Annotated in this window: 53 protein-coding genes (2 of these 53 only partly in view); 17 read left to right on the top strand and 36 right to left on the bottom strand. The window is 50.8% G+C overall.

Going from position 1 to position 56,916, the window contains the following annotated elements:
- The 10 genes from PsAD5_RS24185 to PsAD5_RS24140 all read right to left on the bottom strand — a co-directional run.
- A protein-coding gene (locus PsAD5_RS24185) for a multidrug effflux MFS transporter (protein WP_063293976.1) crosses the window boundary here: on the bottom strand, positions 1–1,022 show its 5' portion. 235 nt of this gene lie to the left of the window's left edge; the window shows 1,022 of its 1,257 coding nt (coding positions 1–1,022); the start codon lies at positions 1,020–1,022; its stop codon lies beyond the left edge, outside the window.
- A 152-nt stretch (positions 1,023–1,174) separates the two neighbouring features.
- Positions 1,175–1,663 (bottom strand): molybdenum cofactor biosynthesis protein MoaE, encoded by a 489-nt coding sequence (locus tag PsAD5_RS24180; protein WP_063293975.1) that lies wholly within the window; start codon positions 1,661–1,663, stop codon positions 1,175–1,177.
- A 42-nt stretch (positions 1,664–1,705) separates the two neighbouring features.
- Positions 1,706–1,957 (bottom strand): molybdopterin converting factor subunit 1, encoded by a 252-nt coding sequence (gene moaD / locus PsAD5_RS24175; RefSeq protein WP_063293974.1) that lies wholly within the window; start codon positions 1,955–1,957, stop codon positions 1,706–1,708.
- 60 nt (positions 1,958–2,017) lie between these two features.
- Positions 2,018–2,590: a CDP-diacylglycerol--glycerol-3-phosphate 3-phosphatidyltransferase gene (gene pgsA, locus PsAD5_RS24170; RefSeq protein WP_057463579.1), complete on the bottom strand. Its 573-nt coding sequence runs from the start codon at positions 2,588–2,590 to the stop codon at positions 2,018–2,020.
- 117 nt (positions 2,591–2,707) lie between these two features.
- Positions 2,708–2,989, bottom strand: a complete 282-nt coding sequence (locus PsAD5_RS24165) for an HlyU family transcriptional regulator (RefSeq protein WP_057463578.1) — start codon at positions 2,987–2,989, stop codon at positions 2,708–2,710.
- Positions 2,990–3,016: 27 nt separating this feature from the next.
- The gene (locus PsAD5_RS24160; protein ID WP_063293973.1) at positions 3,017–3,655 is read right to left on the bottom strand and encodes a thymidine kinase; all 639 of its coding nucleotides are present in this window, start codon (positions 3,653–3,655) and stop codon (positions 3,017–3,019) included.
- A gap of 117 nt (positions 3,656–3,772) precedes the next feature.
- On the bottom strand, positions 3,773–4,462 hold the full coding sequence (locus tag PsAD5_RS24155; protein WP_063293972.1) for an HAD family hydrolase: 690 nt from the start codon (positions 4,460–4,462) through the stop codon (positions 3,773–3,775).
- 49 nt (positions 4,463–4,511) lie between these two features.
- Positions 4,512–5,417 carry an endonuclease/exonuclease/phosphatase family protein gene (locus PsAD5_RS24150; protein ID WP_208988797.1) on the bottom strand — a complete coding sequence of 302 codons (906 nt, stop codon included), beginning with the start codon at positions 5,415–5,417 and terminating at the stop codon, positions 4,512–4,514.
- Between the two features lie 209 nt (positions 5,418–5,626).
- Positions 5,627–7,660 carry an excinuclease ABC subunit UvrC gene (uvrC, locus tag PsAD5_RS24145; protein WP_063293970.1) on the bottom strand — a complete coding sequence of 678 codons (2,034 nt, stop codon included), beginning with the start codon at positions 7,658–7,660 and terminating at the stop codon, positions 5,627–5,629.
- 101 nt (positions 7,661–7,761) lie between these two features.
- The gene (locus tag PsAD5_RS24140) at positions 7,762–8,748 is read right to left on the bottom strand and encodes a calcium/sodium antiporter (RefSeq protein ID WP_063293969.1); all 987 of its coding nucleotides are present in this window, start codon (positions 8,746–8,748) and stop codon (positions 7,762–7,764) included.
- 394 nt (positions 8,749–9,142) lie between these two features.
- Here PsAD5_RS24140 and PsAD5_RS24135 point away from each other — a divergent pair, with 394 nt between their 5' ends.
- Positions 9,143–9,808: an outer membrane protein gene (locus PsAD5_RS24135; RefSeq protein ID WP_057461154.1), complete on the top strand. Its 666-nt coding sequence runs from the start codon at positions 9,143–9,145 to the stop codon at positions 9,806–9,808.
- 56 nt (positions 9,809–9,864) lie between these two features.
- On the opposite strand, the gene PsAD5_RS24130 is transcribed toward PsAD5_RS24135, so the two are convergent.
- From PsAD5_RS24130 to PsAD5_RS28730, 6 genes are all read right to left on the bottom strand, one after another.
- Positions 9,865–10,497 carry a glutathione S-transferase family protein gene (locus tag PsAD5_RS24130; RefSeq protein WP_063293968.1) on the bottom strand — a complete coding sequence of 211 codons (633 nt, stop codon included), beginning with the start codon at positions 10,495–10,497 and terminating at the stop codon, positions 9,865–9,867.
- A gap of 5 nt (positions 10,498–10,502) precedes the next feature.
- On the bottom strand, positions 10,503–11,120 hold the full coding sequence (locus PsAD5_RS24125; protein WP_063294102.1) for a glutathione S-transferase family protein: 618 nt from the start codon (positions 11,118–11,120) through the stop codon (positions 10,503–10,505).
- Between the two features lie 165 nt (positions 11,121–11,285).
- The gene (gene hemG / locus PsAD5_RS24120) at positions 11,286–11,813 is read right to left on the bottom strand and encodes a menaquinone-dependent protoporphyrinogen IX dehydrogenase (protein ID WP_063290017.1); all 528 of its coding nucleotides are present in this window, start codon (positions 11,811–11,813) and stop codon (positions 11,286–11,288) included.
- 89 nt (positions 11,814–11,902) lie between these two features.
- Positions 11,903–12,427 carry a hypothetical protein gene (locus PsAD5_RS28395; protein ID WP_208980535.1) on the bottom strand — a complete coding sequence of 175 codons (525 nt, stop codon included), beginning with the start codon at positions 12,425–12,427 and terminating at the stop codon, positions 11,903–11,905.
- A 178-nt stretch (positions 12,428–12,605) separates the two neighbouring features.
- Positions 12,606–13,460, bottom strand: a complete 855-nt coding sequence (locus tag PsAD5_RS24110; RefSeq protein ID WP_063293967.1) for a 23S rRNA (adenine(2030)-N(6))-methyltransferase RlmJ — start codon at positions 13,458–13,460, stop codon at positions 12,606–12,608.
- A 197-nt stretch (positions 13,461–13,657) separates the two neighbouring features.
- Complete coding sequence (locus tag PsAD5_RS28730) at positions 13,658–14,308, bottom strand: cold-shock protein (RefSeq protein WP_057461149.1); 651 nt, start codon at positions 14,306–14,308, stop codon at positions 13,658–13,660.
- Positions 14,309–14,855: 547 nt separating this feature from the next.
- Between PsAD5_RS28730 and PsAD5_RS24100 the strand changes: the two genes are divergently transcribed.
- Positions 14,856–15,521 carry an MBL fold metallo-hydrolase gene (locus PsAD5_RS24100; protein WP_063293966.1) on the top strand — a complete coding sequence of 222 codons (666 nt, stop codon included), beginning with the start codon at positions 14,856–14,858 and terminating at the stop codon, positions 15,519–15,521.
- A gap of 46 nt (positions 15,522–15,567) precedes the next feature.
- Here the strand turns inward: PsAD5_RS24100 and PsAD5_RS24095 are convergent, their stop codons facing one another.
- Positions 15,568–16,545, bottom strand: a complete 978-nt coding sequence (locus tag PsAD5_RS24095) for a DUF1402 family protein (RefSeq protein ID WP_063293965.1) — start codon at positions 16,543–16,545, stop codon at positions 15,568–15,570.
- A 115-nt stretch (positions 16,546–16,660) separates the two neighbouring features.
- Positions 16,661–17,032, bottom strand: coding sequence for a septal ring lytic transglycosylase RlpA family protein (locus PsAD5_RS24090; RefSeq protein WP_244272115.1), 372 nt, complete (start codon positions 17,030–17,032; stop codon positions 16,661–16,663).
- Positions 17,033–17,276: 244 nt separating this feature from the next.
- On the opposite strand from PsAD5_RS24090, the gene PsAD5_RS24085 reads away from it, so the two are divergent.
- From PsAD5_RS24085 to PsAD5_RS24075, 4 genes are all read left to right on the top strand, one after another.
- The gene (locus tag PsAD5_RS24085; protein WP_063293964.1) at positions 17,277–18,230 is read left to right on the top strand and encodes a heparan-alpha-glucosaminide N-acetyltransferase; all 954 of its coding nucleotides are present in this window, start codon (positions 17,277–17,279) and stop codon (positions 18,228–18,230) included.
- A gap of 638 nt (positions 18,231–18,868) precedes the next feature.
- Positions 18,869–20,149 (top strand): OmpP1/FadL family transporter, encoded by a 1,281-nt coding sequence (locus PsAD5_RS24080; protein WP_063293963.1) that lies wholly within the window; start codon positions 18,869–18,871, stop codon positions 20,147–20,149.
- A 400-nt stretch (positions 20,150–20,549) separates the two neighbouring features.
- Positions 20,550–20,684, top strand: coding sequence for a hypothetical protein (locus tag PsAD5_RS28725; RefSeq protein WP_275078140.1), 135 nt, complete (start codon positions 20,550–20,552; stop codon positions 20,682–20,684).
- A 77-nt stretch (positions 20,685–20,761) separates the two neighbouring features.
- Entirely contained in the window at positions 20,762–22,018 is a 1,257-nt protein-coding gene (locus tag PsAD5_RS24075) for an OmpP1/FadL family transporter (protein WP_063293962.1), read from the top strand.
- Between the two features lie 54 nt (positions 22,019–22,072).
- On the opposite strand, the gene PsAD5_RS24070 is transcribed toward PsAD5_RS24075, so the two are convergent.
- Together PsAD5_RS24070 and PsAD5_RS24065 are read right to left on the bottom strand one after the other, a co-directional pair.
- Positions 22,073–22,573, bottom strand: coding sequence for a hypothetical protein (locus tag PsAD5_RS24070; RefSeq protein ID WP_063293961.1), 501 nt, complete (start codon positions 22,571–22,573; stop codon positions 22,073–22,075).
- A 5-nt stretch (positions 22,574–22,578) separates the two neighbouring features.
- Positions 22,579–23,064, bottom strand: coding sequence for a hypothetical protein (locus PsAD5_RS24065; protein ID WP_063293960.1), 486 nt, complete (start codon positions 23,062–23,064; stop codon positions 22,579–22,581).
- A gap of 373 nt (positions 23,065–23,437) precedes the next feature.
- Here PsAD5_RS24065 and uvrB point away from each other — a divergent pair, with 373 nt between their 5' ends.
- Together uvrB and PsAD5_RS24055 are read left to right on the top strand one after the other, a co-directional pair.
- On the top strand, positions 23,438–26,239 hold the full coding sequence (uvrB, locus tag PsAD5_RS24060) for an excinuclease ABC subunit UvrB (protein ID WP_446737491.1): 2,802 nt from the start codon (positions 23,438–23,440) through the stop codon (positions 26,237–26,239).
- A 201-nt stretch (positions 26,240–26,440) separates the two neighbouring features.
- Complete coding sequence (locus PsAD5_RS24055; RefSeq protein WP_063294100.1) at positions 26,441–27,082, top strand: HAD family hydrolase; 642 nt, start codon at positions 26,441–26,443, stop codon at positions 27,080–27,082.
- Between the two features lie 17 nt (positions 27,083–27,099).
- Here PsAD5_RS24055 and PsAD5_RS24050 read toward each other — a convergent pair whose 3' ends face one another.
- Positions 27,100–29,016 carry a S9 family peptidase gene (locus tag PsAD5_RS24050; RefSeq protein WP_084406040.1) on the bottom strand — a complete coding sequence of 639 codons (1,917 nt, stop codon included), beginning with the start codon at positions 29,014–29,016 and terminating at the stop codon, positions 27,100–27,102.
- A gap of 290 nt (positions 29,017–29,306) precedes the next feature.
- Here PsAD5_RS24050 and PsAD5_RS24045 point away from each other — a divergent pair, with 290 nt between their 5' ends.
- Positions 29,307–29,771, top strand: a complete 465-nt coding sequence (locus PsAD5_RS24045) for a plastocyanin/azurin family copper-binding protein (protein ID WP_208988793.1) — start codon at positions 29,307–29,309, stop codon at positions 29,769–29,771.
- A gap of 86 nt (positions 29,772–29,857) precedes the next feature.
- Here PsAD5_RS24045 and PsAD5_RS24040 read toward each other — a convergent pair whose 3' ends face one another.
- The 4 genes from PsAD5_RS24040 to PsAD5_RS24030 all read right to left on the bottom strand — a co-directional run bounded on the left by PsAD5_RS24040 (position 29,858) and on the right by PsAD5_RS24030 (position 32,468).
- Positions 29,858–30,757: a DMT family transporter gene (locus PsAD5_RS24040; protein WP_084406039.1), complete on the bottom strand. Its 900-nt coding sequence runs from the start codon at positions 30,755–30,757 to the stop codon at positions 29,858–29,860.
- Positions 30,758–30,918: 161 nt separating this feature from the next.
- Complete coding sequence (locus tag PsAD5_RS28720; protein ID WP_256387170.1) at positions 30,919–31,047, bottom strand: hypothetical protein; 129 nt, start codon at positions 31,045–31,047, stop codon at positions 30,919–30,921.
- 168 nt (positions 31,048–31,215) lie between these two features.
- Positions 31,216–31,626: a DUF3775 domain-containing protein gene (locus PsAD5_RS24035; protein ID WP_063293957.1), complete on the bottom strand. Its 411-nt coding sequence runs from the start codon at positions 31,624–31,626 to the stop codon at positions 31,216–31,218.
- Between the two features lie 443 nt (positions 31,627–32,069).
- A complete protein-coding gene (locus tag PsAD5_RS24030) occupies positions 32,070–32,468 on the bottom strand; it encodes a GtrA family protein (RefSeq protein ID WP_153041419.1) in 399 nt (132 codons plus the stop codon).
- A gap of 274 nt (positions 32,469–32,742) precedes the next feature.
- Here PsAD5_RS24030 and PsAD5_RS24025 point away from each other — a divergent pair, with 274 nt between their 5' ends.
- Positions 32,743–33,942: a pyridoxal phosphate-dependent aminotransferase gene (locus tag PsAD5_RS24025; protein WP_063293956.1), complete on the top strand. Its 1,200-nt coding sequence runs from the start codon at positions 32,743–32,745 to the stop codon at positions 33,940–33,942.
- A gap of 196 nt (positions 33,943–34,138) precedes the next feature.
- Here PsAD5_RS24025 and PsAD5_RS24020 read toward each other — a convergent pair whose 3' ends face one another.
- Positions 34,139–34,852, bottom strand: coding sequence for a hypothetical protein (locus PsAD5_RS24020; RefSeq protein WP_063293955.1), 714 nt, complete (start codon positions 34,850–34,852; stop codon positions 34,139–34,141).
- Between the two features lie 447 nt (positions 34,853–35,299).
- Here PsAD5_RS24020 and PsAD5_RS24015 point away from each other — a divergent pair, with 447 nt between their 5' ends.
- Together PsAD5_RS24015 and PsAD5_RS24010 are read left to right on the top strand one after the other, a co-directional pair.
- A complete protein-coding gene (locus PsAD5_RS24015; protein ID WP_057461132.1) occupies positions 35,300–35,809 on the top strand; it encodes a DUF992 domain-containing protein in 510 nt (169 codons plus the stop codon).
- A gap of 246 nt (positions 35,810–36,055) precedes the next feature.
- Entirely contained in the window at positions 36,056–38,116 is a 2,061-nt protein-coding gene (locus tag PsAD5_RS24010; RefSeq protein WP_063293954.1) for an elongation factor G, read from the top strand.
- 130 nt (positions 38,117–38,246) lie between these two features.
- Here PsAD5_RS24010 and PsAD5_RS24005 read toward each other — a convergent pair whose 3' ends face one another.
- Positions 38,247–39,134, bottom strand: a complete 888-nt coding sequence (locus tag PsAD5_RS24005) for an NAD(P)-dependent oxidoreductase (RefSeq protein ID WP_063294097.1) — start codon at positions 39,132–39,134, stop codon at positions 38,247–38,249.
- A gap of 286 nt (positions 39,135–39,420) precedes the next feature.
- On the opposite strand from PsAD5_RS24005, the gene msrP reads away from it, so the two are divergent.
- The gene (msrP, locus tag PsAD5_RS24000; protein ID WP_057461130.1) at positions 39,421–40,395 is read left to right on the top strand and encodes a protein-methionine-sulfoxide reductase catalytic subunit MsrP; all 975 of its coding nucleotides are present in this window, start codon (positions 39,421–39,423) and stop codon (positions 40,393–40,395) included.
- Between the two features lie 1,324 nt (positions 40,396–41,719).
- Here msrP and PsAD5_RS23995 read toward each other — a convergent pair.
- From PsAD5_RS23995 to PsAD5_RS23985, 3 genes are all read right to left on the bottom strand, one after another.
- A complete protein-coding gene (locus PsAD5_RS23995) occupies positions 41,720–42,631 on the bottom strand; it encodes a LysR family transcriptional regulator (RefSeq protein WP_057461129.1) in 912 nt (303 codons plus the stop codon).
- Positions 42,632–42,658: 27 nt separating this feature from the next.
- Positions 42,659–43,621, bottom strand: a complete 963-nt coding sequence (gene trxB / locus PsAD5_RS23990) for a thioredoxin-disulfide reductase (protein ID WP_063290001.1) — start codon at positions 43,619–43,621, stop codon at positions 42,659–42,661.
- A gap of 63 nt (positions 43,622–43,684) precedes the next feature.
- Positions 43,685–44,644: a mitochondrial fission ELM1 family protein gene (locus PsAD5_RS23985; RefSeq protein WP_057461127.1), complete on the bottom strand. Its 960-nt coding sequence runs from the start codon at positions 44,642–44,644 to the stop codon at positions 43,685–43,687.
- A gap of 161 nt (positions 44,645–44,805) precedes the next feature.
- Between PsAD5_RS23985 and PsAD5_RS23980 the strand changes: the two genes are divergently transcribed.
- Positions 44,806–45,288: an Lrp/AsnC family transcriptional regulator gene (locus PsAD5_RS23980; RefSeq protein ID WP_057461126.1), complete on the top strand. Its 483-nt coding sequence runs from the start codon at positions 44,806–44,808 to the stop codon at positions 45,286–45,288.
- Positions 45,289–45,354: 66 nt separating this feature from the next.
- On the opposite strand, the gene PsAD5_RS23975 is transcribed toward PsAD5_RS23980, so the two are convergent.
- From PsAD5_RS23975 to PsAD5_RS23955, 5 genes are all read right to left on the bottom strand, one after another.
- Positions 45,355–46,689, bottom strand: coding sequence for a hypothetical protein (locus tag PsAD5_RS23975; protein WP_063293953.1), 1,335 nt, complete (start codon positions 46,687–46,689; stop codon positions 45,355–45,357).
- 145 nt (positions 46,690–46,834) lie between these two features.
- Positions 46,835–48,175 (bottom strand): globin-coupled sensor protein, encoded by a 1,341-nt coding sequence (locus tag PsAD5_RS23970; protein WP_063293952.1) that lies wholly within the window; start codon positions 48,173–48,175, stop codon positions 46,835–46,837.
- Positions 48,176–48,563: 388 nt separating this feature from the next.
- Positions 48,564–49,037: a transcription elongation factor GreA gene (gene greA / locus PsAD5_RS23965; RefSeq protein WP_057461124.1), complete on the bottom strand. Its 474-nt coding sequence runs from the start codon at positions 49,035–49,037 to the stop codon at positions 48,564–48,566.
- 95 nt (positions 49,038–49,132) lie between these two features.
- The gene (carB, locus tag PsAD5_RS23960) at positions 49,133–52,495 is read right to left on the bottom strand and encodes a carbamoyl-phosphate synthase large subunit (RefSeq protein WP_063293951.1); all 3,363 of its coding nucleotides are present in this window, start codon (positions 52,493–52,495) and stop codon (positions 49,133–49,135) included.
- 179 nt (positions 52,496–52,674) lie between these two features.
- Positions 52,675–52,908, bottom strand: coding sequence for a helix-turn-helix domain-containing protein (locus PsAD5_RS23955; protein ID WP_057461122.1), 234 nt, complete (start codon positions 52,906–52,908; stop codon positions 52,675–52,677).
- A gap of 1,284 nt (positions 52,909–54,192) precedes the next feature.
- Between PsAD5_RS23955 and PsAD5_RS23950 the strand changes: the two genes are divergently transcribed.
- On the top strand, positions 54,193–54,642 hold the full coding sequence (locus PsAD5_RS23950) for a MerR family transcriptional regulator (RefSeq protein WP_208860172.1): 450 nt from the start codon (positions 54,193–54,195) through the stop codon (positions 54,640–54,642).
- A 177-nt stretch (positions 54,643–54,819) separates the two neighbouring features.
- Here the strand turns inward: PsAD5_RS23950 and carA are convergent, their stop codons facing one another.
- Positions 54,820–56,010, bottom strand: a complete 1,191-nt coding sequence (carA, locus tag PsAD5_RS23945; RefSeq protein ID WP_063293950.1) for a glutamine-hydrolyzing carbamoyl-phosphate synthase small subunit — start codon at positions 56,008–56,010, stop codon at positions 54,820–54,822.
- 67 nt (positions 56,011–56,077) lie between these two features.
- On the opposite strand from carA, the gene PsAD5_RS23940 reads away from it, so the two are divergent.
- Positions 56,078–56,722: a GatB/YqeY domain-containing protein gene (locus PsAD5_RS23940; protein WP_306418668.1), complete on the top strand. Its 645-nt coding sequence runs from the start codon at positions 56,078–56,080 to the stop codon at positions 56,720–56,722.
- Between the two features lie 182 nt (positions 56,723–56,904).
- Positions 56,905–56,916, top strand: partial view of a DNA primase gene (gene dnaG, locus PsAD5_RS23935; protein WP_063293949.1) — the 5' portion only. 1,980 nt of this gene lie beyond the right edge of the window; 12 of the gene's 1,992 nt are visible here — the first part of the coding sequence; it begins with the start codon at positions 56,905–56,907; its stop codon lies off the right edge, out of view.

Raw genomic sequence — 56,916 nt, 5'->3', positions numbered from 1 at the left:
ATGGTGTTGAAGTTCGGGCCGATGAAGCCGAAGAAGAACATTGCCAGTGATTGAATTGCTATGAATGTCACGATGGTCAGATTACCACTGTAGGCAATTGCTGCTGTCAAAACAGAAGTTGCGGTAAAGCCAAGTAATGCCATATGCGACATTTTTCTGAGGCCATACTTCTCCACCATTTGTGAATTCAGGTAGGAGGAAAGGGCCATTGCGATTGAGATTGCTGCAAACACGATTGGGAACAGGTCAGCGAGCGCAAAGCGTTCCATGAAGACTTGCTGTGCAGAATTGATGAATGCGAACAGGCAGGCAAAGATGAATGTCATGGCCATCATGTAGCCAACAGTCACACGAGTGGTGAGGGCTAACCGATATGCACTGAGGACAGAACGTAATTCCAACGGGCGCTGATTCACGGGGTCGAGGCTCTCAGGAAGGCGCATCGAACACCAGACCAACAGGAGCACTCCAAACAGAGTTAGGGCAGCGAACACGCCTTGCCAAGGAGCGACCCACAAGACGATCTGTCCGAGAAATGGAGCAATCACGGGGGCAATCTGGAAAGCCACCATGACCAGGGACATCACTTTGCCCATTTGACGACCGCTGTACCAGTCCCGGATCATAGAAATAGACGCAACGCGCGGCGCGGCAGCTCCTATACCCTGAAGGGCTCGAGCTGCGAGCATGTGCTCATAGCTTACAGCGAATGTCGAATACACTCCGCCAATGATGTACAGGCTGAGGCCGATCAGCAACGTGGTTCGGCGACCAATCGTATCCGAAAGCGGACCGAAAAAGAGAGAAGCAAAAGCGAGACCAAGCATGTAGGCTGTGATCACCAATTGGCGATCATTGTCGGCGACGGACAATGCAGCGCTCATGGCCGGAAGAGCCGGGAGCATCATTGACGTCGCAACCGCGTTCAGCGCCATAAGCGCTGCAACAAGGCTGACAATTTCCCATAAGGAAAGCCCAGGATGAGGTGCTCGCTCATGCTGCAGATCAGAAACTGCAGACATCAGAGACCTGTTTGTTGGGTGCAAAAAAGGTAAGAGGTCGCGATTGCGACCTAATAAACTCAAATTAGCTTCTATTTGAACTGGCAAACATGGCTATGTCAAGGCAAGTGCCAGTTCATTGTTGCGTGCTGCATGTTTATGGAATGCTGGAGCTATTTGGTTTTCTGCTCGTCCCAGCGCGCTGCATCGGCATCATCAATTGCTTTAGCCTCGACCCAAGTTCCCTCGGATGCCTCTTTGAGATGCTCTTTCTTCCAAAATGGTGCCTGCGTTTTCAGGAAGTCCATTAGAAAGTCAGAAGCTTCGAAGGCGGCTCGACGATGAGAGCTGGTTGCTATGACCAAAACAATGTTGTCGCCTGGAGGAATTTTGCCAAAACGGTGAATGATCGTGAGGCCTGTCAGAGGCCAACGTTCAACGGCTTGCTGCGCAAACTTTGAGATTTGGGCTTCGGCCATGCCTGGATAATGTTCCAGTTCTAGCGCCTCAAGCGTACCGCCCTCATCCCGGCATAGGCCAGTGAAGGTAACGATAGCTCCGACATCTTTGCGGCCTTTGGCGAGGATTTCGGTTTCTGCTAAAACGTCAAAATCTTCAGCTTGAACGCGGACTGTAAATTCTGTGGTGGTGCTGTTTGACATGGTACTCGCAGACTTTGAGATATGCTGGAGGGAAGGTGTTCCTCAACCACCTGTCATTGGCGGGAAGAATGCAACTTCTTCAGTTCCAGACAAAACGTGATCTTCTTCCACGTGTTCCTGATTGACTGCAATGCGAATGGTTTCTGGTTGTTCGAAGGCAAATGCATAGCCTTCATCACGAGCTGCGAGCCAACTCATCAATTCGCCTGCGGTTTTAACAGTTTCTGGAAGCTCAATGATTTCCTCAGAGGTTCCAGTGCGCTCACGCAGCCAAGCGAAGTAACGAATTTTCATGAGATTGAGCCCCGGTATTGTATGGCTTCCTTTTTGTGGAAGCCTTGTCTTTTACAGGAATTAGTCTTCAATCAGATGGCCAATTCCGGCGCGGAAGTAGTCATACCCCGTATATAGGGTTAAAATCGCTGCGACCCAAAGTAGCACTATACCAGTTGATGTGGTGTAGGGGAAAACAACATCTCCAGCATCACCTGCGAGCAAAAAGCCCAAGGCAACGAGCTGGACAGTGGTTTTCCATTTAGCCAGTTTGGTAACAGGGACTGAAACTCGAAGCTCAGCAAGGAACTCACGCAGGCCAGAAACAAGAATTTCTCGGCAAAGAATGATGATGGCAGCAAAGATGGACCAGTTTCCGATTGTCTGATCCCATGCCAATATTAGGAGACAAACAGAAACAAGAAGTTTGTCGGCAATTGGGTCCAGCATGCGACCAAGAGCGGACTGTTGCTGCCAAATTCTGGCGAGGTAGCCGTCAAAGAAATCTGTGATTGCAGCTATGAAGAAGATACTCAATGCAATCCAACGGGCGGTGTGGGTTGGGAAATAGAAACACACAGCCAGAGCTGGCACAGCAGCAATACGGCCGTAAGTAAGAATATTTGGAAGCGAAAATATAAGCTTACGGGACATATGAACCTTCAAGTTTACGCGGCTAACAAGCGCTCATACGCAGGGTGTGCACATCCAAGTGCGTCCTGTCAATTGTAGCACGCTTATTTGTGCAGGACTTCGGGGGAGTATACGGGATTATGTAAACATCCCGTCACCCATTTCCTTAATGATCTGCTTTGCCTTGCGTGAAGAGAACTCTTTTGCTTCATCCTCAGAGCCATGTGTGTCTGCGCGGATAAAGGTATGCTCTTTGGTCTCTTCATCAAATTGTTTGGTGATGCGACCCGCAGTTTGCCACTGTCCACCACGGCGAGAAGGTTCAGAGTAAATCAGGTAGCCTTCAAATTCTTCTGCCTTCGCAGCTGGCGTTGATTTCTCGTCTTTGTTGCCGCCAAACAGATTTGAGAAAAAGCCCATGTTTATTCTCCCAGACTAAACGTAGTTTTATTGGTCTACAGGTTCGCACATCATGTCGGCGAGTGCATCCTTGTTTTCACCGTTAGGTTCTCCAAGTTTGCGCATGGACCAGTGTTTTCTGCAAAGTGAGATGTAGGATTCCTCACCGCCAATGACAACCTGATCGCCTTCTTCGACAATGTTTCCGCTTTCGTCCACGCGGGCCACCATTGTTGCTTTGGATCCGCACCAGCAGATGGTTCTCACTTCGCGGAGGATATCTGCAATGGCGAGGAGTGCGGCGCTGCCTGGAAACATCTTGCCCTGAAAGTCAGTTCTCAAACCGTAAGCCATTACAGGAATACGAAGATGGTCCGCAACATGGGCCAGCTGCCAGACCTGTTCTTCTGTCAGGAATTGTGCTTCATCAATGAAGACCGCGTTGAACTGGTGCTCTTTGAGTTGTTCCTCAATACAAGCGAACAGATCAAGCTTTGTGTCGTAGATGAGGGCGTCTGATTTCAAACCTATACGCGATGAAATTTCTCCGATCTTGGTGCGATTGTCGAGAGCTGCTGTGAACAGCAAACTGCGCATGCCGCGCTCCTGATAGTTATAGGAGGCCTGCAGCAGCAGAGTGGATTTACCAGCATTCATTGCGGAGAAATTGAAATATAGTTTTGCCATTGGCCCTTCGCGGCGCGGCGCGCCTCATCGCGTTCAATCTGATTAGGTCTTCATACATGGATTCGTGAGAGAGGCCAGAACCCTGGGAGGTTACTCACAAGGTTCCACGGCAAACTTTTAGCGTGAGGCGTATCCAGCGACCAAACTTGGTAATTCACGCATGCAGGCTATGGAATGATCCGGAAGAACAGGGGATCGATTGGCATGCTGCAGAGGGTTAAACCAGACAGAAGTGGCGCCGATATTGTTTGCGCCTGCGATGTCGTGTTCCAAAGAGTCGCCAACGTGAATGAGTTTGTCGGGGCTCATACCAGCCATTGAAAGCATGGCATCAAAGAGACGGGGATCCGGTTTTTTGTATGGGTACTCTTCTGCCATCACCACGAAATCGAAGAGGTGGGCGATGCCTGCGCTTTTGGGGCAGGAGTTGCCGTTGGTGATGAGTGCTGTCTTGTAGTTTCGCTTCAGCGTCGCGAGCGTTTCTTTGACATGAGGGTAAAAGTAAGGGTCCCCGAAGCGGACTTTTTTGAAAATCTCCAGCGCCTGCTCAGACAACTCCTTAGCATTACTCAGTGGATTAAGAGCTTGTTCAAATGAAGCTCTTCGAATTTCCAGATAGCGAATATTGTTGGGGTCTGCGTCTTCAACGAGGGATTTATGTATTTTTTTGAGGCGTTTGGGCGTGATGGGTTTGTCGGAGTAATGGCTTAAAAAACTTGCAGTGGTGATGAGGGCTTCGTCCAGAATTCGTTGAAAATCAAAGAGGGTTTGGTCTGCATCGAAGGATATAAGCAATTCTCGTGGCATTCCAAATTTCCCTCCGGACCGATCCCTATAAAGTTATTATATGCTTACTTTAGGGTAATATGTGAAGTGTCGCGAAGATTGGAAAATGGTCTGAGCCGACATCTTCGTCAATTATGAGGTCTTTGATTATAATTTCTTCAGAAGAGGTGATGTGATCGACTTTTGATCCCAACACTTTTCCAAGAAATGGATTGATAAAATATCGAGTTGTCTGCGGAATGAGGCTGGTGAACGTTGTTTTCAGCTTCAAATCTGAAAGCAGTTTCTGAAAGGTATCTGACCAGACAGGGGTGTTCCAGTCCCCTAAAACCATAATGGGTGAATCTGTCCGCTGTTCCCGGATGTAATTTGACACGAAATTCATGTAGGTCGTCCGTCCGTCCAGGCGACGTTGACTGCGTGGACTTGCCGGGTGGATTGCATAGAGCTGGATCAGGGTGCCGTTGATATCGACATTTGCGCTCAGGAACTCGCGCGGGATGTACCCGTTTTGCCCAAGGCCAGGTATATGGACTCGTTTTGAGTTCTTTAGCGGAAATTTGCTGAAGACTGTGAGATCAGTGTCGCGCTTTGCTGGGGGCAGGATAGCGTATTGATAATTCTCTGTAAGGAATGTTTTCAGACGGGGAGTTGCGCTTGCGGTTTCCTGGAACACAATCAGGTCTGGTTGACGTTTTTCAATCAGCTCTTGCAAGGCCTCCTTCTCGAACTGCATATGCAGGAGATTGAGGCTCATGACGTTGAACGTCTTGCTTTTGGGGTGGTTATCCAGAATTGCGACAGGTTGAGTGACGAGACGGATGCTGGTGACCATCCAGAAGCTAGAGATGATCAATCCTAAGAGACAGAGTAAATGGAGCCAGTGCAGCTTTCTGGCCAGTACGAGCCAGAGAAGGAGACCGACAAAACCTACTGCGATAAGCTGAGGGATGAAGAAAGCTACCGCCTCGCTCAACAGGTTTCCGGGAGCGAATAAAGAGGCGAGGAGCAAGAAGGTGACCGCAAGTGTTCCTGCGCGCACCAGATGAAGCAAGATCGGGGTATTGGGTTTTTTCTTTGATAATACCCTGTCTGAACGCACTGCTCTCACCTTTGGTTGCTAAGTTTCGATGAGAATAGCGTATAGTCGTTTTCTATTTGTGAAAACAATGCGTTATCCCGTGATTATTCGTGGAAGTGGTTGTAGATCAGTTTTGCAATGCTTTCGGAGATTCCTGAAACAGCTCGCAGATCTTCGATGCCAGCTTTTGAAACTGCTTTTGCAGTGCCGAAGTGACGAAGTAGAACGCGCTTTCTTGTCGGACCAATACCTGCAATTTCATCCAGTGGATTTGCGACGATTGCCTTCTTGCGGCGGGCTCTATGGGAGCCGATCGCGAACCGGTGTGCCTCATCTCGCATGCGTTGCACAAAGTACAGGACCGGATCACGTTCAGGTAACATGAAACTTTGTTTGCCTGTGACGAAGAACTTCTCGCGTCCTGCATCGCGATCAGGACCTTTTGCGATGCCGACCAATGGGATGTCCGTGATGCCCATCTCTTCGAGTGTTTCGCGGACGGCGCTGAGCTGACCTTTACCGCCATCGATGAGCACCAAATCAGGCCATGCAGGGATGTCAGCATTGGATGGTGCAACATCCTGCTCTTCTTCACCGGCTTTTTGCTCAGTTTTTGATTGTGCAGTGAAACGGGCAGCTTGCTCGTAACCTTCCGGGTTCTCCTTCATCAGGCGGGCGAAACGGCGTGAGAGCACTTCTCGCATCATTCCGTAGTCGTCGCCCGGGATCAGGTCTTCCGACTTGATGTTGAACTTTCTGTACTGGCCTTTTGCAAAACCATCTGAGCCCGCAACAATCATTCCGCCAACAGCATTGGTGCCTGAGATGTGGGAGTTATCGAAAACATCGATGCGACGTGGTGTACGGTCCAGGTCAAAGGCTTCTGCAACACCCTTCAAGAGCTTCAGCTGGCTGGATGTCTCAGCAAGCCTACGGCCAAGAGCGCCCTTGGCATTGGTGAGCGCATGCTCCACCAATTCGCGTTTTTCGCCGCGCTTTGGTATTGCAACTTCGACCTTGCGATTGGCCCTTGCAGAGAGGGCTTCTGCCAGTAGTTCTTGCTCTTCCAATTCATGAGAGAGCAAGACCATTCGTGGTGGTGGTTTATCCTCGTAGAACTGGGAGAGGAAGCTCTCCAGAATTTCCGAGGGTTCGTAGCTTTTATCCGCTTTAGGGAAGTATGCGCGGTTGCCCCAGTTTTGTCCTGTGCGAAAGAAGAAGACTTGTACGCATGTCTGGCCGCCTTCCTGATAGGTGGCGAAAACATCTGCTTCTTCAATACTCTGCGGATTGATGCCCTGATGGCTCTGGACATGGGACAGTGCAGAAATGCGGTCGCGATAGACAGCCGCCTGTTCAAAGTCGAGGTTATCTGAAGCTTTTTCCATAGCGACCGCCAGGTCTTGTTTGATGAGCTGGCTTTTGCCTGAGAGGAAGGATTTTGCTTCAGCGACAAGTCCTTTGTAGTCCTCAATGGAGATCTCACCAGTGCAGGGGGCTGCACAACGCTTGATTTGGTAAAGCAGGCAAGGGCGTGAGCGATTGGAATAGTAGCTGTCGGAGCAGTTGCGGATGAGAAACGCCTTTTGCATGGCGTTGATGGTGTCATTGACAGCGCCAGCGGATGCAAATGGTCCGAAGTAATCGCCTTTGCGGGCCCGAGCACCGCGGTGTTTGATCAGGGCAGGGGCTTCATGGTCGGCACTGATCAGGATGTATGGAAAGGACTTGTCGTCACGCAGGAGAACATTGAAGCGAGGGCGCAAACGCTTGATGAGGTTTGCTTCCAGCAGCAAGGCTTCTGGTTCTGTGCGGGTTTCAACGAACTCCATCGCAGCAGTTGCCATGATCATCCGCATGATGCGGTTGGACTGGCCCTGAAGCCGAGTGTAACTTGTGACGCGCTTCTTCAGTGACCGAGCTTTGCCCACATAGAGGACTTCGCCGTCCTCATCAAACATGCGGTAGACGCCGGGGCCAAGGGGCAAGCGTTTTACGAAGTCTGCAATGACTTCAACACCCTTTACGCCAGGTTTGCGCGGGGCGGCGTTGCTTTCAAACTGGATGTCTGGATTGCTTTGGGGCACATCGACATTGTCTTCTGCTTGAGCAGGCATGTCAGATGTGTCTTTAGCCATGATCCAATTACTCTCGGTGTATGCTGAAATAAAATATGGAAACGCACCTTATCCGATTCAACGGCAGGTGCGGTCTCTCAGAAGTGTTTTAGTTGTGTGTCCTAGACGAAATCCAGAGCAAATACGCCGTAGATGTAAGCGACATAGGCAACGCTAAGGAATATGCCCCATGCTTTGCCCAGGCACAGACGCTTGGCGGCAAAGATATACAGCAGTACAGCACAGGCTAGCATGACCCAGATGTCGAAGACGAGGATCTGTTCTGGGATCGGGATTGGGATGATTGTAACCGTGATGCCCATGATCGCCAGCAGATTAAAGACATTGGAGCCAATGACATTGCCGAGCGCGACTGCAGAGTGCTGACGGATGGCTGCCATAACGGTTGTTGCAAGCTCTGGCAGTGATGTGCCAAGTGCAACGACAGTCAGGCCGATGACAGCATCGGACACGCCCCAGGATGATGCCACATCAGTTGCGCCAGAGATGGTCAGTTGTGCCCCAAGTGGCAGGCCGATCAGGCCGAGAACGAGAAAGACTGCAGCAATTGCTTTGTTTTCTGGAACGGAATCGACGTCAAGATCGTCTTCTTCGTCTCCATCAGAAGCCGTTACACAGCAGGAGCCGTTCTCTTTCTTATGCTTCTTGGTTGCGCGTACTGAATCTCCCAGAAAGATTAGAAGCAGAACAAGAAGGCCGATACCTGCATAGTGGGTGAGCGTGCCCATGAAGCAGAGTGCTGCGAAGATGACGGAGACCACCAGCATGAATAGAGCGTTTCTGTGAGCTCCATTCTCATCGCATGGTGTTGTTGCGATCAGGGCAGGTACGCCAAGAACAAGCAGCACGTTTGCGATGTTGGAGCCGACAACGTTACCGATTGCAACGCCGCTGACACCGTCGAGCGCAGCTTTCAGAGAGATAAAGAGTTCTGGTGCTGAGGTACCAAAGGCGACGATGGTCAAACCGATGATGAGAGTTGGAATTCCCAGAGCCTGAGCAATTGACACCGCGCCGCGTACAAGCAGGTCACCGGCAAAAATCAATAGTGCGAGACCTCCGAGGAGGGCAGCATATGAGAAAAGCATAGGCTGAAATTCCAATTATGTAAGGTTATTTGCTACACCAAAGGGGGCATACAGGAGTCTGACCGGGTATATAGACAGGTTTGGCGCGTTCTTGAAGTGTCTCAGATCACTTTTGACACCAGATCTCTGCAAAAATTTCAGTCGGTAGAATTGATCACAGCTTGTGTATAGTAAAAAGGCCACTCAAATAGTATGCATTACCTAGCGTAAACAATAGGTTGTCAAAGGTGCCATATTCTTTCTGTAGTTTGCCTTGAATTAACCAGAATTCGTGTCAGATCCAGCCACAAAGTCAAATCATACCTTTCTCCATCCCGGGGCGGTCTCATTTGGTCGCCTTCCCCCAGCGGATGCGTTTCATGCGCTCCGTTTATAATTTGTTGGAGAATGATACATGCTGCGTATTGCGTCTTGTACCGCTATTGCTTTCGGTCTGATGGCCGGCACTTCCCTTGCTGCTGACCTCCCTCAGCCAGTACAGCCAAGTCAGCCAGAAATTTCTTATGAAACACCAGCGACCTTTTCTGCGTATGACTGGTCCGGTGCTTACATTGGTGCCAACGCTGGTTGGGGATTCCTCGGCGCTGATGGCAAAAGCGGTGCATCCGGTGCATTGGATGACGACCAGAATGGTGTAACTGCGGGCGTTCATGCCGGTTACAACTTCATGGTTGCTCCAAGTGTTGTCCTGGGTGCTGAAGCTGACATTCAGTACAACGACCTTGAAGAGAAAAGCGCTGGCGTAGAGCTGCAGTCCGACTGGAATGCAACCGTTCGCGCTCGTGCAGGTTACGCTCTCGACCGTACGCTTGTATACGGTACAGGTGGTGCTGCATTCAAAGACCTGACTGCAAAATCCGCTTCTGGCAAAGATGAGAAAACCGCTATTGGTTACGTTGTAGGTGCTGGTGTTGAACACGCAGTAACCGACACTCTGACTGCTCGCCTTGAATACCTGTATCAGGATTTCGGCGATCAGAAGTTTGACTTCGGTGGCAACACTGAGAAAACTAAGATTGATGAAAATCTGGTACGCGCAGGCGTTTCCATGAAGTTCTAATTGAACTGATTTTCTGCTTTAAAGGCGCATGCTTCCGGCATGCGCCTTTTTCGTTTTTAGCTTCTCTCAAGCATTTCTGGTGCCTGCGTTTCGTTGTAGGCGGGAACCTGAGCAACAAAAGCATCATGCCAGTGAACCAGTTTCGGGTTGTTCTGCCGCCAATCCCCATTTGCGCGTAAGTCGAGATAACCTAATGAGCAAGCAAGTGCGATCTGGGCACAGTCCGGAATGCCGTTGGTTTCGGTTGGAGTTGGCAAAGGATGGTCATTGAAGGCTTTCAATGTGCGATCAACTTTTCCTTGCTGACGGTCGATCCAGGTCCGGTTCCAGTGCTCTGCCGGGTGGTTCCTTGTTTCAATCTGAGCCTGAATGGCGGCATCAGTGATGCCATCTGCCATTGCTTGTTTTGTCAGGACTGAGATGCGGGTGTCGTCTGCCGGGATGATTTTGCCCCCGCCAGCCAGAGTGTCGAGCAGTTCCAATGCGACGCGGCTGTCGTAGACGATATCGCCGTTTTCCAGCAGAAGTGTTGGGACTTTTGCAAGCGGGTTTTGCTCGTACAAAGAGCCTTCGGATGCTCTTGTGTCAGCCCAATCGACTTTCACCTGTTCCTGAAGCCCCAGAACAGCAGCGGCGATACGCGCTTTGCGTCCATAGGGGGAGGTTGGTGACGTGCGGAGTATGACCATTCTGCCTAAGCTCCCGGCTCAGCTTTGGTTTTGTCGAATGAAGGTACGCTAGAAGCGAAGTCATCCAGCCATGCAACGAGTGTTGGATAGGATTTACGCCATTCACCTGCGAAACGAAGATCAAGATATCCAAGAGCACATGCGAGTGCGATCTGAGCTGCATCCGGAGAATTATGCTGGACCTTTGGCAGAGGGTTGTTTTCGAAGGCTGTCAGTGCGCGATCAACCTTGGCCTGCTGGTAATCCACCCAGTCCTGATGTTTCTTTTCTTCCGGACGCATACGGCTTTCATAAACGATCTGGATTGCTGCATCACAGATACCATCTGCAAGAGCTTGTTTGGTCAGAATTTCAAATCGTTCAGCACCTGCTGGAAGCAGCTTTTCGCCGCCAGCTGTATAGTCCAGATATTCAGTGATGACGCGGTTGTCGTAGAGTACGTTGCCGTCTTCAAGGACAAGACACGGGATTTTGCCGAGTGGGTTTTGCTGGCGGAGAGTGTCACTGGGATCGAGTGTCTGTGCAACTTCAACATTCACTTTGTCTGCGAAGCCTAGCACGTACAGTGCGAGCTTGATTTTGCGACCAAATGGAGAAGCGCTGGAGGAACGGAGAGTTTGCATGGCAGCCACCTGTAAAACACTAGATCTTGTTGCAGCGCGCATCCTTATCCGAAACCCGGAGGTGCATTCGGTGATACGCTCTAGGAGAATTGAGTGGTCTGCACGATATCCGTGTTTCTTCCAATAATGCAAGGGACTTCGATTTGATTGTGTCAGAGCTTGCGGCTACTGGGTGAGTTCCTTCGCAAAATGCTCGACAGCATTCCAATCGGTAAATTCGACAGTGAGTTTGGGATCTGTCGGGCCATTGGTCATCTTCATGATGAGCTGGATCATCACTCGATCCCACGGCTTGTAGTCAGGGTAGTTGAGAGCACCTGCGAAGACGGCGGCCTTCTTTGGCTCAAACTTCGATTTCTCTAAGTATTTCCTGAGGTATGCGTTGGTTTGAGGGGTGCTCTTCTCCGGCTTTCTGGCCGTAAGGTTGACTGAAAAGAAAGCTGTATGTGCCTGATTTAACTCGGCTAAATTGCGGCTGATAAACTGGCGAACCGGGCGTAAGTGGAAGCCATAGCGGATAGGGGATCCAATGAGAATTCGATTGTTCTTCAGATCAGGTGGGAGCTGTTCCATCCCTGTTATAAGAGGGAGAAAGACGATCTTTTCTCCATTCTTTTCAAGAAACTCTGAGATCTTGCCAATTATTTTTTTAGTCTGGCCATCATGACTGGCGTAGGCGAGATAGTATTTCATCAATTGTGAACCCGTAGGACTGTGCTGAGATATAATATAAGTCTCAAGTGCGATCAGTCCTACGAGGCATGATGTAGCAAGGTGCTGTGTTAGCGAGGGATGATTTCCTGCTCTGGTCGAACTGTCCGGCATTCACCGTCATAGACCCTGAATTTATCGAGGCCATCAAGGCAAGCTCTGACACCCCATGAAAGGCCAAGGAAGCCATCATACTGCACCAGTGCATAATAGATGCGGTGGCGGGTGTCGTCGGTCAGCGTTGCGACGCCATTACAATAGCGGCGACCCACTGGACTTGGGCGCCTGATTGTGAAATCTGACTCGCGAATTTCTTCGATCAGCTTGATCTCTAATCCGTCATAATAACTTGGAACAGCACGTGCGATTTGCCGTGCGACGGCTCTTTGCGCCTTGCCTGAGTCACAGGCTGGCAGATAGTCGCCGGACCAACCGAAATAGACTTTCTCATTTGGATCGATGAAATCTTCTTCGTCTATCTGCGGGATGGTTGTGTCATAACTCCCCGGAGGAACCAGATCAGCAGCAAACGTTGTTCCGGTGGCAACACTCAGTACAGTTGCAGTCAATAGGGTTAGGATTGATCTCGCGCGCATTAACACTCTCCACGGAAAGGCTGGCTGGTCTGAAGCAGCGGACAGCTGCTTGCAGGAAGCGTTTATGCACCAGCCTCTTTGTGAGGCGCGACGAGATACTAAAAGCGCATGAGCTTTGGCCCTGCGCTTCTAGCAATCAGTGATTTGCTGTTTTGGGTCAATCAAAGGTTCTGAGGGGTTACTCAGGAATAACCTGTTCCACGTTCCATGACGGGTTGATGCCTTGCGTCAGAGTTTTGCAGAGCCATGGCAGAGCGGTGTTCATGTCTTTTGTGAGTGTCCAAGGAGGATTGATGACCATCATCCCGCTGGCCTTCATTGGTGCGTCCTTACTGACTTTACCTGCCGACAATTCGATCTTCATCGTGTTGCGGACGCCAGCTTCGTCAAGTGTAGCAATGAGTTGTCGAACTGCACTGAAGTTTTTGACTGGATACCAAATGGCAAATGTTCCGGTTGGCCATCTCTTCCAACCGCGGATAACACCATCTGCAACGCGTGCGAATTCATCTTCCACTTCGAAGGCCGGATCGATCAGGACGACACCGCGTCTTTCTTTTGGGGGGAGGAAGCTACCCAATGCGAGCCAGGCATCCAGTGCAATCACCTTGACCTTTTTGTCCCCGCCGTAATTGTTCTTCAGCTCTTCAAAATCTTCTGGATGAAGTTCTGTGAGCGTTAGACGATCCTGTTTTCTGGCGAGCATACAGGCAATTTCAGGGGAGCCAGGGTAAAATTTTACGCCGCCACCCGGGTTGAGAGTCTCGACGGTCTCCAGCCAGGGAGCGAGAACTTCCTTCACAGGACCTGGCGCATCGCCAAGATTTTCCAGCACTTTGCCGACGCCTTGCTGCCACTCTCCGGTTTTCTGGGCCTCTTCAGAGGTCAGATCATACAGGCCAACTCCGGCATGCGTGTCCAGTACTCTGTAGGCTCCATCTTTTTTCTGGAGGTACTTCAAGATGTTGGCGAGGACGATATGTTTGAGTACATCGCCAATGTTGCCTGCGTGGTAAATGTGCCGATAGTTCATGGTGGGCGCCTGTTGGCCTTTATCGCGCGCTGCTGCCAGGGTGGAGTTCTCTAGAGGCGCTCTTGTTAATAGGTTTGTTGTCGGCCTTATAGTCTGATGGTGGGCAGGGACACAAGGCGCAAAGCATTCTCGTGAGCGCAAAACTAAAGGCAGCAAAGTGCTGCCTTTAGTAAATCAACAGTGCAAGTCCAGAATGGTTAGTCCTGGCCCATGCTGTCAAAGTCGTCGCGCATCTCTGGCTGAGCTTCAGCTGGTTCAGATGAAGCTGCAGTCCCGTCTTCCAGTCGCAGTTCAACTGCCTTTGGACCTTTGCCCCGGCGATCAGGTTCAGTCTCAAAGGAAATCCGCTGCCCGCTATCAAGCGTCGTCAGACCGGAGCGCTCAACAGCTGAGATATGGACGAATACATCGCTTTCGCCATCATCTGGTGTGATGAAGCCGAAGCCCTTATCCAGCTTGAAGAACTTGACAGTGCCAGACTGGCGAGGTCCCCGTTCAACTGGTGGGTAGCTGCGTCTTCCGCCTCCACCACCGTTTGGTCCGTCCCGGAAGCCACCGCCTCCGGCGCCTCCACCACGGTTGCCGTACCCGCCGCCACGGTCATTGTCGCCATGCCCGCTCGCGCGATAGTCGTTGTTCCGGTCTCCGCCGTATCCTCCCGGACTGCGGTTACCGTAGGGACCTCTGCGTTCATTTTCCACCACAGGAGGCGCGTAGGCGCCGCGCTCGGAATCTCCTGGAAAATATGCTGGTGCCCCAAACTCCGGGCCGAAATTCTGCGAATCCCCAAATTCGCGCTTGCCGCCTCGCTTGCTGCGTGGACGACGACCCGAATTCCCATTATGCATTACAATATCGCCTTTCCTGCGGATTTAAACCTGCCAGTATCCGCATGTACTCGCTTTCTCAAAGCCAATTGCCCGTCCGAAAACACACAAAGTAATAATCAAATGTCTTAGTGGGGCTTTGGTTAAGAGCTCCTACCTGCCTTGCATCGCAAACACTTCCTAATTGCTTGGCCGGGTAATAATAGTGGCCAGTTCAACATAGGCAGTCTTTACGTATGCGCGGCATATAATAGGGTTCAGTTTGGTAATAGGGCAAGCTTTTCCTAGGGAAGGCGGAGGTAAAACCCTATGAAATTGGGGGTGTATCCAGAAATGGGAGGATAAAACCCTATTGTTTACATCTAAAAGATCGAATATTTTTGCGAAGACAAATGATATTTGCATGTTTGACTGTGACTGCAATTTTAAATGGTATTCGTTTGGACTTAGTTTTGAGGTTGTATTTGAAAGCCGTAATATTAGCTGGTTTCAAAAGAGGCTGAGAGTAGCCCGGCATATCTGATTACTGTATGGTGCGAAGAATTCGGAATTTGGAGATGAAGCACTTATGAGTGATGCCAGCAATAAAGCAGATCTGACGGGAATTCAGATAACTGTTGTTCCGGTCACTGCCTTCCAGCAGAACTGTAGCATCGTGTGGAACAAGAATACGCGCAAAGCTGTTGTTGTTGATCCGGGTGGGGATGTGGATCACATTCTTGCTGCGCTTAAAGAGCTGGATGTGACTGTAGAGCATATCCTCATCACTCATGGGCATATCGACCATATCGGCGGTGCTGCTGAACTGGCAGAGACGCTGGATGTTAAAGTGATTGGCCCTCATGAAGATGATCGCCCACTGATTGATCGTGTTGAAGATCAGGCCAAGCAATTTGGTTTGGACGCGGTCAGAAAAGTAGAGCCAGATCAATGGCTTGTTGAGGGTGATGTGGTCACGGCTGCGGGTGCTGAATTTCAGGTTCTACACTGCCCAGGCCATGCGCCGGGGCACGTTGTGTTTTACAACAAGGATCTGAAACTGGCGATTTCGGGTGATGTGTTGTTTGCAGGGTCGATTGGGCGAACTGATCTTCCGGGTGGTGATCACGATACGCTTATCGCCTCAATCAAAGAAAAGCTTTTGCCGCTAGGCGATGACATTACGTTCCTGCCGGGGCATGGGCCAGCTTCTTCGCTCGGCCACGAAAGGCTGAACAATCCATATCTGAAATAGCCGATGGCTATCTGAGTGCGTGAAGGGGAGTTTGAGCTCCCCTTTCTTATCGAAGGATTGCCTGGAGTTCGTCGATGCGCTCGTTGATGAGCCAGCCGTAGTAATTTTCTCGCGGCAAATGTGCTGGTGTTATTCTGCGCTTGTTCCTATAGGAAATGGCGCGTTCCCAAGGGTTTCCGAGATTATACAGGGTCGACGTGATGCCTGGATTTTCAGAGATATCGACGTTAGCGACCTTCTTGTAGGCGTTGATGGCATCTCTTAGCACTGCTGCGGTGTAGTGGATTGATTTGTTTGGGTCCATCACCGTTTTATAAAGGCCTGAGGCATCTTTTGAGCTGAGTTTTGGCAGGCCGCTGATGCTGCTGACCATGTCATTCATCTTTAGGGCTGTGAGCGGCGTTATCTGACCTAGACCGAAGCTTTGACCTGCGAACATTGGTCTGAAAAAGGCCCTGTGAAAAGGTTCTCGCGGGTAGCGGACCGCGCTGATTGTTTTGCCCATAAACCTTGTGTTCCAAATGAGTTCATAACATCTCCAGCGGCTGTTGCTGGTTTCCTGGCGGCGGCATGTGTTGAATTGCGGGCGCTTTACAAAACTCCAGACTTTCTCGCCATCATGTTGGAAAGAAATAGGAATTCGCGCGTATTGCAGAGCCTTCATGTAATAGCCCTGAGCGCTGTCGAGGCTATCATAATTGTAGGTATGCTCTCCGACGATCGCTCCCAGAATGTGGACCGGGTCTATGTTGTACAGACTGGCGACCTTCTTGATGTTCTTGATCAGGCGGCCTTCTCGTTTAAGCACTTTGAGAATGCGCTGGAACTTTTTTTCATAGGTTCGATTAAAGGCTTTGGTGCGTGTTGCGGATGCGCTGGGGATGGTTGGCTGGCTTTGAAGGCGATTGCCAGCGGGAACCTTAAGCGGAACATTCGCCTGTGCTGAACTTAGCAATAAGTCAGGTGAAGATAATATTATGGCTGTTGCTAGAATGAATGCACTTACTTTTTTGTGTAATGTCATAGCAATCGAACTCTGCACTATTAATTGCTGTTGGTTTTGATTGCTTTATGTCTAGATGAATTGTCCTAAAAATCTATTCAGATATGAATTTTTGCTTTCTACAATAAGTATGGTGCTATTTTTTACAATTATGCCCATTCAGGTATTTCTTAAATTCATTGGCAACTGAAATGCGTACGTGTGTGACGCCGCTTTGAATAAAGCCCAGTTCCGAGGCTGCTGCTTTGGAAAGATCAATCAAGCGGTTTTGAGCATATGGGCCGCGATCATTTATCCGTACTGTCAGAGATTTGCCGTTTGACAAGTTGGTTACAAGAACTCTTGTGCCCATTGGCAGTGTTAGGTGAGCTGCTGTGAGCTTGGCCGGATCCATCATTTCCCCGCTCGCCGTTTGAGACGTGAGGGCATACCAGGAGGCTTCTCCGCATTGAGATGTTCTTTTAATTTCCACCTGATGAGGGCGCAGGATGAAGGCGACAGACACAATCAAAATGGCGATGATGAACAGGAGGAGATCGTAAATGCGACCATTGCGATGAGCCAAGCTTTTGTTGTTACAAGACATTCTGGAGCCTATTGGCTATTTTACTCCGCTAATTATACAGGGTTTCCCTCGTTTTAGGGACCAGAGAGATTTTCTGTGTTGGTGAGTTGGTTTATGTAGATTGAAAAAATTGATCGCGTTTGTAGCGGTGTGAACCGTGCGAACATGTTCCGGATAGGGGAATAAAGTGCAGCAAAACCCATTGACTGGAAGACTTATCCTCGCGGATGTCGCCCGCGGCCTCGCACTCCTGACAATGGCAATCTACCACTTCTCCTGGGATCTTTCATGGTTTGGAGTTGTTGACTGGGATGTGTCCGGCTCTGCGGGGTGGCGGTTGTTTGCGCAATTGATTGCGGGCAGTTTTCTGTTTCTGGTTGGGTTCAGTCTGGTGCTGGCGCATAAAAGTGGTATTCGCTGGGAGAGTTTCTGGCGCCGGGAGGTCAAGGTCGCAATTGCTGCAATTGCGGTTTCTGTTGCGACTTATTTTATCTTTCAGGATCAATGGGTTCGGTTTGGAATTTTACATTCCATCGTGGTGTCGAGCCTACTTGCCCTGCCGTTTTTGCGTGTTCATTACGTGTTTGCGTTGCTATGTGGAGCAGGGGTGATCCTTCTCTACCATTGGCTCGGGGATTATGTGCTGCCATACCGGCAGTTTTTCTGGCTTGGGCTCAACTCCTTGCCTGAAGTTTCCGTTGATTATGTGCCGCTTATTCCTTGGTTTGGGCCAGTGCTTTTGGGTGTCGGGTGCGGGGATATCCTGCATCGCTATAATCTTTTGCGGTTTTTGCGCGGTTCTGCGTTTCCGAGCGTTATTTCGCGTTGTTTTGCGTGGTTCGGTCGACATTCCCTTGCGACCTACCTTCTGCACCAGCCAGTCCTGTTCGGGATCGTTTGGGCTGGCGTGACTGCTGGGGTGATTGGTACCAGTGGCGATGTTCAGGTCAGAAGCTTTCAGCAATCTTGCGTGATGGCGTGCAGTCAGACCGTGGATGCCAGGCAGTGTGAGCAGGCGTGTCGGTGTACCTCCTCTGAAATAAAAGAGCGAGGCATGTGGGAGGACTTGCTGACAAGACCGAATGATGCGGATGTGCGTGAAATCGCGCAGCAGGTCTTTCAGGTGTGTCTGCGCCGGTAAGTTCGGCATCCCTTTGCGATATGATTTTATCCCCCTGCTTCAAGGAAGATATGCCCGCGTTAAGCTGATTTAGCCGACCTGCCTGTGAATCAGTCAGGCAGAGCTCTCTGAAATTTCGGAGAGTTGGGCATCAACTATTCTGGTGCGCAGCTATTCCTCTGAAAAAATATACATTTTCTGGTCGCTGAAATCTCAAGGGGGCATTCATGAGCTCTTCCTTTCCTAAAAGGTCGCGCTTTTGCGCTGTTACCTATACGTAAGCTTTGGAATTGAATGAGATTTTTACAATCTGACCCGAGATGTCGTCTCCATGAGTAAGTCATAGTTTGCTCAATTATGCAGCTGACATAAAGTTACCTTCAGAAGAAAAATACTCAAAACTACAGATAGATGGTATTGACCACGCTAAATGTACGGATAATATACCACTTGGTAAATATACGCAGTTATTATGAAGTGATGTTGGGATTTTCGTGCTTGTGGGGGAAGTATAGTCGTAATCTATGCTCAAATAATGTTTTAAACATAGCGTCACCTCCATGAGGTGAGCTCTTCTTTCACGACATATCTTCGCATCCCTTCAGGAGTGAGACCGGTTTTGGGGAATTACCGGAAGCTCACGAGTATGGGGGAAGAGAATGCGGGTTTTGAAGAATGCAGGCCGAGGCCTTGCAGCAGGCTGCTTTGTGCTGGCCGGATCAAGTGCCGCCTTTGCGGGTGCGTGGGATACGATGGGAGTTGGGTCCCTTGACCTGCTGTTTGCGCCAGAAAAGTTCGTGGTTGAAGGTGGTACGACTTATTTGGACCGGAATGTTGATTACAAGGTGAAGAGCGCATCTGCGCAAACCGGTATCCCGGTAGGTTCGGTTCTTCCTGCCAACTCATCAACTCAAAGAGTCACACCTAATATTTGGAACTACCAAATTGGTGTTAAAGCAACTGTCTTGGAGAACTTTGATTGTCTTGGACGTGCCTACAATCCGTTTCGCATTACAGAAGAGATGGATCCTGCGTGGGCTGGTCGATATGCAGGGTTTGAGACTAACGCAAACACTTTAGGGCTTGATGCGACCTGTTCCTATAAATTTCAAATGGGAGAAGGGCGTTCCGTTCGCGCCATCGCAGGTGTAAAGGCTTTGGATCTGACCTACCAATCAGATGGTATGGTTTATGGCGCTGTTCTTGCTGGAGCTGTCGCTGGAGGGCCTTTGGATGGATTGCATAATATTGATACCTCAGCTGACTATGTATCTGGAGCTGAGCTCAAGTCGAAAGGTATGGCATGGGGCTGGCGTGCAGGTGTCGCCTATGAGATCCCTGCTTACGCTTTAAGAGCAAGCTTAGTCTATGATTCTGAAATCTCGATGGATTTAGAGGGAGACTCTTATGTTAATAGTGTTCCTCTTTTGCCCGGTGCCGGGGGAGGTACTACCACGATCCCAGGAGAAGCTTATTCCTCTCTAACGTTGCCTCAGTCTGTCGAGTTAAATGTTCAATCAGGTATTGCGCCAGGGTGGTTAGCAACGTTTGGTGTTAAATGGATGGACTGGTCCGTTATTGATCGCCTTGTTGTTACGAATGCTAGCGGAAGTAAAACAACAAATCGCGTGCTGAACTTTAAGGACGGCTGGACTGTTAAGGCTGGTGTTGGCCATAAACTTAATGACAAGTTGAGTTTGGGAAGCTCCGTTCAGTGGGACAGAGGTGTTGGTGGAAGCTATTCTGACACTTACGCATTTGGTCTTGGTGGTTCTTATGCTCTGAATGACAAGGTTAAAGTCATTGTGGGTGGTGCGGCGATTTACAAAACGTCTGGCGCTGGTGATGCGAACAATCTCGCGTCAGGTGCAACCAACGAATATGAATATGACTCTTCTTGGAATTATGCGCTGAATACAAAGTTGCGCATAGCGTTCTAAGTAAGTTCAAAAAACTCAAATACAAAGCCGGAGGCATTGTCTCCGGCTTTTTTGTTTTAGGTGCTCATACTGCGATTTGAGGGTAATCCCTTATTGTGCGTGATTTGTGCAAGATGCAGCTCAATTTGTGCTGTTTGTGCAACAGTTTTGTGGAGAAATGAGCATGTTGGATTGTTGGAAAACCTATCCCAAAACTCTTAAGTAATTTACGTATAGGTAAGTTTGACTATCGTCTAATGCTTGGTCTCTCTTTACGATTAACTGGCCTGTGTTTGAGACTAGTAAATATAACATTCTAATTTACCTTAGGTTATATTAAAGTCTAGAAAAGCTTACCCAAGCGAAATGGCGTAGTATTTATACTATGGGAGGGGTGATTATTTCTCCCGATGCGTTATGCATGCAGTCAGAACTATATCAGTTTGCTCTGCAAATTGGTGGGATTGCACTGGCGCGAGGCACGTTGATGCTCGTTAAGTGCGGATTGCGCGATTATCGCATTGGGGTGAAACGCGTTGCAATTTCCGTATCTTAAGCAAGTGCTCCTAACTGAATGAACCTAAAATCAGTGTTTTAAACACTGTGTACGGGGAAACATAAGGGGGAGAGGGCATGCGTGTTCTCAAGACATTGGCTCAGACAACCGTTCTGGGCTGCGCGGTATCCATGATTCCTGCTGCTGCATTTGCTGGCGGCTGGTCGAGCGAAGGTATTGCAGATTACGATCTGTTGTTTGCGAAAGAGCGTTTCGCGTTTGAGGTTCAGTCGACATTAGCCAATCGTAATGTTGATTTCAAAAATGCAAATACAACAGTGAATGGTTCGCCAATTGTGGGTATTGCTGCAAACCCAGGTGATGATAGCGCTGATGATATTGCGCCAAATGTTTGGTTTAACTCTGGTTCTGTAAAGTTTGGGCTTACCGATAATCTTGATCTTTTCGCACGCATCAATCAGCCATATGTGATTAGCGAGCAGCCGGGCTTTGATTGGAGTGGTCAATACGCTATCGGTGAAACTAATGCTGATGCTCTCGGTATTGATGCGATGTTGAGCTACAAGCACGAAGTTTCTGAGGGTAAATTTGTTCGCGTTTTCGGCGGTGTTCGTTCCGTGACTGTTGATTATGAACAGCTATCTAACACGCTGATCGTCCCACCTTCAACGCCTCCGCCATTTGGTGCAGCAGGTGTTGCTGTGAACGTTGAAACTGAACGTGAGTATGGTTTCCGTTTGGGTGCGGCATTTGAAGTGCCAGAGATTGCTCTTCGCGCATTAGTGTCCTATGAGTCCGAGATAGATTTGGATCTCAATGGCGATTTTGTTGTTTCTCTTCCGGCAGCAGCCGGTGGGCCGGTCAATGCTGATGCAGCTGCTAGCGCAACGCTCCCGCAATCCATTGAAGCGAAAATTCAGACTGGTGTGGCACCAGGCTGGCTTGTGTCTCTCGGTGTTAAATGGACCGACTGGAGTGTCCTGAACGAACTTGCTGTGAACTTGGATAGTGCTGATCCAAGAGCTCCATCCAATCTGGTTCGTTCTTTGAACTATAAAGACGGCTGGATTATTGAGGCTGGTGTTGGTCACCAACTTACAGATAAGTTGAGTGTTGGTGGTAATCTGACCTGGGACAAAGGTATTGGTGGCCCTTATTCCGATTACTATGCAGTAGGTCTCGGTGGTTCATATGACCTTACTGAGAACCTCAAGTTCACTCTTGGTGGTAAGGCGATTTACAAAACAGCTGGTGAAGGCTCATACGACATCACCAGAACAACAAGTGGTACACCTTCAGAAGTTAACACCGACTACGAATACGACTCCTCCTGGAACTTTGCGGTTTCCTCCAAGATCCGTGTAGCGTTCTAAGCTTTTGTGTCTTTGAGAATTATGGGGCCGGGGATGGTGATCTCTGGCCCTTTTTTATTTTGGGGATGAGGCGATGAGGTGGCATTCGTAGCGGTTGTTGTTGCTGAAGCGGATTTCTACGGATGGCTGTTTGAACTTATTGTTGATCCGAAAGATCACGGCTTGAGCGCCAAGGCTTGAGAGATGGTCGGGTAGTTTGTTGCTGAAGAATTTGTAGTGCGCTTTGATCGGGTGGGCTGTCATTTTGATGACTTCCCCTGCCACTGCTATTTCAGCAAAGGCGTAGGTTGAGCTGGTGTCGATTTCATAATCTACGAACACTGCCGTTCCACGAAACTCGTCATAAATTTCCTGACAATGGTCGGTCATGTCTGAGGAAGCCGAACCGGCACTCACTGCTGTTCCAAAGTGAGCGATGGGCAGCATGAGTTCTTCTGTGACCAGTCGCGCATTTACCATGCCAGCTGAGCCTAAGTGGACTGCAGCAGCAATGCACAGCACTGCCGCTTTCTCGTGAAATGGTCTGTTCTGAAGGACGATAGCTGGGAAAGGCATTTGCCTTACTGTCTCAGCTTGAAGGCTTCAGTGCTCAAAAAACATTTGTCTGTTGGTTGTTCTCCTGCCGCGATGATGTGCACCACTTCATCGTCGAAGTCGTCTTCCATCGTATAGATGACCCTCAGAAAGCCTTTGCTTTTGAGAACATCGGGCATCTTGTCTGAAGTGAAGGAGTAAGTCTCCGGTATACCCAGAGGAGTGAGGCGGACTTCGGTGTCTTCCACCAGAGCGATTGCGCGGTTTTGGGTTGGGCTGATCTGGTATTCAACGAAGATCTCCTTGCCCATGCCGAATTCGTACTTTTTCTCGCAGGCCTCTGTCACAGCCGGGTCTGATGAACCGTCTTCCTTTAAGCCAATGATGTAGTTGAGCGGAACGAGCACTTCGCCCTTTACGTTTTTTGGGGGAGCGGCCTGGGAAGCTGTGGTCAGAAAAAGAGCTGTGGCAATGAAGGTGACTGTACCAAGTCCGAAATGTACGTTTTTCATTCTTGTTATTCCTGCTCGGTATGAGAGATGAGCGTCAAGCTGATGTCAGAGTGATTTCCTCACTAGTTTTATTGAGTGGAACACGCTCTGGCTGTTGTGGCGCAGTCTGCGGCAACCTCAGGCATCACTCAATTCAATGCGGTCAGTCTGGTTAAGAGAAGGCAACGGGTTCTTTTAAAACTAAAGCTGTTTGCTTATCGCGTGTCGTAGGGAGCAGGTTCCCGCTTTTCGATGAAACGCTTTGCTGAGAAATTAAGAGGATGAATAGGCGAGAGTGATGGAACGAACTAAGAACATACTTTCTTTTCCAAATGACTCACGGCATAGTGCACCCATGACTAAGCGCCCTACAAAATCTTCCAGTTCTTCTTCATTGCCTGAAGCTGAGGGGTCCTCCTCTGGCTTTGGGGAAGCTCCGCAGCCTGCACTTTCCGGCAGTCCGTTGTCAGGTTCCGTTTCTGACTGGGCGGACCAGATTGCAGATGAAGATCTTTCCGTTCTGAAGGCTCGTAAGGAAGCAGAGCAGCCGAGTGAAGAAAAGGCTGCTCCGAAGAAGAAAGCTGCTGCGAAGCCAGCTGCGAAAAAGCCTGCTGCCAAGGCGAAGAAAGCACCTGCCAAGTCTGCGCGGGGCACGTCCATGGGGGCCACGAGTGATCCGCGTGAGAGGGCCAAGGGTGGTTTGAACCCGGTCGCGGGGCTGGATATTTCGCTGGAAGATGCTGAGAAGCTTCTTGATAGTCACGTCAAAGAGACGAAGAAAAAGAAGAAGAAGGCCAAGGAAGACACGATCACCGGAGCGACAGCGACTGTTCAGGCGCTGGCACGGCTGATTGAGCAGGGGCGTTCGGATGAATCTGGAGAGGATGCCTGGGTTCCGCACCGACCGGAGCGTCCGTCAAAGTCCGAGGGTGGGGTTCCGATTGTTCTGGAATCCGAGTTTGAGCCCAAAGGGGACCAACCGACAGCGATTGCAGACTTGAAAGCCGGTCTTGAGGATGGCGATAATACGCAGGTTCTGCTGGGTGTTACGGGTTCCGGTAAGACCTTCACCATGGCGCAACTGATTGCGCAGACACAGCGTCCGGCGTTGATCCTTGCGCCCAACAAGACGCTTGCGGCGCAGCTTTATGGCGAGTTCAAAAGCTTCTTCCCGAACAATGCGGTTGAGTATTTCGTTTCCTACTATGACTACTATCAGCCCGAAGCCTATGTGGCGCGGACGGATACGTTCATTGAGAAAGAAAGCTCCGTCAACGAGCAGATTGACCGGATGCGCCACTCTGCAACCCGCTCTCTGCTGGAACGTGATGATGTGATCATCGTGGCGTCGGTCTCCTGTATCTACGGTATTGGATCGGTTGAGACTTATACAGCCATGACCTTCCAGCTGGAGGTTGGTGAGAAGGTTGAGCAACGCCAGCTGCTCGCCGATCTGGTGGCGCTGCAATATAAGCGCAATGATGCAGCTTTCCAGCGTGGGACGTTCCGCGTGCGGGGGGATACGATTGAAGTGTTCCCGGCGCACTATGAAGACCGGGCCTGGCGTATTTCCCTTTGGGGCGATGAGATTGAAAGCATCACCGAGTTTGATCCGCTGACGGGTAAAAAGTCCGGTGAACTTCAGCTGGTGAAGATCTACGCGAACTCGCACTATGTGACGCCGAAGCCGACGCTGAACCAGGCCACCAAGTCTATTAAGGCAGAACTCAAGCAACGCCTTCAGGAGCTGAATGACCATGGCCGCTTGCTGGAAGCGCAGCGGCTGGATCAGCGCTGTACGTTTGATCTGGAGATGATGGAGGCGACGGGTGCCTGTGCGGGCATTGAGAACTACTCTCGTTATCTGACTGGTCGTGCGCCGGGTGAACCGCCGCCAACGCTGTTTGAATACCTGCCTGACAACGCGCTTGTGTTTATTGATGAGAGCCATGTGACTGTGCCGCAGATTGGCGCGATGTACCGAGGTGACTTTAGGCGTAAGGCGACGCTGGCGGAGTATGGCTTCCGCTTGCCGTCCTGTATGGACAACCGGCCACTTCGGTTTGAAGAGTGGGACGCGATGCGGCCCCAGACGGTTGCGGTTTCAGCCACGCCGGGCAACTGGGAGATGGATGAGAGCGGGGGGGTGTTTGCCGAGCAGGTTATCCGTCCGACCGGTCTTACTGATCCTGATATCGAGATCCGGCCAGCGAAGACGCAGGTGGATGATCTGCTGGGTGAAGTGCGCGAGAAGGCGGCGCAAGGTTTCCGAACGCTGGTGACAACCCTGACCAAGCGCATGGCGGAGGATCTGACAGAGTATCTGCATGAGAATGGTGTGCGGGTGCGTTACATGCACTCTGATATTGATACGCTGGAGCGGATTGAGATTCTGCGTGATTTGCGCCTTGGAGCGTTTGATGTCCTGATCGGGATCAACCTGTTGCGTGAGGGGCTGGATATTCCTGAATGTGCTTTGGTGGCTATTCTGGATGCTGATAAGGAAGGGTTCCTGCGTTCTGAAACTTCGTTGATCCAGACCATCGGTCGTGCTGCGCGTAATGTGGATGGTAAGGTTATTCTTTACGCTGACAGAATGACTGGCTCTATGGAGCGGGCTATTGCAGAGACCAACCGTCGCCGGGCGAAGCAGGAAGAATACAACGAAGAGCATGGCATTACGCCTGAGAGTGTGAAGCGCTCTATCGGCGATATCATGGAGAGCGTTTACGAGCAGGACCATGTTTCTGTCGATGCTGGCTTTGCCGAGGAAGGGGCCACCATTGGTCACAACCTCAAAGGCCATATTGAGGACCTTGAGAAGAAAATGCGCGAAGCTGCAGCTGATCTTGATTTTGAGATCGCGGCGCGGTTGCGTGATGAAATCAAACGCCTGCAAGAGACCGAGCTTGCAATTGCCGATGACCCCATGGCACGACAAACTTCTGTTGCGCAGCAAACCGGTGGGTTTGGTGGGAAGAAGAAATATGGTGCCGCTGGCAACCTGCCCAAAGCAGAGGCGGATAAGGCCGATGCTGGTAGCAAAGTGCATAAGCCACGGCTGGGTGAGATGGGGCCGGGAACGGACCTGCCGACACCCGCTGGAGCTACAGGTGAGAAGAAACCACGCCGGACTTCGTCAGGCCGCAGTTCAGGCGGGCGACCAGGTACGCGGACCCATCGAAAGAAGAACTAAAACAGTTCGCATTTAAGTTGAAACACCTGAACTGCTTTAGTCTTTGTTTTTGCGTATCTTTATCCGAAAACCGGTTTCCACTTTTCGGAGATACGCTGTAGGGCAGGCTTTGCTATATGAGGCAGCGTTGACAGAGGCGTGTGTTTGCACCACATGTGTGAGGAATGTTCTCTCTGCATGTTGGCTAACTGGTTGGGCTTAATGACAAAGCACATTGTTTGGGACTGGAACGGTACCCTACTGGATGATTTCGAAATCACTGCGCAATATGGCATCGACTATTTTGCAAAGGCTGGATTGAGCGGTGTGACGTTTGAGGATGTTCGCCAGCATCATACCCGTCCTTTTGCGGATTACATCAAGTCGCTGATGGGGCGTGCCGCTACTGAAAGCGAGCTTGCCAGCTTCTACAGTGATTTCAGCAAAGTCTACGAGCCTGCGATGTATGATTTGCCACTGGCACCTGATGCGTTTCATGCTCTGGAGACCATAAGCGGGGCTGGTAAGAGCCAGTCAATCTTGTCCATGGCTCCCCATGAGGAGTTGGTCTCGCTTGTTCGGCACAATGGTATCTACGAGCATTTTACCCGCGTTGATGGCGCGCGGGATTTAAAGAAGCATTTCAAAATCGATGCACTCAAAGCCCATTTCGATGAACTGGGTGTGGAACCTGCCAACGTTTGCGTGATTGGTGACAGCATTGATGATTTTGATGCGGCCAACGGTCTTGGAGCTTCTGCCGTTTTGGTTTCAACCGGCATGTACTCCCACGACCGCCTCGTCACCACAGGCGCCCCAGTCGCCACCAGTCTTACCGGTGCTGTCGCTGAGGCGCTGAAGTAGCGGATTATGAGCAGTGGTTACAGGCCGTCGATGAGATCACGACCTGCGAGGATCTGGAGGGATGAACCTTCCAGGTCGGTCCCGACTGCCTCCTGCTGGCCGCCCAGATGTTTGGCGAGAAACAGTTCTACCATGGCATGATAGGCCCGACGGTTGTGCATTTTCTGAATGCCGTGGCCTTCGTCAGGGAAAAGGCCGTAGGTGACTGGGATGCCGTGGTCTTGCATGGCGGAGACAATTTGCTCTGACTCTGGTGGCTTGACGCGTACGTCTTTGCCACCCTGAACGATCAGCAACGGTTTTTCGATCTTCCCGACATGGGTGAGAGGTGAGCGTTCCTTCAGGAAAGCGCGGCCTTCTTCAGTTGTGTAGTCGCCAAGACGAGTTCTGTAGAGGGACTTCCACGTTTTCCAGTATTCAGGGATGGTGTCCAGAAAACTGAGCAGGTTTGATATTCCAACCAGATCAATTGCACAGGCAAACTTCTTCGGGGTTTGAGTCAGGCCAGTGAGTGCTGCGAAGCCGCCATAGCTGCCGCCCATGATGGCGATGCGGTTGGGATCGGCTATTCCTTCTCCGATGGCCCAGTCAACAGCATCGAGTAGGTCGGTTTGCATCTTACCTCCCCACTCATTTTTTGAGGCATTTATGAATGACTTTCCAAAGCCGGTGGAGCCTCTGAAATTGACGGATAGAACGGCATAGCCTCGGTTTGACAACCATTGGTGTGTTGGGTGAATACCCCATGAATCTCTCATCCAAGGGCCTCCATGGACCAACAGTACCATGGGATGGGGCTCTTCTGCTTTGACTGAACGTGACAGGTAGCAGACAAGGTCTAGCCCATCTCTTGTTTTGACGATTGCGGGTGACATTCTGACCAGCGGTAAGTCTTGTAATTTGGGTTGAGTGACAAACAGGAAGGTGCTTTTTCCGGTTGATCTGTCATAGCAGTAGAACTCAACGGGCTGGTTGTCCTGCACATGAGCAATAATGAGTTTATCAGCATTTTCTGAAAGGCTGCTGATTTCTATGTCTCCAGCGAACAGCTCCTTGAAAGCAGAGAGAACGGATTCAAACTGTGGGTCTATACCCTTCCAATTGGTACGGGCAAATGTAGCCTTAGCTGCCAAAGGGCGCTGTGTGTGCGGGGCGAGCAACAGATTGCTGATGTCTGCCTGCGAGTCTTGTGCCAGAACGGCAATGGCTCGTGTTTGTGTATTTTCTGCTAGTGCAGCGGCTTTGTCTCGCCCGCGGCTGTCGATCCAGAACAGGGTTTGTCCATCTTCGCTGAACTCAACGGGTCTGGTGGTCAAACTATCTTCAAAAGGAATGAGAGTGTAGCGCTGCCAGTCTTTGCCGTCCGGTCTATGAAGATATTCAACCTCACCGTTATCGGTGTAGCGGCGGGCGAGGCGAACGTTGAAGTTGCTGTCCGTGAAGAATCCTGCAAACCTATCGTTTTGCTTAATGAGCTGGCTGGCTCCAGTGCAAAGAGAAACCCTGTAAAGGTCGAAATGCTTTTTTGTCCTTACATTATGAGCCACCAAAATTTCATTGGGGTGTTTTCTCGATATTTCCTGAAGGTAGGCTTTTGCTCCGACCTTTGGCGTCAAGTAAACGGGATCGCCACCATGAATAGAGACGCTCATGATACAGAAGTTCTCATCGCCTGACTGATCCCGAGAAAACAGAATGTGATGGCCATCAAACGCCCACTCGAGCGTGAGACCAAGATGGCGATCTGTGAAGCTTGTGAGAGGGCGGGCTGTCTGCGGGTCTTCGATGCAAGCGAGCCAGAGATTGTGTACGCCGTTGATGGGGGCATGAAATGCGATCCATTGACCACAGGGGCTGATTTTAACCAGGCGACGCTCAATGGGATCGAAGAATGTCTTGCGGGGGATGAGACGAGTTCGTTCCTTAAGCTGCATGGTCAGAAGCCTTAAATTTATTACAGAAAAAAGCAGATCAGGCCTTGGAATAGGTGGCCTTGAAAAACGGTAGAAGAGAGCTAAGCGAAAGTATTGCAGGTGCTTCTGACCCTGTCCAATCTCTGAATGGTGCACAAACCACAACCGGATGTCGATTGCTGAAGGCTGCTTAAGGAAAGAGCATAAGCCATAGATAGTTTTTGCTTAGGAGGCTGCGTTAGATCAATGCAGACTGCCAGTTACGGACGCATTGTTGATAATAATTCCGAATTGCAGGTGGACGTTTCTCGATGAAAAGAATTCTCTCAACCCTTCTTGTGAGTGTATTGATGGCGGGTGGTGCTCTTGCTGGGGAGGGCAAGACGTATTCCGTTAATCAGGTGACTGATGCCAGTGCGAACACACCTTCTCATATGTTCCGCTTTGAGCCTGATCTGCTTGAGGTGCCGTTGGGCGCTACTGTGAAGTTTGATAATTTTGATGGAAACCACACGGTTATTTCGATCAAGAAGATGACGCCGGATGGTGGGCCTAAATTCAAGTTCAGCAAGATGTCTCCTGATCGGAATGTTACCTTTGATACACCGGGAATTTATGGTGTGACCTGCGGTATTCATGGCCGTTTTGGAATGGCGATGATCATCAAGGTTGGTGAAGACAGTGCCGAGGACTTGGAGGGGGCTCGTTCTGTGGTGCCGGGTGGCCGGATGGGTACCAAGATCTCCCAGATTTTGGATCGGCTTGAAGATAAGTGAGTGTGTAGAGCTTGCGTGGAAGTTAGATAGAATAAAGGCAGCCGGTTGGCTGCCTTTTGTGTTTTGTGCTGATGCTTTTTTAAGCTCTATTCGGCCTGCGCCATGCTTCGTCGGGATTTGAGGTAATGAGGTCCGACTTCAACTAGCAGGATACCGCTGAATATGAGGGCGCAGCCGACTAGTCCGATTGGTGCGATGCGTTCGCCCAGAATGACGGCTGCAGCCAGAGCGGCGAAGAGGGCTTCTGATGACAGCATGATGGCTGCATCGGACGGTGTGGTCCACTGCTGACCAAATGCCTGGAAGGTGAAGGCCACGCCTCCGGACAATGCGCCTGCGAAGAAGATCTCGAACCACGCATCCTGAAGGGCTTGCACGGAGTAGGTCTCGAAGAAGAGTGAGGCTACCACACACACCACACCGAGGAAGGCGAACTGGATGACGGCAACCGTGATTGGGCGGCCAGAGGAGGTTGCAAGGCGTCCAACAAAGATCACTTGCAAAGCCCAGAAAACTGCGCACAAGAGCATGAGCAAGTCGCCACCGTTCAAAGCTGTCAAACCACCGCCGAGCAGGTAAATGCCGAGCAGGGTGAACAGGCTTGCAGGCCACACGAGGAAGTTTGGCCTTCCTTTAAAGAACAGTGTGACAAGGATTGGCGTCAGCACAACATAGATCGCGGTTAGAAAACCGGCGTTGGTGACGGATGTTATCACGATGCCATACTGTTGCAGGACAGTGCCCAGAGTGAAGGCAACACAAACCATCAACATCGCAGGAAGGTGGGCCTTGCCAAGTTTTTTGGTGCTGTGAATGCGGCGTTCGCGTAGCGCGAACGGCAAAATCACCAAGGTGGCGAGGAGAAATCGCAGGCCAGAAAACTGCAGGGGTCCAAGACTTTCCATTGCAGTTGATTGCGCGACAAAGGCAATGCCCCAGATGAGGCCGGCCATGAGAAGAAGTATGTTTGCAGATGCCCTAGTCATCCCGCAGCTGTACTGCAAGCGAATAGGTGCTGCAAGCGGTCTGTCAGCGCTTCCGTTGAATTTCTCTCAAGGCGATTTTGAGCTTCTTGACGGTGTCAGAAACGTAGCGTTTGTTTTCACTCGTGCTGCGTGTGCTGGCATTTGTCTTTTAGGATTACGCTCTAAAAGACAAACAAGACCATGATCATTATGCCAACGAAAGCAGCGATGACTGTTGCCGCAACAGGCCATGGTGATTGGGCGTGGCTGACGTGCTCTTTACGATGGTAGTCAACTGGCGAGGTTCTCATTGTGCTCCCCTGCGGCCCTGGTCAGTTGTTTTCCTGAGTAGGGGCCAATAGACGCGGATTACATCGAATACAGAAAGTATATATTACTGGATTTTGGTGTGTTCGAGATACCACAGGTTGAGCTTAAGCAGATCGCTCAATTGCAAAACTGCTATTGCCCATATTTTCTTATAGATTCAGAGCTTCGAGACCAGCCTCGAGATAATCAGGCAAGAGGGGGAGGCCCAAAAGGTATGTTGAGACCGGAGACGTGGATCGTTCGCGTGCTTCAGAGAAGGCAATGTCCAGGTCGTTCTGATCATAATCACCGCGACCTATCCATGCGATGGCGACTAATTCTGTCGCTTCGTCGATGTTGAGGTCGTCGATAATTTCTCTCAGTTCAGACTCAGAAAAGTCGTCATGCTCTTCTTCTGCAAGTCCGTCGTGATGGTGAACGTTTTCCAGCTTTTCCGTATCGAAAGATAGGTCACCTTCGTGCCCGTCCTCGTAAGTGTCTGGCAGGCTTTCGGAAACAGCGCGCGCTTTTTGTACGATCAAGCGAACAGTTTCTGCAGATAGTGCTAGTTCTACGGCCATCGTTCGTCCCCGCTTATTGCTGTAACAGAACGTTACTCCTGTTCGGAATTATTCTGCAAGTGGAACTTATGGAACAGCTGCCTGCAGTCCAATCGTGCAGAGTGACAGTATGGCGCTGCTGAGAGTAATAGGCGATTTAAGCGTTAGAAAAGAAAAGGGAATTGGTTAAATGGAGGTTAGTGCGCGCCCGCAACTTATCCTATGTAGTTCTACTGAGCGGAATACTTGATATCGTTATGGTTAAAAAAAACAGTACATACCGCAGGGGTAGGGGTTGTTTGTGCGCTGCACCTACGAGTAGCATTTGATGTAGGGACGAAAATACAATCAAATCTCCCAGAATTTCTAGGTGCTGGCGGACCTGAGTGCTTTGTGCTGGCAGGGGTGTTTTTTACCCTGTCGGCACATCCAAAAAGAGCCCCTTTTTCCCAAGATACCTGCGCTTAGTTTTTGAATGCGTAGATTTTTGAAAGCACGAAGTTGAAGGTCATGGATACCAGTGTGGCGAGGATAACAGCCAGATAGGTGGAGAAGCCGTCAATCAGGGTGATCAGCGCGCCATAGGTGCTGTAGTTGATGACCGCCCCGACGCTGTTGACCAGAACGAATCTCACATACTCCCCAAACGGACTTCCTGCCGAGCGGAAGGTGAAGATGCGATTCCAGAACCAGTTGTTGGTCATGGCAATCCATATAGAAAGGATTCGCGCAATGAGGGGATCAAGACCGACCACTTGCCAGAAAAAGGCAAGGGCGACCAGATCGACCACAAGACCGGAGCCGCCAACCATTCCGAAGCGAATGAACTGATTTTCGAGTAGTTTTCGCAGCAGGCTTTTCACGGAATTCGGGCTCTCATTTCTGATGGGACCAGCTAAATGGTCAGGTCTTTAGCTTCAGGGGGTGCTTAGCTTTGTTCCTCTGGAAATACAAGAGACGCAGCGTCATAGAGCCTCTGATTATATCTGGGGAGTAATATTTGAAAAAATCTGCAGTCTTTGGCGAAATTTGAGCGGAAAAACTGGCGTGTTTGCGCTTGCCAAGCTTTGGTCTGCACCTTAGGGTCTGCCCGCACTTATTTTGCGAAGAACGTACCCGCTTCTATTGGAGGGCATTATGGGCTTTATCGCTGACTCGCTGTCTCGTGTGAAACCGTCTGCAACGATTGCAGTGACCACGAAGGCACGCGAACTGAAAGCCGCAGGCCGCGACGTTATCGGCCTTGGTGCTGGTGAACCAGATTTTGATACGCCAGACAACATTAAAGCTGCTGCAGTTGCAGCTATTAATGAAGGCAAAACAAAATACACAGCGGTTGATGGCACTCCTGAGCTGAAACAGGCAATCAGCGCCAAGTTCCTGCGTGACAATGGCCTGAAGTATGAGCCAAACCAGATTACTGTCGGAACCGGCGGCAAGCAGGTGCTCTACAATGCATTGATCGCAACCATCAATCCAGGCGATGAAGTTCTCATCCCAACACCGTACTGGGTGTCTTACCCTGACATGGTGCTGCTGGCTGGTGGTGAGCCTGTGGTTGTTGAAGCGGATCAGAAGACCTTCAAGATCACGCCTGAAGCGCTGGAAGCGGCGATTACGCCTAAAACCAAGTGGTTGATCTTCAACTCACCATCCAATCCGTCTGGTGCTGGCTACACCCGCGATGAGCTGAAAGCTCTGACCGACGTTCTGCTGAAGCACCCGCATGTCTGGATCATGTCTGACGACATGTATGAGCACCTTGTCTATGATGACTTTGAGTTCACCACACCTGCGCAGATCGAGCCTCAGCTTTATGATCGCACTTTGACCGTGAATGGCGTTTCCAAAGCGTATTCCATGACCGGTTGGCGTATTGGTTATGCGGGTGGCTCTGCTGATCTGATCAAGGCGATGGCGAAGGTTCAGTCCCAGTCCACTTCCAACCCATGCTCCATTTCTCAGGCAGCAGCGGTTGAAGCGCTGAATGGGACGCAGGATTTCATTCCAGTCAACAACAAGGTTTTCCAGGATCGTCGTGATCTGGTTGTGTCTATGTTGAACCAGTCTTCTGGTCTTGAGTGTCCGGTTCCAGAGGGTGCGTTCTACGTGTTCCCATCCTGTGCTGGCACCATTGGCAAGACTACGCCATCTGGTAAGGTGATCGAGACTGATCTGGATTTTGCAAGTGAGCTTCTGGAAACTGAAGGGGTTGCTGTTGTACCGGGTTCCGCGTTCGGTCTGGGTCCAAACTTCCGCGTTTCCTACGCGACTTCCACTGAAGCTCTGACTGAGGCATGCACTCGTATTCAGCGTTTCTGCGGAAACCTGAAGTAAGCGATTTTCTGAAACGGATGCCTGGGAGATCTCAGGCATCCAGTCTTAAGCTACAGATACAAAAAAGGCGCCGCATCACGCAGCGCCTTTTTTGTTTTAGGTGTTTCGCAGCACCAAAGAAAACTTTGGTGCTTTGTTTGTGTGTATCCTTATCCGAAAACCGGAATCCACTTTTCGGGGATACGCTTTTGGATGCTTAGTCCGGGAGGAGAGCATCCAGAATGTAGCTGTTGTTGACGTATGTTCCGCGGCTTTCCTCAACCAATGTCTGTGCATCAGCGAAGGAGAAGCGGACGCCTGCCATAATAGAAGCGTTTTCGAGCTTCTCAGAGCGCAGGTCTGCGAACATCGTCATGCCGTTTGCGGTTTCTGTCCCTGGCTTGAATTCCATACCCATTGCGTAGATATGGCTGTCGCGCAGATAGCGGTAACCCGCGTAAAAGCGTGCGTTTTCGCTGGCATAGTAAGATGCGGTTGCACCACCCATGACAGAGCCCGTATCGTCGATCATCTGAACGCCGATGAGGCCGTCAACAGACAGGTTTTCAAAGTGAACCTGTGCTTCTGCACCTATGTAGCCGAAGGAACCGGCTCCACCGTTGATTTGCGCTGCAGAGCCAACAACACCGAAGTAGTTGTAGTCCTGCGTGCGGAAGCCCATGCGGCCTGTGCCAGCATAAAAGCCATAATCCTTGGTCCCGCCTGCGGTCGCATCAAATTGTGATGCAAAGCCTGGACCCTGCCCGAAAGCAGCTGTTCCTGACAACAGGCCCAGCATCTTGCCTTCGAGAGCCCCGAAAGCAGTTGTAATGCGGGCATTGATGGGATTTGCCTGCGCGATCGCTGGAAGAGTTGCAATGGCTATTGCACCGGTTACGCCAAACAAAAGTGTCTTCAAATTTGAGCGCATTGCTGATTCTCCGTACTCAATTTCTGAGTGGAGACTCTCGTGTTTTATTTAAAACATTGTTCTAAAGTGTCCCAAAATGGGTCAAATCGTTAGGCTTAATATCTATGGTTAATAATTGGTATACAGCTTTATGAAACCTTCTGAGGATGTAGGGTTTATCGATAATTTTTCCGTAAGTCCTTTTGCATGCAGGGCTTTTCGTAGATGAATTTGAACGGCTTAAGGGATGCTTAGGGTTAACCCGGTGAGGTGACGGACAGGGCAGGTCGGTCTGTGATGCGTTTATGGTGAAAATCCTAATCACAATTTCTAACGCATATCACTAGGTAAAAATAACGCTGGAACTAAGCGGAGCATTCACTGTGATCGTAGCAAGGCTTTGACAGTCCGTACGCTTTGGTTTCCCATTGTGAAAAGGTCGTAGAGCCTGAGCACTGGAGAACAATAATGAAGAAATGCCTTGCTTTTGCTGCTGTTGCCGCTCTTGGTCTCAGCACTTCCGCCTATTCTGCAGACACGCCTGCACCTCCTCCTGCAGAACCCCAAAAGGATCGCCCTGGTGTTGAAGTTGGATCTTTGACCTGTGATCTGGTTGCCGGGACCAACTTCATTGTTGGCTCCTCTCATGAACTGTCCTGTGTTTTCAAATCGCCGAGCGGGAAGCGTATCGAAGGATATACCGGTACTATCAACAGCTACGGTATCGACATCGGACCCGTCACATCCGGAACGTTGGTTTGGGGTGTTGTTGCGCCGAAGGCTAACCTGAAGCCGGGTTCTCTTGCCGGGAATTACGGCGGTGTGTCTGCCGGTGTCACGCTGGGTGCTGGTGTGCAGGCCAATGTCCTGCTGGGTGGCCTGAATCGCTCTATCGCTTTGCAGCCTTTAAGCCTGCAAGGACAGACCGGAGCGAACATCACAGCTGGCGTCACAGGACTGCGGTTGACCAAGCAGTGATCCTTTAATTCTTAGGGGGATTGTGAATCCTAACCCTTTGATCTTTATAAATAGCGCCGGTTCATATTGTGCGGCGGACTGTCACGCTTCAGTCCGCTGTTGTTTTGGCGCTTGCATATCACTGTGTTTCCGAGTGACGATACTTATCCAGAGTCTTATAATCCTCTGGAAGGCGCGTGTGATTTTGCGCCGCCATGGCGCAAACGCCCGTGTCTGCTTCCCAAACCCAAACAGGGAGTATGGATCATGGGAGACAAGCATGTCGGAGTTGCCGGAGGCAGGGTTCGCAGCCCTCGTTCGGTTGCCATAATTGGACCTTTCGCAAGTGGCAAGACCACACTGCTGGAAGCTCTTCTCGCACGAACGGGGGCTATTGGGCGACAGGGAAGTGTTGACGCGAAAAGCTCGCTGGGTGACAGCAGTGACGAAGCGCGTGATCACAGCATGAGCGTTGAGGCGAACATTGCCACCTGCACCTATAAGGGCGATCACTTCACATTTATCGACTGCCCCGGATCCGTAGAATTTCTTCACGAAGGCAACAGTGTCTTAAACGGCGTAGATATTGCCGTTGTGGTTGCTGAGCCAGATGAAAAGAAGACAGCAGCTCTTCAACTCATTCTCAAATCACTTGAACAGCGGAACATCCCGCATGTTCTCTTCCTGAACAAAATAGACAAGGCAACAGGTAGTGTGCGCGCGATGCTTCAGGCATTGCAGCCCGCTTCGAGCCTTCCAATGGTGTTGCGCCAGATCCCGATCTGGGAGGACGGCACTGCGACAGGCTTTATTGATCTGGCGCTGGAGCGGGCCTTTGTCTACCAGGAAGGCAAGCCAAGCAAGACCATCGAGATTCCAGATGATGAGCGCGCCCGTGAGGTGGAAGCGCGCTATGCCATGATGGAAATGCTGGCAGATCACGATGACGTTCTCATGGAGCAGCTTTTAGAAGACGAAGCGCCTGAGAGTGAGGTCATTTTTGATGATCTTGTGCAGGAAATGCAGCGCGGTGAAATCTGCCCTGTGTTTATTGGCAGCGCGATCAAAGGCAATGGCATCCGCCGCTTGCTGAAGGCTTTGCGCCATGATGCTCCAGGTATTGTTGAAACCCGCAAGCGTCTTGGGCTCAAGGAAGATGATGCTATTCTTCAGGTGCTGAAAACCTACCACACTTCACACGGCGGCAAGCTCTCTGTTGCCCGTCTGTTTGGTGGGTCTGTGAAGGAAGGTGCGCTTCTTTACGACAGACATGGGGAAGAGTATCGCCCATCTGGTCTGTTTCAGATGCAGGGTTTGCAGCCGAAGAAGATTACAGAGGCTGTTGCTGGTGATCTCGTGGCTCTTGGCAAGCTGGATAACATTGAAACCGGCATGACCCTTGGTGTTGGTGCCAAGCCTTCACAAAGTCTGTTTGTCGTTGATACTCCGGATGCAGTTCTTTCCAAGGGGATTACGGCGACAGAACGGAAGGATGAAGTCAGACTCTCTACTGCGCTTTCTAAGTTGGTGGATGAGGATCCATCCCTGAGCATTACCCAGGTCCAGAGCACGGGCGAGACCGTACTGGAGGGGCAGGGCGAAATGCATCTGCGTGTTGCTCTTGAAAAACTGACCGGGCGCTATGGGTTGTCTGTGAAGAGCTTTGAACCTCGTATTCCATATAAGGAAACCATTCGCGGCACGACTGAGCTGCGCGGACGCCATAAAAAGCAAAGTGGTGGCCACGGTCAGTTTGGCGATGTGGTGCTGGCTATTCAGCCTATGCCACGTGGTGAAGGGCACAGCTTCAACGATACGATTACTGGTGGCGTGGTGCCTAAGCAGTACATTCCGTCTGTCGGGGATGGCGTGAAAGAAGCTCTTGAAAAAGGGCCTCTAGGCTTCCCGGTCGTGGATGTGGCTGTGACACTGAAGGATGGCTCCTATCACTCCGTTGACAGCTCCGATCAGGCTTTCCGCATGGCAGGCATTCTGGCCATGAAAGATGGCTTGAAGGAATGTAAGCCAGTTCTTCTTGAGCCCGTTGATAAGGTTGTTGTGGCCTGTCCGTCAGATACAACAGCTCGTATCAATGCGATTGTTTCCGGTCGCCGTGGTCAGATCCTTGGATTTGACGCCCGCGATAACTGGGATGGCTGGGATGAAGTGGAAGCCATGATCCCTGAGAGCGAACTCAGCGACCTTATTGTAGAGCTTCGCTCTGCAACAGCTGGTGTGGCGACGTTCTCTCGTAACTTTGACCACCTTGCCGAACTTTCCGGCAAGGCTGCGGACAAAGTGATTGAGGGTGCAACTGCACCAGCCTGATACTCCAGAGCTTGCGCGCGTATTCTTGTCCGAAAACCGGAACCACTTTTCGGGAATACGCTCTAAAGTGAGACAGAAAAAGAACCCGGGGCAATGCTCCGGGTTTTTCTTTGCTCCTGCGATATTGTCATCAAGGCTTAATAGACGGTAGGGAGGCCGTTTGGGCCATGAGGCGGGCGAGGATAGACCAGTCTTCGTCTGCATATCCAGCTGCGATTGCGGTGCGGAGTTGGTTGGCGACGACATCTGCTGTGGGGAGCGGTACTTTGAGGTCCTGAGCTGTTTGCTGCGCCAGGTTGACGTCCTTCAGGCCCAACGAGGTTTTGAAGCCGGGAGAGGGGGTTTGCTCGCGGGCGATGAGTGGAGCGTAGGCTTGATAGACGGGAGCGCTGAACAGTGTTTCTGTTATTAGTGTGAGGAAGGTTTCCGGATCTATGCCCGCCTTTCTTGTCAGGGTGAAGCTTTCGGCCAAAGCTTCCACCGCTGCCGCTATCATGAAATTCATGCCCAGTTTGGTGACTGCAGCTTGGCGCGGTGTTGGGCCCATCCAGAATTGCCGCATGGATATGGCTTCCAGAACAGAGCGGGCTTCATCCATTGTGCTGCGTTCACCTGCTGCGACGGCGACCAGTTGGCCTTCCGCGGCTTTGTCTGGCCGACCAAGGACTGGCACACATAAGAATCTGACATTAGCGTGCTCGTGGGCGGCTGTGAGGCGGTCTACCATTGGTGGGCTGATGGTGCTGTGGGAGATGGAGATGCTGTTTTCTCTCAGTGGCAGTGCCAGAGTGTCTCCGGCGAGATAGACGGCCTCAACAGCTGCATCATTTGACAGCATTGAGCAAACGATATCGCAGTCTGCAAAGTCTTGCAGGGATGTGGCTTGCTGTGCTCCCTCCGCGACTAGATCAGCGGCTTTTTCCGGAGAGCGGTTGTAGACCTTTAGAGCGTGTTCTTTGTTGATGCGCTGGGCCATTCCAAGGCCCATGGCGCCCAGGCCGATAAATCCGATTGTCATGGTGCCGTTCCTTTGCCCTGTCTGACATACGCTGCGTGTTTCAGAATAAGCTGGAGGCATATTTGAAAGGGTGTCTTGAACCTGCTGAATTTAAAGAAATCTAATCTGATTGGATGTTGATGGCAGCTTTGAACCGAGTGGTCTGACAGTTCGTCCTGTGCCCGCCTCGCGTGATCACGAAAAGGATCACGGGGGGTTTACTTGAAGTTTAAGGGGTTTCGCCGCTAAGTCATAGGCCAATATTGGTAGACATTACCGTAACCCTTACCTGCTTGGAGATGGCAGCATGAACATTATTCATAGGCCTGAATGGATTATTCCGGAAAGAGAAGCGACACCTGAGGATGTGTTCTTCAACCGGCGCAGGTTTATGAAGGGCTTGGGCGCTGTTGGCCTTGGTCTGGCTGCTGGTGGTACTGGTCTGGTGAGCAGTGTGTTTGCACAGGATGGCAAAGACCCGACCCTTGATCTCTACCCAGCTGAGCGGAACCCTGATTTCACCCTGAAACGGGCAATTACGCCTGAGAGCGTGACATCCGTTTACAACAACTTCTATGAGTTTGGCTCACACAAGCGCATTTCCGGTGCTGCGCAGGCGTTGAAGACACGTCCGTGGGCGATCACCATTGACGGTATGGTTGATAATCCGCAGACCATCGATTTTGATGATCTGGTGCGCAAGATGCCTTTGCAGGAGCGCCTTTATCGTCACCGCTGTGTTGAAGCATGGGCGATGGCTGTGCCGTGGACTGGCTTCCAGCTATCCGAGCTGGTGAAGTACGCTGGTCCGCAGAATGGTGCTAAGTATATCCGTTTTGAGACCTTTGAAGATTCCGACGTGGCCAGCGGCCAGCGTCAGTTCTGGTATCCGTGGCCTTACGTTGAAGGCTTGACCATGGATGAGGCCATGAACGACCTGGCATTCGTAGCGACGGGTATCTATGGCAAGCCGTTGCAGAAGCAGTATGGTGCGCCGATCCGTTTGGTGATGCCATGGAAGTACGGCTTCAAATCCATCAAATCTATCGTGAAGATTACCTTTACTGATCAACGTCCGGTCAGCTTCTGGGAAAAGATTGGCCCGAGCGAGTACGGTTTCTGGGCGAATGTGAACCCTGAAGTGCCGCATGCTCGCTGGTCGCAGGCTTCTGAGCGTTTGCTGGGTACGGATGAGCGCGTGCCAACACAGCTTTACAATGGCTATGCGGAGCAGGTGGCGCACCTTTATAAGGATCTGGAAGGGCAGAACCTCTACCGGTAAACGCTTGCTGATAAGCTTTTAAAAGGCCTGAGTGGTTTGATTGCGAATGAGCGACAAAGCCACTCGGGCTTTTTTGTGCGCGTTGTGATGTGGTGTTGGGTTTGGCGAATTAGCCTATTCACTCAATGGGTTTTTAGAGCTGTAGGATTAGGCAGGATTGAACTGGAAGGATAACCTGCCGGTTGTTGTGGATAACTGAAAAGCGGCTTGTCCTCGTTAAAAGAGGAATCAAAGTGTGCCGCTGTTATTCTGCTGGAATGTGCAAAGTGATTTGACTGCCGAGCCGTTCCGCTCTGTCAGCTTCGCTTATGGCGTGGGAGATTTCGCCATAGATTGCGAAAAGTGCGCAGGCAACCAGAGTGTAAAATGCTTTTCTCAGGTCATTCACATCCATTACCTCGGATATTTGCCAATAGGTATGATTCGATAAGTAAAGGATGCAAGCTGATTTGTAATTTCGCTGATTAGAGGTGGTGAAATTTGACTGTTTGAAGATTTACCTAGGAAAAATATAGTTAATTTGAGTAAGGATTGCAGAAACTACTAGTTTATGTGAGTTGGGAATACCTTGAATCTGATGGGTTTTCCCAAGGTGGTGCTGCGCAACAGCCTGATGAATCCGCATGTCTCTGCGTGTATCCGGGATTGTTGATTTTTTAGTGTGCCCAAGAAGTAAGCGACCTTAGGTCTGTTTTTAGGCAGGGCGATTTTGAGCATGTCATGCGTGTTTGTCAGCGGCTGTAACTGCTCAGCAAAAGGCCTTTCAAAACAGCTTTATAGCGCGTCAGGTGCGCTGTTAGCTTTGTGTGCTGCGAGGTGCTTGGAGAGGTTTGCTGACTAAAAGACTTAGGGAGACCCTTGGTCATCTTTGGCATTTGGCAAAAAAAAACCGGACCATGCGGTCCGGTTTCGAAGTGATGAATGATAAAGCACCTAATGGGTGCAATCACCTTCCAGAGGGGAACAGTTGATCGGATGTTGATGTCACTGGGAGGAGAGGTGTGACAACAACTGATCAACAGCAGGTGTATATATGCAGTGCAGCGCCGAAACAGCAATCCTTAATTTTTGCATTGCAGCTATGCATTTTTAAGGGGGCTCAAAACCCTCGGAACTTCATTGCAGGATTTGACAACTATCAGAAAGCTAACTCTGCGTAAGATATTGTCATTTCGGGATGAGATGGCGTGAAAAAGGCCTCACAGACGGTCTGAGAGGCCTCAAAAGAGATCTGGAATATTATTTATTTTGCAGTGCAAAACTTAGGGTTGAAACTCCTGAGCAGGCTAATCAAGCCAACTTAGCTCTTTTCCGCAGTTCAGGCCTAGTGTGTCCAACGTTCTGCATAGGAGACGAGGAAGTCTCTGAATGCGGTCACGCGAGCAGTGTTTTTCAGCTCTGATGGATATACGAAGTAGGTATCAAAGCTTGGCAGCTCTTCCTGTGTCACAGACATAACGCGTTTGATGCCTGCGCCCGGCTCAACCATGTAGTCTGGCAGAATAGCGATGCCGACACCGGTCTGTACAGCCTTCTTGATGCCAGACAGGTTGTTCACGCGCAGGGAAACATCGCGGCGCTCGCCGTTTGGCAATCCGGCAGTTGCAAGCCAGTTCATCGCGCGCAGGTAGGAGGCCATGTTGTCACCGATGGTGATCAGACGGTGATGGTCCAGATCATCAATGGTGCTCGGGCTGCCAAAGCGCTCAATGTAAGTTGGTGAGGCATAGACGTGGAAGTGCACTGTAAAGAGCTTGCGCTGGATCAGGTCCGGCTGTGTTGGCTGGCGCAGGCGGATGGCGACATCTGCCTCGCGCATGCCCAGATCCAGCTCGTCATCCATACAGATGAGCTCCAGACGCATGTCCGGGTAAAGATCCACGAACTCGTTGACACGGGCGGTGAGCCAAGTGGAGCCGAGGCCCACTGTGGTGGTGACGCGGAGCGTACCGCTTGGCTTTTCCTTGGTGTCTGTCAGGCGGGACTGAACGGTTTCCAGTTTCAGCAGAACTTCGCGGGCGGTTCTGTAAAGAAGCTCGCCTTGTTCTGTTGGAATCAGTCCGCGCGCATGACGGTGGAAGAGGGGGACACCCAGCTCTGCCTCAAGTGCACTGACCTGACGGCTGACAGCCGACTGGCTCATGTTGAGAGCTTCGCCTGCGTGGGTAAAGCTTCCTGCCTGTGCTGCTGCGTGGAAAATCCGCAGCTTGTCCCAATCCAAAGAACGGCCTGGCATTTGCTTTCCCCCCATCTTCCCGGTTTCTTATTCTGCTGCTTCAGTTTCAGATTCCAAAGCTGCCAGGTAGCGTTCTGCTTCCAGTGCAGCCATGCAGCCCATTCCTGCAGCGGTCACGGCCTGACGGTACTGCTCATCAGTCACGTCACCAGCTGCGTACACACCCGGAATGGATGTCTGAGTTGAATCAGCTTCGGTCCAAATGTAACCGGATTCCTTCATCTTTACCTGATCTTTGACAAGGTCAACCGCTGGAGCGTGTCCAATGGCGATGAATACGCCGTGTGTGGACATTTCTGTGGTTTCACCGGTCTTACGGTTTTTCAGGCGGATGCCAGTCACAACAGCTGGGTTTTCGGTGCCGAGGATCTCATCCACTTCACTGTCCCAGACCACGTTGATCTTTTCGTTTTTGAAGAGGCGTTCCTGAAGGATCTTTTCGGAGCGCAGGGCATCACGACGGTGAACCAGCGTGACTTTTTCTGCCAGGTTCGCGAGGTAGAGCGCTTCTTCAACAGCGGTGTTGCCGCCGCCAACCACAACAACTTCCTTACCACGGTAGAAGAAACCGTCACAGGTTGCACATGCGGAGACGCCACCAGCCTGATACTTTTCCTCTGAAGGCAAACCGAGCCATTTTGCCTGTGCACCGGTTGCGATGACGAGGGCATCTGCGGTGTAGAGGGTGCCGCTGTCGCCTTTCAGCTCAAACGGGCGCTTGGAGAGGTCTGCTTCCAGAATTGTATCGTAATCGATCTTGGTGCCGACGTTTTCTGCCTGCTTGCGCATTTCTTCAACCAGCCAAGGACCCTGAATTGGATCGGCAAAGCCCGGGTAGTTTTCAACGTCGGTGGTGATGGTCAGCTGACCGCCAGTCTGCACACCTGTGACCAGAAGCGGTTCCAGCATGGCGCGCGCGCCGTAGATTGCGGCGGTGTAGCCTGCAGGGCCGGAGCCTACGATCAGGAGTTTGGTGTGCTTAACAGTCATTTCCTCAGAACCTCAAATTTCGTGCGCGCTTGGATAGTACCAGTGCCGTGTTAGGGAGGGGTTCTATCCGCTCGTTTGCTTTTGTTCAATCGCTTTGGATATGGCATCCGCAATATCCGGTGTTGCGTCTATCGGTTCATAAGTAGGTGCTAATATGTCTCCGGGGAAGGGATGAAGTACTCCCAAATCCTCCATTCTTGATAAAAACCTATCAAACTTTTTGTGAGTGCCTGTTGGGCGGAAGCCGTAGATAGGCTTTCCGGTGGCTGCAGCTTCGCCCACCATATTGGTGGAATCTGTTGTAACCACTGTGATTTCTGCGTTGGCCAGGTACTGGGCGATGGGGTTTTCACCTTCCCCATTCCAGAAGAGATGACCCTCGGATCTGCCCAGATCATGCAACTGCATTGCCAGCTCTCTTGGGGTGCGGCGGGAGCAGGTGATCATGAGCGAGTGGGTTTGCGACAGGTTTTTAAGTGCGGCGAGAAGCGTGTTGATATTGTCGGGCGTAAAGGTGTGATGCTGGGAATTGCCGCCAATCAGGACAGCTGCTTTGGGCTTTGGCAGCGCTGCGATTGCCTCAAGTGGGTTGTCGCGCGCGTCCTGCAGCTTTTGCGCTGAGAAACGGTGAGGTGACGTAAGTGTTGTTACTATGTTTTTCCCAGAAATTCCGTCATGTTCCGGCGCCCAGACAAAATCAGCAAATTTGCTGTTGATCTTTGGGTCCTTGAGGAAAACAGTAAAGGTCTGGCCCTTGGAAAGCCGCTTTAGTGCGCGTAAGTAGGGCACCGCTCTGCGCCCGGATGCAATCGCGACCGCGGGATATGGGGGTGCAAGCGGGCTTTCTGGCTTGTGTGGTGCGTCTTTGGGATCGATTGGTCCCCAAGGCATTGCGTAGGTAAAAAGCTTGCGGGGGGCAACTAATCGAATTTCGTAGGGCAGTCCCAAGGCGTCGGCTACACCGATGCATTGCGCTACGTCTCCGATCTTGCCATCTGTTAAAACCCACAGGTTTTGCGACATTTTGTTCCCCCAGCTTTCGGGAAGTGTCTGCAAAATGCTATTTGTTGATATAGTCTGTCGCAAATAAGCAATAAACTAGCATTTCGCCTAACTTCGTGTTTTAGGCAGTGTTGTAAAACAGGTTAACTGTTAATCCAATAGGACAAGCAAAGGAGACGAGCTTGAAAGCGCGTCTGGATTCGATCGACTGGCAAATTTTGAAGGAGCTGCAGGGAGACGGCCGCATTACCAATGTGGAGCTGGCTCGTCGTGTAGGAATTTCTGCGCCCCCATGTTTGCGCAGGGTTCGAGCCCTGGAAGAAGCAGGACTCATTCGCGGCTACCGTACGCTACTTGATGAGAAACAACTGGGATATGAAGTCACCGCCTTTGTCATGGTTGGATTGCATAACCAAACAGAGAATGACCTCGTCTCATTTGAAGCGCAAGTCAAGGAATGGCCGTTGGTTCGGGAGAGCTACATGGTGTCAGGTGAAGTTGACTTCATCATGCGCTGTACGGCTAAAGATCTGGAAACCTTCCAGAACTTCATTATTCGCGATGTGACTTCCACAAAGAATGTGGATCACGTTCGCACTGCACTGACCATCCGCCGTATCAAGGATGAGCCGAACGTGCCGATTGATAAGCCTGAGTATTTCTAACGGGGCTTATCCGGGAGAAACTTTTTAAACGGCCTTCGCGTAGGAAGGCCGTTTTTTTATGCGTGGTCACATCCACTTACCGACTGTGATTGTAACTGTGCCTGACTTTATGTTTTCGTTCGTTTTCGAGGGAACTTCAGGGCCGTCATAGGGGCCGACCGGATTTTCATCCATGCTGAAGCCATAGGCTGCCTGATTGAGCATGAGGGATGGTTTGCCGGAAAGGCGTGAGTCGTTTCCATCACTGTCGCTGTAGTGCAAGAACTTTGAGTAATAGTGACATGTCTTGCCTGCCTCGTACCACTTGCTCCAATCGTTCCATTTTGAGGTGCTAAAGGCTGCCTGTGCGCTTTCTGTCGTTTCGGCGGTCAATACGCCGTCTAGTGCTACACCGCGGCACAGCGCTTCCCAGATACTATCCTGGAGCAGGCCTGCATCTCCAGCAGCCCCCGCCGGAGTTAAACCAACGCCAAAGGATTGCTGGAAGACGTATTGGCTGCTCGTCAGACCGCTTTCCGGCTTGTAGAAGTGGAAAGTGCCAGCTGGGCCTGTCAGCGTATAGACTTGGGTTTGCTCGGTTGAACCAGATTGTGTCTGTGTGGTGCAGCTTCCTTCATACAAACGAGGAACCGCTTTTGAACCGAGATTGATGCTCAAGACGTTTCCCGGCGAAAAGAAACGGTCGAGGGTCTCATCCCAATAGGTCGCCAGGGGATCATTTGTTGTTTTCTGGTAGTTGCCGGATTTTGAGGCGAGCCAGTCGTTGGGATCACAGATGGCGAAGAACTGATTGACCACGAGGGGCGGTTGGAACCCGCCTTTTGTGAGCGGTGTGGAGTAGAGCAGGGGGAGGAAGTGAGCGGCGGCTGGATCAGCCTTAGCTTCGTTCCTCATGAACTTTGTGAAGGCCTTGGCAATCTGAGCCCGTGTCACGTCTTTGCGCATGCCATATTGCGGGCCGTCCAAGCCTTCAACATCAAAACGTAGGTTGAGACCAAAACCGCTCACCGCGGACAGGTTCAGCTGAGCATCCAGACCAAATTCGAAAACGTCAAACGGGCCGGGAGCCTCCACGCCGGGTGTGTTGGCATAAGGGTACTGGGTGTATTGAATCGGGTTGTTGTTTGTGACTGTGAGGTCCTGCGGCTTGTCTTTGGAGACAACAAACAGGAAGCGGTCATCACCGTTGGTTTTGTCCTCTAGCACTACATCGCCGATATCCGAGAGCTTTTGAAACGGAACGCTGGTTGGTGCGTTTGTCGTGCTCGGTCTGGTGAAATTGTTTCCTTCCAAGACCTTGAAGTGTTCCTGTGACCCTCCGTTGATCCAGCCTGCGACCCAGACATGTGCTGTGGTATCGGGCAGACCACTTTCATCAAGCAGTTTGAATTTGATGGACATTGCGTTCCCTTTTTTTTGTTTTTCTTCTTGGTGTTAGAGGGACGTGTCTTGGTTGACTTTGTGAGCTGCTGCTCTGGACTGCAAATACAAAAACGGCCCTCACGTGGAAGGCCGTTCTGGTGTTCTTGAATTGTCGTCGTGACGATTAAAGGCAGCGGATGCTTGAGAAGAAATGAGAGATTTCTTCTGAAATTGCTTCGCTTTGCTGGCTGAGTTCTGTCGCAGCGGATGTTGCTGTGGCAACAGCGCGTTTGGATTCGTCTGCAGTTGCCAGGATGTTGCTCAACTCGCTTGTTACGCCCTTCGCATTTTGAGAAGCGGACTGAATGCTTGAAGAGATTTCGTTGGTTGCGATGGCCTGTTGGTCCACTGCATCAGCAATTGCCGTCGCTGTCGAACTGACCTCCTCAATCTTCTGGGAGATAGCAGAGATTTCTTCTACGCAGCGGCGTGTTTCGCTTTGGATCGCGCTGATCTTGGAGGCGATCTCGTCGGTTGCCTGACCTGTCTGGCTTGCGAGGTCTTTCACTTCGCTTGCCACAACAGCAAAGCCGCGGCCTGCATCACCTGCACGGGCTGCTTCAATGGTTGCGTTGAGGGCCAGAAGGTTGGTCTGCTCTGCGATTGCACTGATGAGCTCAGTCACAGCGCCGATCTCGTTGGTTGCTGTCTGCAAACCGAGGACAGTGTCGTTGGTGCGTTCTGCATCTTTGGAAACAGTCTGTGCTGTTTCTGCAGAGCGGGTCACTTGCGAACCGATTTCGGCGACGTTTGCGGACATCTCTTCAACCGCAGCCGCACCGGAGTGAACATCAGAGGCTGTGTAGTCAGCAGACTGGCTCGCAGCTTCTGCAGCCATTTTGCTTTGCTCGGATGTCTCGCGAAGAGTGAGTGCAGAGTTTTCGACGCGATTGCCGGCTTCTGCTGTCTGCTCTATCCGCTTGGTGATTGTCCGCTCAAACGCATTGATAGCATCTTCAAGCTGTTGGGTGCGCTCATCGCGCTCCTCTGTGTAGTGACGATGGTAGGCGGAGACCGCTTGTCCCATGTCGAACATCACTGCTTTTTGAAGAGCGATCAGGCTGCGTGACAAGCGGCCCGGTGAAAAGCGCATCTTGCTGGAGAGCACTTTGGTCAGCTCTTCGAGAATAAACGTATAACCACCAATATACCAATCCGGTTCAAGGTCGGTGTACACGTGGGCGCGGCCAATCTTGTCAACGCGCTCCATATAGGTGGAATCAAAACCGCCAGTGAACAGGATCTTCCAGTGGCTTGCTTGAGCTGATTTCAAGCCATCAACCTTACCGGAAACCTTTTTCTTCAGTTCCGGATCACGCTGAACGTGGTTGTAAAAATCGCTCAAAATCTGTGTTAAGTGGCCCTCAACACTGGGCCAAAGATCTGAAAGTGTTTGTATGGTCTGACTATCGATTTTGAAAAAACCGAGCTGGCTTTTCAGACCTGAAAATGAATTGGTGGTCATGGCAGCAAATTTCCCGTCAATTTGTCGAGTTCATTTGCATTTACAAGGGTTAACAGTAAGTAGATTTATCCATGCAAAATAACGAATATATACCTATAATTGTGTTGGTAAGCGCGGATTGTGATGAGATATGAGCTTTTTAGGCAGTGATCCGTGCCAGATTGTCGCAGCGTTTGGCTGCTTTTTCAGATTTTTGAAGTAAATCCGTTAACTTATCGAGGAACCTAATATTTGTTCTGTAATTAGTGGATAACTCGTGTGGGTTGCATAAAAAATGCCGCTCAGAGCGGCACTTTCATTTCTTGAAATCATAAGGCTCTGAAATTCAGCAAGGACTATCTCAGTTCATGAGAAGTCCTGAAATGCTGAATTCAGCTCTACAATTTACTTAACCGAATTGGACTTCAGTAATCTCGTAACCGCGTGCACCACCTGGAGCAGTCACTTCGACGCTGTCACCAACAGACTTGCCGATGAGTGCGCGTGCAATTGGGGAGGAGATAGAAATGCGTCCACGTTTTACGTCAGCTTCAACATCACCAACGATCATGTACTTCTTTTCTTCCTCGGTATCTTCGTCAATGAGAGATACGGTTGCACCGAATTTGACAGTATCGCCGCTGAGTTTGGTCAGATCGATGATTTCTGCAAGACCCAGAAGGGCTTCCAGTTCGTTGATCCGGCCTTCGTTCAGGCTCTGCTGTTCCTTCGCTGCGTGGTATTCCGCATTCTCTGAAAGATCACCGTGAGCACGTGCTTCGGAAATGGCTGCGATAATGCGCGGGCGTTCTCCGGTCGTGCGATGCTTAAGCTCTTCTGTGAGCATCACATAACCTTCCGGCGTCATAGGTACCTTTTCCATGGCTCGTACACCTTTCTTACGTTGTGGTGGTGTGGCCCATCACACTAAAAAACTGACCGGGCTGAGAAGCCTCAACCCGGACCTGTTAAACTATACTAGCAGAAGTAAGATTGTAGGGACCTTACTTCAAGCGTTTTCGCTCGGAAAGCTTCGATGCCTTGAGCTGCTGCTACGGCTCCTGCCACAGTTGTGTAGTAAGGAACCTTGTTCATCAGCGCAGCCTGACGAAGTGACCGACTGTCGGAAAGTGCTTGTGCGCCTTCGGTTGTATTGAAGACGAGCTGAACTTCTCCGTTCTTGATAGCATCAACGATATGAGGACGCCCTTCAAGCACCTTATTGACCTTTGCGCACGGGATGCCTTGGTTTTCCAAGTATCTTTGCGTGCCTTCGGTGGATATAATGGAAAACCCTGATGCTACAAGTTTTTTAGCTGCTTCAAGAATTTTCGGCTTATCTGCATCCTTCAATGAGATGAAGACTGTTCCACCTGCCGGAATAACGGTGCCTCCGCCGAGCTGTGACTTGGCGAATGCGAAGGAGAAGTCGGTGTCCAGACCCATGACTTCACCGGTAGAGCGCATCTCAGGACCGAGAACCGTATCAACACCCGGGAAACGAGCAAACGGGAAGACCGCTTCCTTCACTGCGACATGATCCAGCTTTTTCGGCTTGAGGTCGAAGTTTGACAGTTTCTCGCCTGCCATGACGCGGGCTGCGATTTTCGCAATCGGCACGCCAATGGTTTTTGCCACGAACGGTACTGTTCTTGATGCACGCGGGTTCACTTCCAGAACGTAGATCTCTCCGTCCTTGATTGCGAACTGAACGTTCATGAGGCCAACAACGTTGAGCTCCAGAGCGAGTTTGCGGCCTTGCTCTTCCAGTCTGGCAAGTGTTTCGTCATCCAGCGTGTAGGCTGGCAGGGAACATGCGCTGTCGCCGGAATGGATGCCGGCTTCTTCGATGTGTTCCATGATGCCACAGATAAAGACGTCTTCACCATCACACAGAGCGTCCACATCCACTTCGATTGCGCCGTCGAGATAACGGTCAAACAGAAGCGGGTTGGTGCCGAGCAGGGTGTTGATCTGGCCGGTTTTATCGTTCGGGTACTTGGCGCGCACATCATGTGGAACCAGCTCTGGCAGTGTGCCAAGCAGGTAGTTGTTGAGCGCTTCCTCGTCGCGAATGATCTGCATTGCGCGGCCACCCAGCACGTAGGACGGGCGAACAACAAGCGGCAGGCCAAGCTGGTTGGCAATGAGGCGGCCCTGTTCAACAGAGTAGGCGATGCCGTTCTCTGGCTGTTTCAGATCAATTCTGTGCAGCAGACGCTGGAACCGGTCACGATCTTCTGCAAGGTCAATCATGTCTGGAGACGTGCCGAGGATTGGAATGCCGGCTTCTACGAGCGCTTGTGCCAGTTTAAGAGGTGTCTGGCCGCCGAACTGAACGATAACACCCTTCAGTGTGCCCTTGGAGTTTTCTAGGCGGAGGATTTCCAGCACGTCTTCAGAGGTGAGAGATTCGAAGTAGAGGCGATCGGAGGTGTCGTAGTCTGTTGAGACTGTTTCCGGGTTGCAGTTGATCATGATGGCCTCGAAGCCAGCATCTTTCAACGCAAACGCAGCATGACAGCAGCAGTAATCGAACTCGATGCCCTGACCAATCCGGTTTGGACCACCACCCAAAATGACAACCTTTTGCTTCTCACTTGGGTTTGCTTCGCAGGAAGGCAGACCCGGTGTTGGTGTCTCGTAGGTGGAGTACATGTAAGGCGTTGGAGACGCGAATTCTGCGGCGCAGGTATCAATGCGCTTGTAAACTGGCTTCACGTCGAGCTCAGCCCGCAGAGCTGCTACTTTGTCAGCAGTCGTCTGGGTGAGAACCGCAAGACGGCTGTCTGAGAAGCCCATAGCTTTGACCATGCGCATGGCGGCTGCGTTGTCTGGCAGGCCGTGCTCGATGATCTTTGCTTCCATGTCCACGATTTCCTGCATCTGCTCCAGGAACCACGGATCAATCTTGCAGATGTCGTGGATTTCTTTTGCAGAGGTGCCCAGGCGCATAGCCTGAGCCACATTGAGCAGGCGATCTGGTGTTGGGACAGCCAGAGCTTTGCGGATTGCGGTGTAGTCTTCGCCGTGGCCAAGGCCTTCGACTTCGATTGGGTCAAGGCCTGTCAGACCTGTTTCCAGACCACGGAGAGCTTTCTGGAGGCTTTCCTTGAAGGTACGGCCAATGGCCATCACTTCGCCAACTGACTTCATTGCTGTTGTCAGGGTTGGTTCGGAGCCCGGGAACTTTTCAAACGCGAAACGTGGGATCTTGGTGACGACGTAGTCAATTGTCGGCTCAAAAGAGGCTGGTGTTGCACCACCGGTGATGTCGTTTTCCAACTCATCAAGGGTGTAACCAACAGCGAGCTTTGCCGCGATCTTTGCAATCGGGAAGCCCGTTGCTTTAGATGCCAGCGCGGAAGAGCGGGAGACGCGTGGGTTCATCTCGATCACAACGAGACGGCCATCCGCCGGGTTGACCGCGAACTGAACGTTCGATCCGCCTGTTTCAACGCCAATCTCACGCAGAACCGCAATCGAGGCGTTCCGCATGATCTGGTATTCTTTGTCGGTGAGGGTCAGGGCAGGGGCAACCGTGATGGAATCGCCTGTGTGGACGCCCATCGGGTCGATGTTTTCAATGGAGCAGATGATGATGCAGTTGTCCGCTGTGTCGCGAACCACTTCCATCTCGTATTCTTTCCAGCCGAGCAAGCTTTCGTCGATGAGCACCTGACCGTTTGGAGACGCATCGATACCGGAGCGAACAATCTGTTCGTACTCTTCACGGTTATACGCTACGCCGCCGCCTGTACCGCCGAGCGTAAACGCAGGGCGAATGATGGCTGGCAGGCCGATGGTGTCGATCTGGCGCATGGCTTCAGCATAGCCTGCTCCGCGGTCATATCCGGTGATGGTGCCTTCATCATCAAGGATTGGCGGAGAGGATGCGATTGCGGCGCGTGGATTTTCCAGCCCGATCTTGTCCATGGCAGCGCGGAATTTTTCACGGTCTTCAGCCTTGTCGATGACGTCGGCTTTTGCACCGATCATCTCGACACCGTGTTTTTTCAGGATGCCTTTGCGGTCCAGTTCCAGCGCGCAGTTGAGTGCGGTCTGTCCGCCCATGGTTGGCAGGAGCGCGTCCGGCTTTTCCTTGGCGATGATCTTTTCAACGGCGTCCGTGGTGATTGGCTCGATGTAGGTTGCATCAGCCAGATCCGGATCTGTCATGATGGTCGCCGGATTTGAGTTCACCAAGATAATTCGGTAGCCCTCATCTCGCAGTGCCTTACAAGCCTGAGTTCCAGAATAATCGAACTCACAGGCTTGACCAATCACGATGGGGCCAGCCCCGATGATCATGATAGATTGGATGTCATTGCGTTTAGGCATGGTGACTCACATATGCTCGCGTTTAAGCACCAGTGCACCCGATCGGTGCTCTGGTGGTGCCCTCTTTAGGAGTATGTCGGCTGAGCGCGCGTTATAAGAAATATTCGAGTAATGATAAACCCCGACGAACGCCTATTTCCGAAATAATCCGGTTTTTTTTCTCAAGACTTAAGGGGAGTTTATTCAGCTAAAGTCGTGTTCTCTGTGGTTTTCTCACCATCAAAGTCAGCAATACCAGTGCTTAAGGCATAGCAGGCCAGCCTGACAGACTTCGGAATTTCTACCGGTTTACCGTCACGATTGCCGTTTTCATAATACTGAATCATTCGTTTTTTTAAGCCGAGGCGTTCCGCTGCCTCTTTTTGCTTATAGCCCATCGACTTGCGCCAAGCCCGAAACTGAGATGGTTTCATGATACTAACCTAATGATTCCCAGACTGAAAATTCATTGTACAGACTGATGCATAATAATCTGCATTCGTACTATTGCATATAACAGAATGTAAAAAGCGCAAAAATTGCGCCATTTACCTTGATGAGGCGCAATTAGTGCGCTTATAATTGTGGCGTTTCAGGAAAACTCCCGTAAGCCTGTGTGATTTCTTTGCATAGAACTGAGGTGGCTTTCCATTCACGCGGCTCATCAAGGAGATAATCATGTTAAACGAACTCATCCTGTATCGGGCTAATCTGAAGGGCAAAAAGATGGATGTGCATCGTCATGCGACTTTCAGATTTCAAATCAGACGGATCGTCAATGGCCTGTTGAAGGGCTAAGCGCAAGTACGTGTTTGATGGTAAATTGAGTTTACCTGCTGAAGAGGGTGTCTTTCTTCTGGCTTGCACATGCTGAAGATGATTCAATTAATGAAATTGGGTGGCCAAAATTGTGCAATGCGCACAATCTGGCACTTTTGACCTAGTGAATCTTTGGGTAATCTTGCCTTTTAATGTGTCAGATTCCACATTATCCCCTCTGTACGCGACGGCAGTTCAAAGTTTTGCAGCGCGAAAAATGAACATCCTGTTTAAAAAATGTGCAGAGTGATCATTTGGTCAGCCAATTTTCGTTTTACTGAGAAAGAATAAAGTCAGAGCAGATCTAAAGAAGGAGAGTAGTTAGAAGTTATATTGCTCACTCTGGCTATCTCTTCGTCATGTTCACATATTATAGACAATATGTAATTGACGCTTCTATAGTATATTAGCTCGGATAACGCAGGAACATCTTTGGGTATTTGCCGGAAAATGTAGAATAAATCAGCGGACTTGCAAAAGTAGGTGCCGCTATTTTTTTATAATACTTATCTAGTATAACTACTTATGATGTTAATTCTCGGATGTCCTAGTGTATACGTTGCATTTACGAAGTAAAAAATGCGATGTCGGGCTATATTTTATCAGTTTCCTTGTGTAGATTATCAATTGTCCAATATGAATTATCATAGATTTCATTGAGGACTTTGAAAGTGGGGGTACTCATTCCTCACTGGGGATGCATTGAAGATTGTTCAAATGAACATCGAAAAGCTTCCGCAGTGTGAGTGGGTATCAAATGCTACTGCATAAGCTAGTACAGAAGTGGGGGAGTACAAAAGTTATTAGGGGAATTCATGGAGGCACCGGGTGGGGAGCTGAAATGATGAGCTTTTGTAACTCTTCTAAGGTTTAACATACAAACCACCGGGCAAATGGAAATGAACAGTATTCCTAGTAAGCTAGATGTCGCTGCGGATATCGCTGGACCTATTCGTGAGGACGATGGGGACGGTCAACTGCTCGCAATCTCTGAAATGTCAGAATTGTTTAGCGTCACTCTGCGTACACTACGATTTTATGAGGAGAAGGGGCTTCTTAACCCAGTACGTCGTGGAGCACGCCGCTTCTACAGAGGTCGTGATGTGAGCCGCATGCGGGTCATTTTGCAGGCCAAGAAGATCGGTCTGACGCTGGCAGAAGTTCGTCGTATTATCAAACTCGTTGAGGGTTCCAGCCCTCGTCCTGAGCAACTTAAAGAACTTCAGGAAATTTGTGGTGCGCAGGAGCAGCTGCTTCATGAGCAGGAGCAAGCGCTTCAAGAGCAGATTGCAGAAGTTCGCGGTGTGTCTCATGCACTGAGCAGCATGCTGGAAACAGAAGCAGCTTAATCGCTTCTGATAAGAGTTACGGAACCCGGCTCCCTTGGTGCCGGGTTTTTTGTTGCCTTGATGTTGCTGAGGCGGTGTTTCCTGTCACGATCTGCTTAGGGTTGGGCAAAAGAAAAGCGGGGCACTGGACCCCGCTTTTATTCATTCTGCCGTGCCGTTTTGATGAGCGAACGCGCTCTAAGCGGCTGCAGGTGTCTTATGGTTCTCAATCAGCTCTATGAAGCGAGAGAACAGGTAGTGGCTGTCTTGTGGGCCAGGAGACGCTTCCGGATGGTGCTGCACTGAGAAGACAGGTGCATCTTTTACACGCAGACCACAGTTGGTGCCGTCAAACAGGGAAACGTGTGTTTCTTCCACGTTGTCGGGCAGGCTGCCAGCGCTCACAGCAAAGCCATGGTTCATGCTGGTGATTTCAACCTTGTTGGTGGTGTAATCGTGAACCGGATGGTTTGCGCCGTGATGGCCCTGATGCATTTTTGTGGTGGTGCCACCAAGTGCAAGCGCGAGCATCTGGTGACCCAGACAGATACCGAAGACCGGCAGGCCAGAGTTCACGAGACTACGGATGGTTGGAACCGCGTATTCACCTGTTGCAGCTGGATCGCCAGGGCCGTTGGACAGGAATACTCCATCCGGCTTGAGGGCGAGGACGTCTTCAGCAGAAGTGGTTGCAGGCACCACAGTCACGCGGCATCCGGCATCTGCCAGAAGGCGGAGGATGTTACGCTTTACACCAAAGTCCAGAGCAACCACGTGATGGCTTGGTTTGTTCTGGGCGCCAAACCCGTCCTCCCAATCCCAGGTGGTTTCGTTCCAGTCGTAGGTTTTCTGAGTGCTCACGGTTTTTGCAAGGTCCATGCCTTCCAGATCCGGGAGGCCGGCTGCTTCTGCTTTCAGCGCTTCCACATCAAACTCACCATCAGCGTTATGAGCGATCACGGCGTTCTGCATGCCTTTTTCGCGGATGAGAGCTGTTAATGCGCGGGTGTCTACGCCGGTCAGTCCAACAATGCCTCGTGCCTTGAGCCATGCATCGAAGTGGTTGCCAGAGCGATAGTTTGAAGGGGTGGTGATGTCGGTGCGCAGAATCGCGCCTCGTACGCCAGACGTGCCTTCCATATCTACAGTTTCAACATCGTCTTCGTTCGCGCCCACATTGCCAACATGGGGGAACGTGAAGGTGATGATCTGTCCTGCATAGGAAGGATCTGTGAGAATCTCTTCATACCCGGTCATTGCCGTATTGAAGCAGACTTCGCCGGACGCTGTTCCAAGAGCTCCAACGCCTCGGCCTTCAATGACTGTACCGTCTGCGAGAACGAGGAGGGCGGTAGGTTTAGGTGCTGACCACGCGTCTTGAGCTTTCATCACTTGCTTTCTTGATACGGTTGATGACAGTATGCGTCCATCTGAAACGCACCGAAGGGACTTGACTTTGGCGCGTCACAGTCGCATCAAGGCCGGGACCATAGGAGAAGGGGTTCCTCTGGTCAATATCACTCGTGTAGAAATAATAGCGCTCGAGTTACAGGAAATCAGCCCAAATCAGATGGATGAGACGTATTATCCGGGATTTGGAGAGCCTCTTTTAAAGTTTCCGCGTCAGGGTTCCTTTAGTATGTTGCGAGACAAAATAGCGAATGCGCTGAAAGCCGCGCAAGAAGACACTAACAAAAGACGTGCCGCCACGTTGCGCCTCATCACCGCTGCCATTATGGACCGGGATATGGCTGCTCGTGAGCAAGGCCGTGATGGCTTAAGCGACGAAGAGCTGATGGACCTCCTGCACACCATGCTAGTCCAGCGTGAACAGGAAGCGGCGCATTGTGAAGCGAGCGGTAAGGTAGAGCTTGCTGTGCAAGAGCGTGAAGAAGCGGAAATGATCCGTGAATTCTTGCCTTCGCAGCTCAGCGAGTACGAAATGAAGCTTGTTTGTCAAACAGTTGTCGAGTGCGTTGAAGCGCGCGGACTGCGTGATATGGGCCGCTGCATGGCCGAGCTGAAAGAGCGTTATCCGGGCCAGATGGACTTTGCGAAAGCCAGTTGCATGGTGAAGCAGATGCTGCGAGCTCCGCAGTAAGCCAACGTTTTTGGAGCACTTACAGGCCGCCGCGTCATCATGATGCGGCTTTTCTTTTTTCCTGAAGCAATAAATTGAGTTAAGCCAGCGCAAATGGGGGTTTTGCTGGCTTCTTGGGGCCTTCACGGCTATATAATACCCAGCTCAGCTGCTTTCAGGCCACTACGACAAATTGGACCATTATGCGTTTCGAT

This window comes from Pseudovibrio sp. Ad5 (assembly GCF_001623095.1).
Taxonomy (GTDB): domain Bacteria; phylum Pseudomonadota; class Alphaproteobacteria; order Rhizobiales; family Stappiaceae; genus Pseudovibrio.
Note: the sequence above shows the minus strand (reverse complement) of the source record. Positions and strands in the feature narration are given on the sequence as shown.

Coding starts and splice junctions, on each gene's coding strand:
- PsAD5_RS23950 (WP_208860172.1), top strand. CDS start 54,193: ATGAACAGTATTCCTAGTAAGCTAGATGTCGCTGCGGATATCGCTGGA.
- PsAD5_RS24080 (WP_063293963.1), top strand. CDS start 18,869: ATGCGGGTTTTGAAGAATGCAGGCCGAGGCCTTGCAGCAGGCTGCTTT.
- PsAD5_RS24015 (WP_057461132.1), top strand. CDS start 35,300: ATGAAGAAATGCCTTGCTTTTGCTGCTGTTGCCGCTCTTGGTCTCAGC.
- PsAD5_RS24045 (WP_208988793.1), top strand. CDS start 29,307: ATGAAAAGAATTCTCTCAACCCTTCTTGTGAGTGTATTGATGGCGGGT.
- uvrC (WP_063293970.1), bottom strand. CDS start 7,660: ATGGCTAAAGACACATCTGACATGCCTGCTCAAGCAGAAGACAATGTC.
- PsAD5_RS24180 (WP_063293975.1), bottom strand. CDS start 1,663: ATGTCAAACAGCACCACCACAGAATTTACAGTCCGCGTTCAAGCTGAA.
- PsAD5_RS24025 (WP_063293956.1), top strand. CDS start 32,743: ATGGGCTTTATCGCTGACTCGCTGTCTCGTGTGAAACCGTCTGCAACG.
- PsAD5_RS28395 (WP_208980535.1), bottom strand. CDS start 12,427: ATGCGCGCGAGATCAATCCTAACCCTATTGACTGCAACTGTACTGAGT.
- trxB (WP_063290001.1), bottom strand. CDS start 43,621: ATGACTGTTAAGCACACCAAACTCCTGATCGTAGGCTCCGGCCCTGCA.
- PsAD5_RS24035 (WP_063293957.1), bottom strand. CDS start 31,626: ATGGCCGTAGAACTAGCACTATCTGCAGAAACTGTTCGCTTGATCGTA.
- PsAD5_RS24075 (WP_063293962.1), top strand. CDS start 20,762: ATGCGTGTTCTCAAGACATTGGCTCAGACAACCGTTCTGGGCTGCGCG.
- PsAD5_RS24160 (WP_063293973.1), bottom strand. CDS start 3,655: ATGGCAAAACTATATTTCAATTTCTCCGCAATGAATGCTGGTAAATCC.
- PsAD5_RS24155 (WP_063293972.1), bottom strand. CDS start 4,462: ATGCCACGAGAATTGCTTATATCCTTCGATGCAGACCAAACCCTCTTT.
- PsAD5_RS24005 (WP_063294097.1), bottom strand. CDS start 39,134: ATGACAATCGGATTTATCGGCCTGGGCGCCATGGGCCTTGGAATGGCC.
- PsAD5_RS24125 (WP_063294102.1), bottom strand. CDS start 11,120: ATGCAAACTCTCCGTTCCTCCAGCGCTTCTCCATTTGGTCGCAAAATC.
- msrP (WP_057461130.1), top strand. CDS start 39,421: ATGAACATTATTCATAGGCCTGAATGGATTATTCCGGAAAGAGAAGCG.
- PsAD5_RS23955 (WP_057461122.1), bottom strand. CDS start 52,908: ATGAAACCATCTCAGTTTCGGGCTTGGCGCAAGTCGATGGGCTATAAG.
- PsAD5_RS24020 (WP_063293955.1), bottom strand. CDS start 34,852: ATGCGCTCAAATTTGAAGACACTTTTGTTTGGCGTAACCGGTGCAATA.
- PsAD5_RS24110 (WP_063293967.1), bottom strand. CDS start 13,460: ATGAACTATCGGCACATTTACCACGCAGGCAACATTGGCGATGTACTC.
- PsAD5_RS24100 (WP_063293966.1), top strand. CDS start 14,856: ATGAGTGATGCCAGCAATAAAGCAGATCTGACGGGAATTCAGATAACT.
- PsAD5_RS24130 (WP_063293968.1), bottom strand. CDS start 10,497: ATGGTCATACTCCGCACGTCACCAACCTCCCCCTATGGACGCAAAGCG.
- PsAD5_RS23995 (WP_057461129.1), bottom strand. CDS start 42,631: ATGCCAGGCCGTTCTTTGGATTGGGACAAGCTGCGGATTTTCCACGCA.
- PsAD5_RS23970 (WP_063293952.1), bottom strand. CDS start 48,175: ATGACCACCAATTCATTTTCAGGTCTGAAAAGCCAGCTCGGTTTTTTC.
- hemG (WP_063290017.1), bottom strand. CDS start 11,813: ATGAAATACTATCTCGCCTACGCCAGTCATGATGGCCAGACTAAAAAA.
- PsAD5_RS24055 (WP_063294100.1), top strand. CDS start 26,441: ATGACAAAGCACATTGTTTGGGACTGGAACGGTACCCTACTGGATGAT.
- carA (WP_063293950.1), bottom strand. CDS start 56,010: ATGAAAGCTCAAGACGCGTGGTCAGCACCTAAACCTACCGCCCTCCTC.
- PsAD5_RS23975 (WP_063293953.1), bottom strand. CDS start 46,689: ATGTCCATCAAATTCAAACTGCTTGATGAAAGTGGTCTGCCCGATACC.
- PsAD5_RS28725 (WP_275078140.1), top strand. CDS start 20,550: ATGCAGTCAGAACTATATCAGTTTGCTCTGCAAATTGGTGGGATTGCA.
- PsAD5_RS24135 (WP_057461154.1), top strand. CDS start 9,143: ATGCTGCGTATTGCGTCTTGTACCGCTATTGCTTTCGGTCTGATGGCC.
- PsAD5_RS24140 (WP_063293969.1), bottom strand. CDS start 8,748: ATGCTTTTCTCATATGCTGCCCTCCTCGGAGGTCTCGCACTATTGATT.
- pgsA (WP_057463579.1), bottom strand. CDS start 2,590: ATGTCCCGTAAGCTTATATTTTCGCTTCCAAATATTCTTACTTACGGC.
- moaD (WP_063293974.1), bottom strand. CDS start 1,957: ATGAAAATTCGTTACTTCGCTTGGCTGCGTGAGCGCACTGGAACCTCT.
- PsAD5_RS24165 (WP_057463578.1), bottom strand. CDS start 2,989: ATGGGCTTTTTCTCAAATCTGTTTGGCGGCAACAAAGACGAGAAATCA.
- PsAD5_RS23985 (WP_057461127.1), bottom strand. CDS start 44,644: ATGTCGCAAAACCTGTGGGTTTTAACAGATGGCAAGATCGGAGACGTA.
- PsAD5_RS28720 (WP_256387170.1), bottom strand. CDS start 31,047: ATGAGAACCTCGCCAGTTGACTACCATCGTAAAGAGCACGTCAGCCAC.
- PsAD5_RS24095 (WP_063293965.1), bottom strand. CDS start 16,545: ATGACATTACACAAAAAAGTAAGTGCATTCATTCTAGCAACAGCCATA.
- PsAD5_RS24050 (WP_084406040.1), bottom strand. CDS start 29,016: ATGCAGCTTAAGGAACGAACTCGTCTCATCCCCCGCAAGACATTCTTC.
- PsAD5_RS28730 (WP_057461149.1), bottom strand. CDS start 14,308: ATGCATAATGGGAATTCGGGTCGTCGTCCACGCAGCAAGCGAGGCGGC.
- carB (WP_063293951.1), bottom strand. CDS start 52,495: ATGCCTAAACGCAATGACATCCAATCTATCATGATCATCGGGGCTGGC.
- greA (WP_057461124.1), bottom strand. CDS start 49,037: ATGGAAAAGGTACCTATGACGCCGGAAGGTTATGTGATGCTCACAGAA.
- PsAD5_RS24070 (WP_063293961.1), bottom strand. CDS start 22,573: ATGCCTTTCCCAGCTATCGTCCTTCAGAACAGACCATTTCACGAGAAA.
- PsAD5_RS24065 (WP_063293960.1), bottom strand. CDS start 23,064: ATGAAAAACGTACATTTCGGACTTGGTACAGTCACCTTCATTGCCACA.
- PsAD5_RS24010 (WP_063293954.1), top strand. CDS start 36,056: ATGGGAGACAAGCATGTCGGAGTTGCCGGAGGCAGGGTTCGCAGCCCT.
- PsAD5_RS24040 (WP_084406039.1), bottom strand. CDS start 30,757: ATGACTAGGGCATCTGCAAACATACTTCTTCTCATGGCCGGCCTCATC.